The 56,492-nt window shown below is 59.5% G+C and carries 57 protein-coding genes (2 of these 57 running past the window's edge); 29 read left to right on the forward strand and 28 right to left on the reverse strand.

Annotated elements, in window-relative coordinates:
• Together V6S97_RS22315 and tsaD are read right to left on the reverse strand one after the other, a co-directional pair.
• Positions 1-540, reverse strand: partial view of an NAD(P)H-dependent glycerol-3-phosphate dehydrogenase gene (locus tag V6S97_RS22315; protein ID WP_003504996.1) — the 5' portion only. Its footprint begins 444 nt before the window's first position; the window shows 540 of its 984 coding nt (coding positions 1-540); the start codon lies at positions 538-540; its stop codon lies off the left edge, out of view.
• Positions 540-1,637: a tRNA (adenosine(37)-N6)-threonylcarbamoyltransferase complex transferase subunit TsaD gene (tsaD, locus tag V6S97_RS22320; RefSeq protein WP_080866472.1), complete on the reverse strand. Its 1,098-nt coding sequence runs from the start codon at positions 1,635-1,637 to the stop codon at positions 540-542. The genes V6S97_RS22315 and tsaD overlap by 1 nt, the downstream gene beginning before the upstream one ends.
• A gap of 73 nt (positions 1,638-1,710) precedes the next feature.
• Here tsaD and hemC point away from each other — a divergent pair, with 73 nt between their 5' ends.
• From hemC to V6S97_RS22350, 6 genes are all read left to right on the forward strand, one after another.
• A complete protein-coding gene (gene hemC / locus V6S97_RS22325; RefSeq protein ID WP_003504999.1) occupies positions 1,711-2,640 on the forward strand; it encodes a hydroxymethylbilane synthase in 930 nt (309 codons plus the stop codon).
• Positions 2,641-2,644: 4 nt separating this feature from the next.
• Positions 2,645-3,385, forward strand: a complete 741-nt coding sequence (locus V6S97_RS22330; RefSeq protein WP_334427766.1) for a uroporphyrinogen-III synthase — start codon at positions 2,645-2,647, stop codon at positions 3,383-3,385.
• Positions 3,386-3,458: 73 nt separating this feature from the next.
• On the forward strand, positions 3,459-4,910 hold the full coding sequence (locus V6S97_RS22335) for a COG4223 family protein (protein ID WP_334427767.1): 1,452 nt from the start codon (positions 3,459-3,461) through the stop codon (positions 4,908-4,910).
• A gap of 4 nt (positions 4,911-4,914) precedes the next feature.
• Positions 4,915-6,534 (forward strand): heme biosynthesis protein HemY, encoded by a 1,620-nt coding sequence (locus tag V6S97_RS22340; protein ID WP_080866474.1) that lies wholly within the window; start codon positions 4,915-4,917, stop codon positions 6,532-6,534.
• A gap of 14 nt (positions 6,535-6,548) precedes the next feature.
• Positions 6,549-7,037 (forward strand): tellurite resistance TerB family protein, encoded by a 489-nt coding sequence (locus V6S97_RS22345; RefSeq protein WP_020813315.1) that lies wholly within the window; start codon positions 6,549-6,551, stop codon positions 7,035-7,037.
• On the forward strand, positions 7,027-7,758 hold the full coding sequence (locus tag V6S97_RS22350) for a glutamine amidotransferase (RefSeq protein WP_020813316.1): 732 nt from the start codon (positions 7,027-7,029) through the stop codon (positions 7,756-7,758). Before V6S97_RS22345 ends, V6S97_RS22350 begins: the two co-directional genes overlap by 11 nt.
• Positions 7,759-7,770: 12 nt before the next feature.
• Here the strand turns inward: V6S97_RS22350 and V6S97_RS22355 are convergent, their stop codons facing one another.
• Complete coding sequence (locus V6S97_RS22355) at positions 7,771-9,003, reverse strand: MFS transporter (RefSeq protein WP_003505017.1); 1,233 nt, start codon at positions 9,001-9,003, stop codon at positions 7,771-7,773.
• A 249-nt stretch (positions 9,004-9,252) separates the two neighbouring features.
• Between V6S97_RS22355 and V6S97_RS22360 the strand changes: the two genes are divergently transcribed.
• Together V6S97_RS22360 and V6S97_RS22365 are read left to right on the forward strand one after the other, a co-directional pair.
• Positions 9,253-9,543, forward strand: a complete 291-nt coding sequence (locus V6S97_RS22360; RefSeq protein WP_003492418.1) for a YggT family protein — start codon at positions 9,253-9,255, stop codon at positions 9,541-9,543.
• Complete coding sequence (locus V6S97_RS22365) at positions 9,540-9,851, forward strand: DUF167 domain-containing protein (protein ID WP_162690739.1); 312 nt, start codon at positions 9,540-9,542, stop codon at positions 9,849-9,851. Before V6S97_RS22360 ends, V6S97_RS22365 begins: the two co-directional genes overlap by 4 nt.
• Before the next feature lie 5 nt (positions 9,852-9,856).
• Here V6S97_RS22365 and ppa read toward each other — a convergent pair whose 3' ends face one another.
• The 4 genes from ppa to V6S97_RS22385 form a co-directional block, all read right to left on the reverse strand.
• Positions 9,857-10,390 carry an inorganic diphosphatase gene (gene ppa / locus V6S97_RS22370; RefSeq protein WP_003505020.1) on the reverse strand — a complete coding sequence of 178 codons (534 nt, stop codon included), beginning with the start codon at positions 10,388-10,390 and terminating at the stop codon, positions 9,857-9,859.
• Between the two features lie 158 nt (positions 10,391-10,548).
• Positions 10,549-11,055, reverse strand: coding sequence for a GNAT family N-acetyltransferase (locus V6S97_RS22375; RefSeq protein ID WP_020813320.1), 507 nt, complete (start codon positions 11,053-11,055; stop codon positions 10,549-10,551).
• Positions 11,056-11,268: 213 nt separating this feature from the next.
• Positions 11,269-13,089, reverse strand: coding sequence for a translational GTPase TypA (typA, locus tag V6S97_RS22380; protein ID WP_003516684.1), 1,821 nt, complete (start codon positions 13,087-13,089; stop codon positions 11,269-11,271).
• A gap of 163 nt (positions 13,090-13,252) precedes the next feature.
• Positions 13,253-15,313 (reverse strand): M3 family metallopeptidase, encoded by a 2,061-nt coding sequence (locus V6S97_RS22385; protein ID WP_003505024.1) that lies wholly within the window; start codon positions 15,311-15,313, stop codon positions 13,253-13,255.
• Between the two features lie 264 nt (positions 15,314-15,577).
• Here V6S97_RS22385 and V6S97_RS22390 point away from each other — a divergent pair, with 264 nt between their 5' ends.
• Both V6S97_RS22390 and V6S97_RS22395 read left to right on the forward strand, forming a co-directional pair.
• Positions 15,578-16,036, forward strand: a complete 459-nt coding sequence (locus V6S97_RS22390) for a MarR family winged helix-turn-helix transcriptional regulator (protein WP_003505026.1) — start codon at positions 15,578-15,580, stop codon at positions 16,034-16,036.
• A 5-nt stretch (positions 16,037-16,041) separates the two neighbouring features.
• The gene (locus V6S97_RS22395) at positions 16,042-17,238 is read left to right on the forward strand and encodes a multidrug effflux MFS transporter (protein ID WP_020813323.1); all 1,197 of its coding nucleotides are present in this window, start codon (positions 16,042-16,044) and stop codon (positions 17,236-17,238) included.
• 53 nt (positions 17,239-17,291) lie between these two features.
• Here V6S97_RS22395 and V6S97_RS22400 read toward each other — a convergent pair whose 3' ends face one another.
• Positions 17,292-18,515 carry an argininosuccinate synthase gene (locus V6S97_RS22400; protein WP_003505030.1) on the reverse strand — a complete coding sequence of 408 codons (1,224 nt, stop codon included), beginning with the start codon at positions 18,513-18,515 and terminating at the stop codon, positions 17,292-17,294.
• 315 nt (positions 18,516-18,830) lie between these two features.
• On the opposite strand from V6S97_RS22400, the gene V6S97_RS22405 reads away from it, so the two are divergent.
• Complete coding sequence (locus tag V6S97_RS22405) at positions 18,831-19,685, forward strand: SDR family NAD(P)-dependent oxidoreductase (RefSeq protein WP_003505031.1); 855 nt, start codon at positions 18,831-18,833, stop codon at positions 19,683-19,685.
• A 130-nt stretch (positions 19,686-19,815) separates the two neighbouring features.
• Positions 19,816-20,463: a LysE family translocator gene (locus V6S97_RS22410; RefSeq protein ID WP_003505033.1), complete on the forward strand. Its 648-nt coding sequence runs from the start codon at positions 19,816-19,818 to the stop codon at positions 20,461-20,463.
• Between the two features lie 39 nt (positions 20,464-20,502).
• On the opposite strand, the gene V6S97_RS22415 is transcribed toward V6S97_RS22410, so the two are convergent.
• From V6S97_RS22415 to V6S97_RS22445, 7 genes are all read right to left on the reverse strand, one after another.
• A complete protein-coding gene (locus tag V6S97_RS22415; protein WP_003505035.1) occupies positions 20,503-21,297 on the reverse strand; it encodes an ABC transporter ATP-binding protein in 795 nt (264 codons plus the stop codon).
• On the reverse strand, positions 21,294-22,175 hold the full coding sequence (locus tag V6S97_RS22420; RefSeq protein WP_003505036.1) for an ABC transporter permease: 882 nt from the start codon (positions 22,173-22,175) through the stop codon (positions 21,294-21,296). Before V6S97_RS22420 ends, V6S97_RS22415 begins: the two co-directional genes overlap by 4 nt.
• 105 nt (positions 22,176-22,280) lie before the next feature.
• Complete coding sequence (locus V6S97_RS22425) at positions 22,281-23,234, reverse strand: ABC transporter substrate-binding protein (protein WP_003505038.1); 954 nt, start codon at positions 23,232-23,234, stop codon at positions 22,281-22,283.
• Between the two features lie 108 nt (positions 23,235-23,342).
• Positions 23,343-24,515, reverse strand: coding sequence for a 23S rRNA (adenine(2503)-C(2))-methyltransferase RlmN (gene rlmN, locus V6S97_RS22430; RefSeq protein WP_077998729.1), 1,173 nt, complete (start codon positions 24,513-24,515; stop codon positions 23,343-23,345).
• A 266-nt stretch (positions 24,516-24,781) separates the two neighbouring features.
• Complete coding sequence (locus V6S97_RS22435) at positions 24,782-25,285, reverse strand: invasion associated locus B family protein (protein ID WP_003505042.1); 504 nt, start codon at positions 25,283-25,285, stop codon at positions 24,782-24,784.
• 297 nt (positions 25,286-25,582) lie between these two features.
• Positions 25,583-25,963 (reverse strand): YkvA family protein, encoded by a 381-nt coding sequence (locus V6S97_RS22440; RefSeq protein ID WP_003505043.1) that lies wholly within the window; start codon positions 25,961-25,963, stop codon positions 25,583-25,585.
• 51 nt (positions 25,964-26,014) lie between these two features.
• The gene (locus V6S97_RS22445; RefSeq protein ID WP_003505045.1) at positions 26,015-26,320 is read right to left on the reverse strand and encodes a 4a-hydroxytetrahydrobiopterin dehydratase; all 306 of its coding nucleotides are present in this window, start codon (positions 26,318-26,320) and stop codon (positions 26,015-26,017) included.
• A gap of 58 nt (positions 26,321-26,378) precedes the next feature.
• On the opposite strand from V6S97_RS22445, the gene V6S97_RS22450 reads away from it, so the two are divergent.
• Positions 26,379-26,858, forward strand: coding sequence for a low molecular weight protein-tyrosine-phosphatase (locus tag V6S97_RS22450; protein ID WP_003505047.1), 480 nt, complete (start codon positions 26,379-26,381; stop codon positions 26,856-26,858).
• Here the strand turns inward: V6S97_RS22450 and thpR are convergent.
• Both thpR and V6S97_RS22460 read right to left on the reverse strand, forming a co-directional pair.
• A complete protein-coding gene (thpR, locus tag V6S97_RS22455; protein ID WP_003505049.1) occupies positions 26,792-27,385 on the reverse strand; it encodes an RNA 2',3'-cyclic phosphodiesterase in 594 nt (197 codons plus the stop codon). The two genes, V6S97_RS22450 and thpR, sit on opposite strands and share 67 nt — an antisense overlap.
• A 68-nt stretch (positions 27,386-27,453) precedes the next feature.
• Entirely contained in the window at positions 27,454-28,104 is a 651-nt protein-coding gene (locus tag V6S97_RS22460) for an arylesterase (RefSeq protein ID WP_003505051.1), read from the reverse strand.
• A 91-nt stretch (positions 28,105-28,195) separates the two neighbouring features.
• Here V6S97_RS22460 and V6S97_RS22465 point away from each other — a divergent pair, with 91 nt between their 5' ends.
• The 3 genes from V6S97_RS22465 (at position 28,196) to V6S97_RS22475 (ending at position 32,420) form a co-directional block, all read left to right on the forward strand.
• Positions 28,196-28,906 carry an ABC transporter ATP-binding protein gene (locus tag V6S97_RS22465; protein ID WP_003505053.1) on the forward strand — a complete coding sequence of 237 codons (711 nt, stop codon included), beginning with the start codon at positions 28,196-28,198 and terminating at the stop codon, positions 28,904-28,906.
• Complete coding sequence (locus V6S97_RS22470; protein ID WP_080866476.1) at positions 28,903-31,464, forward strand: ABC transporter permease; 2,562 nt, start codon at positions 28,903-28,905, stop codon at positions 31,462-31,464. The genes V6S97_RS22465 and V6S97_RS22470 overlap by 4 nt, the downstream gene beginning before the upstream one ends.
• A gap of 218 nt (positions 31,465-31,682) precedes the next feature.
• Positions 31,683-32,420: a Bax inhibitor-1/YccA family protein gene (locus V6S97_RS22475; RefSeq protein ID WP_003505056.1), complete on the forward strand. Its 738-nt coding sequence runs from the start codon at positions 31,683-31,685 to the stop codon at positions 32,418-32,420.
• A 126-nt stretch (positions 32,421-32,546) separates the two neighbouring features.
• On the opposite strand, the gene V6S97_RS22480 is transcribed toward V6S97_RS22475, so the two are convergent.
• From V6S97_RS22480 to acnA, 3 genes are all read right to left on the reverse strand, one after another.
• Positions 32,547-32,939: a DUF2794 domain-containing protein gene (locus tag V6S97_RS22480; protein ID WP_003505057.1), complete on the reverse strand. Its 393-nt coding sequence runs from the start codon at positions 32,937-32,939 to the stop codon at positions 32,547-32,549.
• A 399-nt stretch (positions 32,940-33,338) separates the two neighbouring features.
• Positions 33,339-34,079 carry a DUF1223 domain-containing protein gene (locus V6S97_RS22485; protein WP_003505058.1) on the reverse strand — a complete coding sequence of 247 codons (741 nt, stop codon included), beginning with the start codon at positions 34,077-34,079 and terminating at the stop codon, positions 33,339-33,341.
• A 189-nt stretch (positions 34,080-34,268) separates the two neighbouring features.
• Positions 34,269-36,962, reverse strand: a complete 2,694-nt coding sequence (gene acnA / locus V6S97_RS22490) for an aconitate hydratase AcnA (RefSeq protein ID WP_003505059.1) — start codon at positions 36,960-36,962, stop codon at positions 34,269-34,271.
• A 268-nt stretch (positions 36,963-37,230) separates the two neighbouring features.
• Here acnA and ccmA point away from each other — a divergent pair, with 268 nt between their 5' ends.
• The 5 genes from ccmA (at position 37,231) to V6S97_RS22515 (ending at position 40,347) form a co-directional block, all read left to right on the forward strand.
• Positions 37,231-37,872, forward strand: coding sequence for a heme ABC exporter ATP-binding protein CcmA (gene ccmA, locus V6S97_RS22495; protein WP_003505061.1), 642 nt, complete (start codon positions 37,231-37,233; stop codon positions 37,870-37,872).
• Positions 37,873-38,074: 202 nt separating this feature from the next.
• Entirely contained in the window at positions 38,075-38,734 is a 660-nt protein-coding gene (gene ccmB, locus V6S97_RS22500) for a heme exporter protein CcmB (protein ID WP_003505065.1), read from the forward strand.
• A 74-nt stretch (positions 38,735-38,808) separates the two neighbouring features.
• On the forward strand, positions 38,809-39,570 hold the full coding sequence (locus V6S97_RS22505; RefSeq protein WP_003505067.1) for a heme ABC transporter permease: 762 nt from the start codon (positions 38,809-38,811) through the stop codon (positions 39,568-39,570).
• 4 nt (positions 39,571-39,574) lie between these two features.
• The gene (gene ccmD, locus V6S97_RS22510) at positions 39,575-39,748 is read left to right on the forward strand and encodes a heme exporter protein CcmD (protein ID WP_003505069.1); all 174 of its coding nucleotides are present in this window, start codon (positions 39,575-39,577) and stop codon (positions 39,746-39,748) included.
• Entirely contained in the window at positions 39,745-40,347 is a 603-nt protein-coding gene (locus V6S97_RS22515; protein ID WP_003505071.1) for a DsbE family thiol:disulfide interchange protein, read from the forward strand. Before ccmD ends, V6S97_RS22515 begins: the two co-directional genes overlap by 4 nt.
• Positions 40,348-40,363: 16 nt before the next feature.
• Here V6S97_RS22515 and V6S97_RS22520 read toward each other — a convergent pair whose 3' ends face one another.
• The 7 genes from V6S97_RS22520 to V6S97_RS22550 form a co-directional block, all read right to left on the reverse strand.
• Positions 40,364-41,545 (reverse strand): GGDEF domain-containing protein, encoded by a 1,182-nt coding sequence (locus V6S97_RS22520; protein ID WP_003505073.1) that lies wholly within the window; start codon positions 41,543-41,545, stop codon positions 40,364-40,366.
• Between the two features lie 118 nt (positions 41,546-41,663).
• Positions 41,664-42,260, reverse strand: coding sequence for a DUF2585 domain-containing protein (locus tag V6S97_RS22525; RefSeq protein WP_035212820.1), 597 nt, complete (start codon positions 42,258-42,260; stop codon positions 41,664-41,666).
• On the reverse strand, positions 42,257-42,907 hold the full coding sequence (locus V6S97_RS22530) for a septation protein A (protein WP_003505077.1): 651 nt from the start codon (positions 42,905-42,907) through the stop codon (positions 42,257-42,259). The genes V6S97_RS22525 and V6S97_RS22530 overlap by 4 nt, the downstream gene beginning before the upstream one ends.
• Positions 42,908-42,909: 2 nt before the next feature.
• Positions 42,910-44,346 carry a signal recognition particle-docking protein FtsY gene (ftsY, locus tag V6S97_RS22535; RefSeq protein WP_003505079.1) on the reverse strand — a complete coding sequence of 479 codons (1,437 nt, stop codon included), beginning with the start codon at positions 44,344-44,346 and terminating at the stop codon, positions 42,910-42,912.
• A 32-nt stretch (positions 44,347-44,378) separates the two neighbouring features.
• Positions 44,379-45,653: a tRNA (N(6)-L-threonylcarbamoyladenosine(37)-C(2))-methylthiotransferase MtaB gene (mtaB, locus tag V6S97_RS22540; RefSeq protein WP_003505081.1), complete on the reverse strand. Its 1,275-nt coding sequence runs from the start codon at positions 45,651-45,653 to the stop codon at positions 44,379-44,381.
• The gene (dapF, locus tag V6S97_RS22545) at positions 45,650-46,552 is read right to left on the reverse strand and encodes a diaminopimelate epimerase (RefSeq protein WP_003505083.1); all 903 of its coding nucleotides are present in this window, start codon (positions 46,550-46,552) and stop codon (positions 45,650-45,652) included. Before dapF ends, mtaB begins: the two co-directional genes overlap by 4 nt.
• A gap of 122 nt (positions 46,553-46,674) precedes the next feature.
• The gene (locus V6S97_RS22550; RefSeq protein WP_080570256.1) at positions 46,675-47,745 is read right to left on the reverse strand and encodes an MBL fold metallo-hydrolase; all 1,071 of its coding nucleotides are present in this window, start codon (positions 47,743-47,745) and stop codon (positions 46,675-46,677) included.
• 327 nt (positions 47,746-48,072) lie between these two features.
• On the opposite strand from V6S97_RS22550, the gene ffh reads away from it, so the two are divergent.
• The 5 genes from ffh to trmD all read left to right on the forward strand — a co-directional run bounded on the left by ffh (position 48,073) and on the right by trmD (position 51,771).
• Entirely contained in the window at positions 48,073-49,641 is a 1,569-nt protein-coding gene (gene ffh, locus V6S97_RS22555) for a signal recognition particle protein (RefSeq protein ID WP_003505089.1), read from the forward strand.
• A gap of 11 nt (positions 49,642-49,652) precedes the next feature.
• Entirely contained in the window at positions 49,653-49,970 is a 318-nt protein-coding gene (locus V6S97_RS22560) for a chorismate mutase (protein ID WP_003505091.1), read from the forward strand.
• Positions 49,971-50,003: 33 nt separating this feature from the next.
• Positions 50,004-50,381, forward strand: coding sequence for a 30S ribosomal protein S16 (gene rpsP, locus V6S97_RS22565; protein WP_003505093.1), 378 nt, complete (start codon positions 50,004-50,006; stop codon positions 50,379-50,381).
• Between the two features lie 120 nt (positions 50,382-50,501).
• Positions 50,502-51,068: a ribosome maturation factor RimM gene (rimM, locus tag V6S97_RS22570; RefSeq protein WP_003505095.1), complete on the forward strand. Its 567-nt coding sequence runs from the start codon at positions 50,502-50,504 to the stop codon at positions 51,066-51,068.
• Between the two features lie 4 nt (positions 51,069-51,072).
• Complete coding sequence (gene trmD / locus V6S97_RS22575; protein WP_003505099.1) at positions 51,073-51,771, forward strand: tRNA (guanosine(37)-N1)-methyltransferase TrmD; 699 nt, start codon at positions 51,073-51,075, stop codon at positions 51,769-51,771.
• Here trmD and V6S97_RS22580 read toward each other — a convergent pair.
• Entirely contained in the window at positions 51,753-52,499 is a 747-nt protein-coding gene (locus V6S97_RS22580) for a sulfite exporter TauE/SafE family protein (RefSeq protein ID WP_003505100.1), read from the reverse strand. The two genes, trmD and V6S97_RS22580, sit on opposite strands and share 19 nt — an antisense overlap.
• Positions 52,500-52,767: 268 nt before the next feature.
• On the opposite strand from V6S97_RS22580, the gene rplS reads away from it, so the two are divergent.
• The 3 genes from rplS to V6S97_RS22595 all read left to right on the forward strand — a co-directional run.
• Positions 52,768-53,307 (forward strand): 50S ribosomal protein L19, encoded by a 540-nt coding sequence (gene rplS / locus V6S97_RS22585; RefSeq protein WP_003505101.1) that lies wholly within the window; start codon positions 52,768-52,770, stop codon positions 53,305-53,307.
• Between the two features lie 337 nt (positions 53,308-53,644).
• Positions 53,645-55,378 carry a type I secretion system permease/ATPase gene (locus V6S97_RS22590; protein WP_080866478.1) on the forward strand — a complete coding sequence of 578 codons (1,734 nt, stop codon included), beginning with the start codon at positions 53,645-53,647 and terminating at the stop codon, positions 55,376-55,378.
• Positions 55,371-56,492 carry the 5' portion of an HlyD family type I secretion periplasmic adaptor subunit gene (locus V6S97_RS22595; RefSeq protein WP_060725366.1) on the forward strand. 192 nt of this gene lie beyond the right edge of the window, so only the first 1,122 of its 1,314 coding nucleotides appear in the window; the start codon lies at positions 55,371-55,373; the stop codon falls past the right edge of the window. Before V6S97_RS22590 ends, V6S97_RS22595 begins: the two co-directional genes overlap by 8 nt.

Below are 56,492 nucleotides of genomic sequence, written 5' to 3' on the forward strand. Positions count from 1 at the left end.
GTCGGTGGAGGCATAAAGCCTGAAGGTCCTGCCGGAAATCGTGGTTGCCAGCCGTTCGGCAATGGCAGCATCTTCCGCCGCAATCGCCATGGCCGTCGGCAAGCCACGGGCAATATCGGCCGCGAAGCCCGGACCGGACAGAACCGCAATCGGGTGATGTGGCAGTTCCGCTTCCAGAAGTTCCGTCAGCAGACGGCCGGAACTGCGGTCGATGCCCTTGGCGCAGGTGACAATGATAGAGTCATTAGCCAGATAAGGACCATAGTGACGGGCCGCATCGGCATGGGCCTGAGACGGCATGGCGAAGAGCACAATGCTGGCACCGGCAAGCACATCAGGCTCGGCAGAAAATTCAAGCGCATCCGGAAGGTCGACACCCGGCAGGGCCGCCTCGTGCACGCGATCGCTCCTGAGGTCAGCCATCAGAGACGGATCGCGGCCGAGCAGGGTCACATCATGCCGGTTTTCCAGCGCAATGACGACGGCTAGCGCGGTTCCGAAGGCGCCGGCGCCGATGACGACGATTTTTTCCCGCTGCATCAGGCCTTGGCTCCCCTCTTACCGAAACCGATCAATGTTTCCGCGCTGCCATCCAGCGGCCAGCGCGAGCGCGGCGGAATTTCAAGCGGATCGGCTTCCTTGCCATCGGCCATCCGCTCCAGTCCGGCCCAGGCGATCATCGCAGCATTGTCAGTGCAGAGCCGGTGCGGCGGCGCGACAAAGCGAAAGCCATTGATATCGCAAAGCGACTGCAGGGTCTGGCGGATTTCCTTGTTGGCGGCGACACCGCCAGCCACGACCAGCGCAGGCTGGGTCTCCAGCTGCGGAAACTCCTGGCGGAAACGCGCAAGGCCACGGCCGATGCGATCCTTGAGAGTGCGCGACACCGCATTCTGGAAGGAGGCGCAGATATCGGCAATATCCTGCTCCGAAAGCGGCGCGATGGCGGTCGCCGCCTGCCGCACCGCTGTCTTCAGGCCGGAAAAGGAAAAATCGAGCCGTGCTTCGCCGACCATCGGACGCGGCAGCGGAAAGCGGTTGGGATCCCCCTTCGCCGCCGCCTTCTCGACCGCAGGACCGCCGGGATAGGGCAGGCCCAGAAGTTTCGCGGTCTTGTCGAAGGCTTCACCCAGCGCGTCATCGATGGTGGTGCCCCAGCGCTCATAGTCGCCTACACCGCGCACCAACACCAGCTGGGTGTGGCCGCCGGAAACCAGCAGCATCAGATAGGGAAAAGACAAACCGTCTGTCAGCCGCGCCGTCAGCGCGTGGCCCTCCAGATGGTTGATCGCGTAGAGCGGCTTGCCCGCCGCCTTGGCGATGGCCTTGCCCGTCATCAGCCCCACCAGCAGACCGCCGATGAGGCCGGGACCGGAGGTGGCGGCGATGGCGTCGACATCGGCAAGGGTCACGCCTGCCTGCTCCAGCGCTTCTTCCACCAGCGTGTCCAGCGCCTCGACATGGGCGCGCGCGGCAATTTCCGGCACGACGCCGCCATAGGCGCTGTGTTCCTCCAGCTGCGACAAAACGACGTCGGAGACGATCTCGCCGCGCCCGTCCGCATGCCGAACCACAATGGATGCAGCGGTTTCGTCACAGCTTGTCTCTATGCCGAGGATACGAAGAAAGGGGGTCATCAAATCTGTTCGTTCATTGCGATCATGCGCTGAGTTGGTCTAAGACAACTCCGGTAACAATGGATAGACGCGGATGCAAACAAAACCTTTCCGAATCGGCACACGCGGCAGCCCGCTGGCGCTCGCGCAGGCTTACGAGACGCGCAACCGGCTGATGGCGGCGCATGGTCTGCCGGAAGACATGTTCGAAATCGTCGTGCTATCCACCAAGGGCGACCGGATAACCGACCGCGCCTTGTCGGAAATCGGCGGTAAAGGCCTGTTTACCGAGGAGCTGGAAAGCCAGCTTCTGTCTGGCGAGCTCGATATGGCCGTGCATTCCTCCAAGGACATGCCGACCGTTTTACCCGAAGGCCTTTATCTGTCCGCCTTCTTGCCGCGGGAAGATGTGCGCGACGCCTTCATCGGCCGCACCGCGCCGAAGCTGCTGGAGCTGCCGCAGGGCGCCGTGGTCGGCTCCGCATCCCTGCGCCGCCAAGCGCTGATCCGCCGCCTGCGGCCGGATCTGAGCGTCATCATCTTTCGCGGTCAGGTCGATACGCGGCTGCGCAAGCTCGAAGAAGGCCAGGCGGATGCGACGCTGCTTGCCTTTGCCGGCCTGAAGCGGCTCGGCAAGGACAATGTTCCGACGGAAATTCTCGACCCGAAGGAATTCCCCCCTGCTCCGGCGCAGGGCGCAATCGGTGTGGAGAGCCGCATCGGTGACACCCGCATGGACGAGCTGCTTGCCCCCATAAACGACAGGCCCACTTATGATGCGGTGACCTGCGAGCGCGCCTTCCTGGCCGCACTCGACGGTTCCTGTCGCACGCCGATTGCCGGTTACGCCACCTGCGAGGGCGAGGAACTCTATTTTTCCGGCTTGATCCTCACCCCTGATGGCCAGACGAGCCACAACATCGAAATCTCCGGCAACCGCAAAGATGCGGCAAAGCTCGGCCGACAGGCCGGCGAAGAGGTGCGTGCCAAGGCGGGCAGCAATTTCTTCGAAGGCTGGAACTGAGCCTATGCGGATCGTCGTCACCCGGCCGCAACGTTCGGGCGAAAGGACGGCCGCAAAACTTGAAGCACTCGGCCACGAGCCGGTGCTTTTGCCGCTGTTTCATCCAGCCCATCATGGCGAGCGCGCCATCTCGGCGCTATCCGGCCCGCTGGCGGCGATTGCGGTGACCAGTGCCGAGGCATTGCGGGCACTGGAAACATCACGGGACCGGCTGGCCCCGCATCTGTCAAAACCGCTCTTCGCCGTCGGCGCAACAACGGCGGAAGCGGCGAAAAAAGCCGGCTTCACGCAAATATTCATCGCCTCCGGAGACGCCCTGGGTCTGATTGCTCTCGTAACGCAGCGCCGCGCACTTCTTTCCGAAGGACAGCCCCTGCTCTATCTCGCCGGCAGGCCCCGTGGCTCCGTCTTCGAGGAGGGCCTTGCCGCTGCGGGCATTCCCTTTAGAGTGATCGACTGTTACGAGATGCTGCCCTCGGATATCTCCGAGAGCATGCTCCAGACGGCGCTTGTCGAAAACGCTGCCGATGTGGTCCTGCTCTATTCCTCGGAAGCGGCGCAGGCCTTTTTCAACCATGTATCAACGGACAGATACGCGGCAGCACTGGCTGGGACACAATTCATCTGTATCAGCCACAACGTGCTTTCTCTGGTTCCGGAAATCTTTCGCGCAAACGCCATCGCCGCCAGAGAACCGAGCGAGGCAGCGATGTTCGAACTTCTGCACCATAACTCTGGAACCTAATTCGAGCTCGCCTCTTTCCTTTGCCGCCGTCACTGACTAGGTTTACATTACTGCAGGCAGAAATGAGGTTGTCATGGTATCGGGAAAGCCGCCACGCCACTCCAAGTCCAAAGCCGAACCGGTCACCATCGACCTGGACGCCAAAGACGTGAAAGCAATTTCCGCCGACGTGGACGCTGCCAAGACGGACGAAAAACCCGGTGACAAAACCCCTGCGGCCGCCGCAGCGCCGGGTGTTTCGGAAACAAAGCCTGAAGCAGCCGCAACGCGCAACCCCGCCCCCGTCTGGGACCAGCCTAAGAAAACCCCCATAGAGCCAGAACCCAATGTCGGCAAAACGGAATCCGTAGCTACGGCTCCGAAGGCTGAGAGCCCAGAAGACAAGCAGAAAGGCCCAGTCTCGCCTTCCCCTGTTCCGCCCAAGGCCGATGAAAAACCGATGATGGGCGCCTCCGGAACGAGCGCCACCGCGGCTGCCGCAGCTGCGGCAAAGCCGGCCTTTGGCTCCTCGACGTCCTCCAGCGCATCTGGCGGGGCCACCGCTGCAAAACCATCGGCCACGACCGCATCTTCAGGACCATCCAGGCCATCCGCACCACAGCAGGCGGAACGCAAACAGGCGGCGACCTCCGGCCTGATCGCGGCGGGTATCGTCGGCGGCCTTGTGGCGCTCGCCGCCGCCGGTAGCATGCAATATGCCGGTATCCTGCCCTCCGTTAATGCAGGCAGGGCCGGAGGCGAGGAGATCGCCGCACTAAAAACCGATCTGGGCAATCTTCGGCAGCAGCTTGCCAATGTTCCAGCGGCGGACACCTCGGCACTGGAACAGCGCATCGCAACCCTCGAAGGCGCAAAGGGTGAAGCCCCGCAGGTGGATGGGCTTTCTGAAAAAATCACCGCACTGGAATCTGCCGTGCAGGCGGAGCGATCCGCACAGGCCACGGCGACCGCCGAACTGACACGCCGTCTTGCGGATGCGGAAGCCAAGATCAACGAGCCACGCGACGATATCGAAGTCGCCCGCGCCATTGCCTCGGCCGCGCTGAAGGCCGCGATCGATCGCGGCGGGCCGTTCCTTACGGAACTCGATACGCTCTCCAGGGTCACATCAGATGATCCGGCGATTGCATCGTTGCAATCCTTCGCCGCCACCGGCGTACCGTCGCGTTCGGAGCTGATGCAGAAATTCCCCGATGTCGCCAATGCGATGCTGTCAGCCGTCAACCAGCCTGACCCCAATCAGGGCATCATGGAGCGCTTGACCGAAAGCGCCTTTTCGCTGGTGAAGGTGCGCCCGGTCGGCAACATCGAGGGCGAGACCCCCGAGGCCATGATCGCGCGTATGGAAAAGAAGCTGCGCAACGGCGACCTGCAGGGCGCAGCACTTGAGTGGAATGGTCTTCCCGATGCCGCCAGGACGGTATCCGCCGATTATAAAAAATCTCTGGATGCGCGCATCGAGGTCGAGAATCTGGTGGGCGGCACGTTGAACCGCGCCATCACCAGCACTGGCAGGCAGGGGTGAGCGCATGACCAGAATTCTGACTTTCGCCATTATCGTTCTGGCTCTCGGTTTCGGTTTCTCCTGGCTGGCCGACAGGCCGGGCGTGCTCTCCATCGTCTGGCAGGGCCAGTTGATCGAAATGAGCCTGATGGTCGCCGCCTCCATCATCGCCGCGCTGGTTGCCGCCATCATGCTGGTCTGGTGGGTCGTCAACGCCATCTGGACCTCGCCCAATGCCGCACGCCGGTATTTCCGCGCCCGGAAGCGCGACCGCGGCTATCAGGCTCTGTCCACCGGCCTCATTGCCGCCGGCGCTGGTAATGCCATCCTCGCCCGCAAGATGACGGCCCGCACGCAGGGGCTGCTCAGCGCCGATCAGGAACCGCTGATCCATCTGCTCGATGCGCAGGCCGACCTCATCGAAGGCAAATATGACGAGGCGCGCCGCAAGTTCGAGGCGATGGCCCGTGACCCTGAAACGCGCGAACTCGGCCTTCGCGGCCTTTATATCGAGGCGCGTCGGCAGGGCGCCTATGAAGCCGCCCAGCAATATGCCGAGGATGCAGCGGAAAAAGCCCCCTACCTGCCATGGGCGGCACAGGCGACGCTGGAAAACCGCTGCCGCAACGGACAATGGGACGATGCCATCCGCCTGCTCGACCAGCAGAAAGCGGCAAGCGTCATCGAACGCGGCGAGGCGGAGCGGCTGAAAGCCGTGCTTCTCACCGCCAAGGCCGGTGAAAAGCTGGAAAGCGACCCGGTGGGCGCGCGCGAGGATGCCAAGCACGCTCTCAAGCTCGCAAAAGGCCTCGTTCCGGCGGCACTGATTGCAGCGAAGTCCTATCTGCGCGAAGACAATCTGCGCAAGGCCGCCACGGTTCTGGAACCCGTCTGGAAGAACGATCCGCATCCGCAGATCGCCGAGCTTTATGTCCGCGCCCGCAGCGGCGATACCGCCATCGACCGGCTGAAACGGGCGGAGCGGCTTGAGAGCCTGAAGCCCAACAACATCGAATCCCTGTTTGCCGTGGCGCAGGCAGCGCTCGACGCCAAGGAATTCGCCAAGGCACGGGCCAAGGCCGAAGCCGCCGCCCGCATTGAGCCACGCGAAAGCATCTTCCTGCTGATGGCCGATATCGAAGAAGCGGAAACCGGCGATCAGGGCCGTGTGCGCTACTGGATGGCACAGGCGCTGCGCGCGCCGCGTGACCCGGCATGGGTGGCGGATGGTATCGTCTCGGAAAAATGGCTTCCGGTCTCCCCCATCACCGGCCGTCTCGACGCCTTCGAATGGAAAGCGCCCTTCGGTCAGCTCGAAGGCCCTGTTGAAGATCTGGCGATCGAAAATGCGATTGCCGCGGCACCCGCAAGAGCCGAACCGGTTGCGAAGACGATCGTTGTCGAAGCCGCGCCCGAGACCCTTGCGGAGCCAAAACCCGCCCCGGCCGCGCCGATCGAGGTAAAGCCGACTGTTTCAATCCCGAAGGAGAAAAAGCCGGTCACAATCGAAGCGCCGGTGGAAACCGAAGTGGCGGATGACAAGGCGGCGGAAGCCGTGCCCTTTTTTGGCGGCGCACCGGATGATCCGGGCGTCAAGAAGCCAGGCGCGGAAGCCGAACCCAAGACCCGGCTCAAACTCTTCTGACCAGCAGGCTATCGATGTTCCAGCAAATACAGTCGTTTATTCAGAACCTCGTTGGCCCGCAGGCGGGTGATTTCAGCCCTGATGATCTGAGGGTGGCGGTAGCCGCCCTCTGTTTCCAGGTGATGGAAGCGGATGGCACCGTCTCGAAAAGCGAGCGTGATCGCCTGCGCCAGATTCTTCACGAATATTACCATCTCGACGGTGGCAAGCTTGATGCCCTTCTTGCCGCCGGCCAGGAGGCCGGCAAGGAAGCCGTCGATTATTACCGCTTCACCACCGATATCCGCCGCCACCTCGATGAGGATCAGCGCGTGGAGCTTATTGGCATATTATGGGATATTGTTTACGCTGACGGCGAACGAAGCGAAATGGAAGACCATGTGATCTGGCGAGTCGCCGATCTCCTCGGTGTTTCCGTGCGCGACAGGGTTCTGCAACGTCAGCAGGCCGCCACGAGGTCCGGGCCCGCTGAAGAAAGCGAAAACGAAGACGATGCTGTTTGACCCTTCCAGGCAACAGGAACAACAACCTTCGCTGCTCATCGTCCTGCATCAGGAACGTTCCACGCCCGGCCGCGTCGGCCAGATCCTGGTGGAAAAGGGTTATCGCCTCGATATAAGGCGGCCCGCGCTCGGCGACGACCTGCCGCAAACGCTGGAAAAACATGCGGGCGCCATCATCTTCGGCGGCCCGATGAGCGCCAATGATCCACATGATTATGTCAAAGCCGAAATCGACTGGCTGAAGGTGCCGCTGAAGGAAAACAAGCCCTTTCTCGGCATCTGTCTCGGCGCGCAGATGCTATCCAAACATCTGGGCGGCAAGGTCGAGGCAGACAGGGACGGCAAGGTGGAAATCGGCTGGTATCCGCTACACGCCACCGAACACGGTCGGCTTCTGATGCCGCATTGGCCGAAGATGGTCTATCATTTCCACCGCGAAGGCTTCGAACTGCCGCGGGGAGCCGAGCTTCTGGCGGCAGGCGAGACCTATCCCAATCAGGCCTATCGTTATGGAAAAAATGCCTGGGGCCTGCAGTTTCACGCCGAACTGACCCGCGCCATGATGCATAGCTGGGTGGTGCGCGGCGCGCAGCGTTTCGGCATGCCGAATGCGCAGGTCGGCAGTCAGCATCTGGAAGGCCGCATGTTGTTCGACACGCCGCTCAGGGCATGGCTCAGCAATTTTCTCGATCTGGTTTTTGAGGGCAAGGCACAGCGCTGAGGCCCATCGCGGTTAGTGCGGCGCGTCGAGACTATCGATCTTGCGCAGCTTGGAAAAACCAAGCGCCCAGATGACCGCGACAGCAAGCGTGCCCGCCCCGCCGATGACAACGGCTGGCACGGCACCCACAACATGGGCCATGGTGCCGGCGCGGAATTCACCCAATTCGTTGGAGGCTCCAACGAAAACCATATTCACCGCATTCACACGCCCGCGCACCTCATCTGGTGTCCAGAGCGCGATCAGGGTCTCGCGCACATAAACCGACACCATGTCCGATGCTCCCATGACCACCAGCGCGGCAATGGACAGCCACGCGGTTTGCGAAAGCCCGAAGACCACGGTGGAAACGCCGAAGAGGCCGACGCCGACGAACATCAGCAGGCCGGCATGGTGGCGAATGGGCTTGAATGCCAGAATGACCGCAACGGTGATGGCCCCGATGCCGGGTGCGGCGCGCAGAAGCCCGAGACCCCATGGGCCAAGCGTCAGCACTTCCTTGGCAAAAATCGGCATCAACGCGACGGCACCGCCCAGCAGCACCGCGAAAAGATCGAGCGAAATGGCGCCAAGAACGATCTTCTCCTGCGAGATGAATTTGAAGCCGGCCAGCATTGTTTCGAGGGTGACGGCTTTTGCCGGACCACGCTGTTCCGGCTTGCGGATCGTCACCGCCAGCGTTGCTGAGAGGATGAAAAGCACAAGCGCCACGCTATAGGCGATGGAAGCACCGAGGCCATAGAGTAGGCCGCCGGCAACGGGGCCAAGAATGGACGCCATCTGCCAGGAAGAGGAATTCCAGGCGATGGCGTTCGGCAAATCCTCGACGGGCACGAGATTGGGCGCCAGCGACTGGACAGCCGGTCCCATGAAGGCCCGCTCTATGCCGAAGACAACGAGAATGGCGAAGACCGGCCAGGGAGAAAAGCTGTGTGTCAGCGTAAGACCCAGAAGAGCCACAGCACACAGCGCCGCGACCAGAAGACATATGGCCATGATACGCCGGCGATTGTGCCGGTCGGCGACCGTTCCGGTAACAAGGATCAAAAGCAGAGACGGCAGAAACTGGAAGAGACCGATCAGGCCGAGATAAAAGGCGTTGCCGGTAACCTCATACATCTGCCAGCCGACAGAGACGCTGACGATCTGAATGGCAAAGGCCGAGAAAAACCGAGCGCTGAAAAAACGGCGATAGGAACTATGCCGGAATGCACCGAAGCGGTTTTCGGCAGAAGGCAGGGACATCGGCTGGGTGCTCGCGAGACAATATGAGATGTCTGCAATAGAGCGATATGACAGGAATCGCCAGCCCTCCTCTTCAGCGGGACGACGAAAAGTGTGAGCGGTTTTCGTCTGAAATCCCGCTGCAAAGCCATGAACCAGCTCGCGATGACCGCAGACCGGTCAGACCAAAGATCATTACGATCCGGCGCAACACTTGCCGGTTCACGCGTCAATGTCTAAATGTCTTGCAACCAAGATACGGAGATATTGATGCTTGCCCTGTTTCAGACCATCGATCTGGCCTTGAACCTCTATACGTGGGTGCTGATCGCCAGCGCCATTTTTTCCTGGCTTTACGCCTTCAACGTCATCAATTCCCGCAACCAGTTCGTGAACGCCATCGGGAGTTTCCTGGTCAATGTCACGGAACCGGCCCTGCGCCCCATCCGCCGCATTCTGCCCAATCTCGGCGGGATCGACATTTCGCCGATCATCCTGCTGCTGATCATCTTCTTCATCCGCTCCTTCATGTGGAACACGCTTTATCCGATGACCGTTTGAGCAGTCTCTGGAAAAAGCACGATGATCATATCCGCCTGTCCGTTCGCCTCACACCGAATGGCGGGCGGGATGCGATTGACGGCGTGGAGCAGGATGCGGACGGAAACGCGCATCTGAAGGCCCGCGTCAGCGCCGTGCCGGAAGGCGGCAGGGCGAACAAGGCCCTGATTGTTTTGCTGGCGAAAAAACTCGGCCTGCCCAAATCCTCCATCACCTTCATTTCAGGCGAAACAGCGCGCAAAAAAATCCTCCGGATCGATACCGACCCGGAGGATTTCGAAAAGCTCTTTAAAAAGCTGGCGGGTTAGGCCTATCAGCCCTGCGCCTTGTAGCGCTCAATGGCTTCGACGATCAGCTTCTTGGCGACGTCTACGTCCTGCCAGCCGCCCATCTTCACCCACTTGCCGGGCTCCAGATCCTTGTAGTGCTCGAAGAAGTGCTCGATCTGCTTCAGCGTGATTTCCGGCAGGTCCGTGTAGTTGTGGACCTTGTCGTAACGGCGCGTCAGCTTCGGAACCGGCACGGCGAGGATCTTCTCGTCCTTGCCGCCATCATCTTCCATGATCATCACGCCGATGGGGCGAACGTTGATCACGCAGCCGGGAACCAGCGGGCGGGTGTTGCAGATGAGAACGTCGATCGGGTCGCCATCGTCGGACAGCGTGTGCGGCACGAAGCCATAGTTACCCGGATAGGTCATTGGCGTGTAGAGGAAGCGATCGACGATCAGCGCACCGGCGTCCTTGTCCATCTCGTACTTGATCGGCTGGCCGCCAACCGGCACTTCAACGATAACATTTACGTCTTCCGGCGGATTCTTGCCTATGGAAATTGCATCAATACGCATTCGCTTCCCTCATTCGGCGGGTTGGATTTGGTTTTCGATACTGGGAAAGTCGCCGCATTGCAACATGGCTTTGGCCGGATAAGGCAGAATGGGCGATTTGATGTCATCGCGACGAAGCATCGCCCTCTACAAAATGAAAACGGCGCGAACTCCCTCTATCAGTTCCAGACGAAACCGACCTTGCGAAGCGACTTGCCATCGAAATCTTCCATGCCTTCGGCAATATCCCGGCCGCCATGCGAGCGGAAAAAGCGATTGGCGACGTCGCTATCCTCGAGGCACCAGACAACGATGCCGTTGCAGCCAAGTGAAGTCAGCAATCTGCGCGCTTCCGTGAAAAGCAGCGAGCCGAGGCCAATACCCTGATATTCAGGCCGGAGATAAAGTTCGTAAATCTCGCCGTCCTGCGGCAGCCCACGCGCCCGGCTTAAGCCCAGCGTCGCATATCCGGCAACCACACCGGCCACTTCCACCACCAGCATGGTTGCGGAGCCCTTGGTCGCCTTTTTCCACCAGACTTCGCCACGGCGCTCCAGCATCTGCGTCAACGGCTTGTGCGGGATAAGCCCCGCATAGGCCTGTTGCCACGACAGACGGTGCGCCTCTGAGATGGCGCGCGCATCATGCGGTTCAGCACGGCGAACATCGATGGATAACGTTTTCATAACGCGATTCTGGCCCCGGCCACGGAAACTTACCAGTCATAAAGGTTAACGCCGGCAAGCTTACCCACAGCCTATTCATGTGGACGACCAGAAAAAATTAACGCATCCTTAACCTTTGGCAAAGCGCCTTTCGACTCATGCACACATAAAAAAGAATGCATAAAAAAACCCGGCGCGAGGCCGGGTTCTTTGAAATTCGTGGCGTAGAGCCAATCAGACAGCGAGCTTTGCCTTTTCGAAACGCTTGCGGTCGTTGGCGTCCAGGAACATCTTGCGCAGGCGGATGGACTTCGGCGTCACTTCCATCAGCTCGTCGTCCTGGATCCAGGAAAGCGCGCGGTCGAGCGTCATGCGGATCGGCGGCGTCAGCTTTACGGCTTCGTCCTTGCCGGCAGCGCGGATGTTGGTCAGCTGCTTGCCCTTCAGCACGTTCACTTCGAGATCGTTATCGCGCGAGTGAATGCCGATAATCATGCCGGCATAAACCTTCTCACCCGGCTCGATGATCATCGGGCCACGATCTTCCAGGTTGAACATGGCGTAGGCGACAGCTTCGCCCGAACCGTTCGACAAAAGAACGCCGTTAACGCGACCAGCAATCGCACCCTTGTACGGCTGATAGTCGTGGAACAGACGGTTCATGATCGCCGTGCCGCGCGTGTCGGTCAAAAGTTCCGACTGGTAGCCGATCAGGCCGCGGGTCGGAGCGTAGAACTTCAGACGAACGCGATTACCGCCGGAGGGACGGAGCTCAGCCATTTCAGCCTTGCGCTCGGACATCTTCTGAACGACGACGCCGGAATGCTCTTCATCGACGTCGATCACGACTTCTTCGATCGGCTCCATCATGGCGCCGTTCTCATCCTTGTGCATGACAACGCGCGGACGCGAAACTGCAAGCTCGAAGCCTTCACGACGCATCGTTTCGATGAGAACTGCCAGCTGCAATTCGCCACGCCCGGAAACGAAGAACGAATCCTTGCCTTCAGCCTCTTCAATCTTCAGCGCGACGTTGCCTTCGGCTTCCTTGAACAGACGGTCGCGGATGACGCGGCTCGTGACCTTGTCGCCTTCGGTGCCGGCAAGCGGGCTGTCGTTGACGATGAAGGACATGGTAACGGTCGGCGGATCGATCGGCTGTGCGGTCATCGCCTCGGTGACGGAAGGGTCACAGAAGGTATCGGCAACAGTGCCCTTGGAAAGACCAGCGATGGCGACGATGTCACCCGCATGGGCTTCATCGATGGATGTGCGCTCAATGCCGCGGAATGCGAGGATCTTGGAAATACGACCGGTTTCGATCGTCTTGCCGTCCTGGCCAAGTACCTTCACGGCCTGGTTCGGCTTGATCGAACCGGAAGCGATACGGCCGGTGATGATACGGCCGAGGAAGGGGTTGGCTTCGAGGATCGTACCGATCAGACGGAACGGACCTTCTTCAACCGTAGGCTCCGGAACATGCTCGAGAACCAGATCGAGCAACGGTGCAAGACCCTGATCCTTCGGACCTTCTGGGTTGACGTTCATCCAGCCGTCACGGCCGGAACCGTAAAGGATCGGGAAGTCGAGCTGCTCGTCGGTAGCATCGAGGTTTGCGAAAAGGTCGAAAACTTCGTTGATGACTTCTTCATGGCGGCCATCCGGACGGTCGATCTTGTTGATCGCCACGATCGGACGAAGACCAACCTTCAGTGCCTTGCTGACGACGAATTTCGTCTGCGGCATCGGGCCTTCGGAACTATCGACCAGAACGATCGCGCCATCCACCATCGACAGGATACGCTCAACTTCGCCGCCGAAATCGGCGTGGCCGGGGGTGTCGACGATGTTGATGCGAACACCCTTCCACTCCACCGAAGTCGCCTTGGCAAGAATGGTGATGCCGCGTTCCTTTTCGAGATCGTTGCTATCCATCACGCGTTCCGCAACGCGCTGGTTGTCGCGGAACGAGCCGGACTGCTTCAGAAGCTCGTCAACGAGCGTCGTTTTTCCATGGTCAACGTGCGCGATAATCGCGATGTTGCGAATTGCCATTGTTCAAAATCTCTGAGGTTGGGCGCCACTATCGTGAGATGCGCCAATTTAGTTTGGCGCGCTCATAACCTTTTTTTTGCAAATGCGAAAGGGGGGGCCTTGTCATAAGCCCCCTGCGCTCCGGTTCTAGCTCAGAAATATGACAGTCTTTTATAACGTGCTCTTACACCAGGCCGCGCTTCAACAGCATGGCGTCCGGGCTCGGCATCTTGCCGCGAAACGCGAGATAGGCCTCCTCCGGATCGATGGAACCGCCGACAGAATAGATATTGTCCTTCAGCCTGCGCGCCATCTCGCCATCGAAGGGATTGCCGGTTTCCTCGAAGGCCGAAAACGCATCGGCATCCAGCACTTCCGACCACATGTAGGAATAATAGCCGGCGGAATAGCCATCGCCCGAGAAGACGTGCTGGAAATGCGGCGTCGCATGCCGCATGACGATGGACTTCGGCATGTTGAGGGCGGAGAGCACCTCGCCTTGGACGACCATGGGATCGCTCACGCTGCCCCGGGTGTGGAACGCCATGTCGACGATAGCCGAAGACGTGAACTCCACCGTGCTGAAACCGGCATTGAAAGTTTGAGCGGCCAGAACCTTGTCCAGCAGCGCTTTCGGCATCGGCGCGCCGGTCTCGTAGTGGAGCGCGTATTTTTCCAGAATTTCCGGCACCGTCAGCCAGTGTTCGTAAAGCTGCGACGGCAATTCGACGAAATCGCGCGAGACCCCCGTCCCGGAAACGGAAGGATAGGTCACATCAGATAACATGCCATGCAGCGCGTGGCCAAATTCATGAAACAGCGTGCGCGCATCATCAAGCGAAAGCAGCGCGGGCTTACCCTCAGCCGGTTTCGCGAAATTGCAGACATTGTAGATGATCGGAATTTCACCGACCGTTCCGCTCTTCAGCGGCAGCTTGTGCTGCGATTGGAACGAACTCATCCATGCGCCGGATCGCTTGGAGGGGCGAGCGAAATAATCACCGAGGAACATGGCCTTCAGATCGCCCCTGTCGTCGCGAATCTCGAAAACCCGCACATCCGGATGATAGGCGGCAACGCCCTTCACCTCGACGGCACGAATTCCAAACAGCCGCGCGGCGACATCGAAGCAGGCCTCAATGATCTTTTCGAGCTGCAGATAGGGCTTCAATTCCGTCTCGGAGAAGCTGAATTTCCGCGCGCGCAACTTTTCGGCATAGTGCCGCCAGTCCCAGGGCAGCACCTCGTGATTCCGGCCCTCCTCGGCGATGATGGCGGCAAGTTCGGTCTCTTCCTCGCCCGCGCGGCGCACGGCCTTTTCCCAGACCTGACCCAGAAGGCCGTTCACGGCATCCGGCGTCTTCGCCATCGTGTCATCAAGCTTGTAAGCGGCAAAATTCGCGTAACCGAGAAGCTTGGCTTTTTCCTCACGCAGTTCGAGCGTGCGGTGAACGGTCTCGCGATTGTCGGTCTCGCCACCGTTTTCGCCGCGCGCCACCCATGCCTTGAAGGCCTGCTCGCGCAGATCACGACGTTCGGAAAAGGTGAGGAAAGGCTCGATGATGGAACGGGAAAGGGTAACGGCAAATTTGCCGTCCTCGCCATGCTCACGGGCCGCACCCGCCATGGCGTCGCGCAGAAAGCCGGGAATGCCGGCAAGTTCCTCTTCGGTGGAAAGCAGGAGCTTCCAGTTCTTTTCATCCGCCAGCACATTCTGCCCGAACTTTGCACCGAGACCGGCAAGCTCCTCATTGATCGCCGCCAGCCGTTCCTGCCGGTCTTTCGGCAACTTCGCGCCGGAGCGTACGAAACCCTTCCAGTGCCGCTCGAGAACACGGCTTTCCTCGCCCGTCAGCCCCAGCGTCTCGCGCTTTTCCCACAATGTATCGATGCGCTTGAACAGCGCTTCGTTCATTCCGATCTTCGAATAGTGCCGCGACATTTTCGGCGCAATCTCCCGCTCCAGCGCCTGGATCACGCCATTGGTATTGGCGCCTGCCCTGTTCCAGAACAGCGCCGAAATGCGCGAAAGCTCATCGCCGGCGATTTCAAGCGCGGTCACGGTGTTTTCGAAACTCGGCGCCTGCGCATTGCCCGCAATCCCATCGATTTCCTGCTCATGGGAGAGAAGCGCTGCCTCGAAAGCCGGAGCGAAATCCTCATCCTTGACCGCATCAAATTTGGGCAAACCGTTGTGACCATCCCAGGTCACGAGGGCGGGATAAAGCGTCGTCTTGGATGGCATTTCGTCTTCCTTGTACAATTCCGGTTTAGGCCCATATGGGCACGCCTCCACCGCCAATTCAATATGCCCGGCGGAGATGACAGGCCGTGTGAAAAAAACGGGGAAGTCCGATCTTTTTTGCTTCAGCGTAACAATCGGCGACTATATTGCGGGCCGTCCGACAACCGAACTGACGCATACTTTACTCGATTTTCGACAATATGATTTGTGTACCATTGATTATCGCCCGGAATTTAGTAAGGCTGACTTACGAAAAGGCGAGACATGGGCACGAAACGCGAAAAAGATTCATTGGCATTCTTGCTGAACAGCAGCGCACGCCTGCTGAACAGTGCGTTTGAGCGCCGAATTTCTGAAGCTGGACTGGGTCTTACCCCCGGCGAAGCCCGCGCATTGCTCACGGTTGCCGTCGTTGATGGTAGCAAGCAGTCGGATATCGCCGCCCGGCTAGGCATCGAGCCGATGACGATCTGCGCCTATCTCGACAAGCTGCAGTCCCTCGATCTCATTGAGCGCCAGCAGGACCCGCAGGACAGGCGTTCCAAGCGCATCGTGCTGACAAAGAACTCCACCGAGATGCTGGAAGCCGTGCGTCAGGAAATCGATGAACTCGTCCGACATGCCACGCAGGGCCTGAACGAGGAAGAGGTCGCGCTTTTCCGCAGCTTCCTGCAGACGCTTCGCAACAATCTCCAACCGGAACAGCCCGGCCAGAGCTGCTGACCTCAATGTCACCAGAAACGATCATGTCCAGAAAGCGCACGGCCATGCTCGGTGCGCTGCTGACGGCGCTGGCGCCAATTTCCATGGCCATCTATACACCGGCCATGCCGGAGCTGACGCGGGTTTTCGCCACGACAGAGTCCGCCATAAAACTCAGTCTCTCGCTTTATTTTGCGGGTTTCGCGATCGCGCAACTGCTCGCCGGCCCAGCCTCCGACGCCTTCGGGCGGCGCAAGGCAAGCCTCGTTTTCCTGTCCATCTTTCTGGGCGGCGGATTGCTTGCCATTTTTGCACCGACGATCGAAGTGCTCCTCCTTGCCCGGCTTATCCAGGGCATCGGGGCCTCCGTCGGTATGACGGTGGCGCGCGCCGTGGTGCGCGACCAGTTCACCGGCGCCGATGCTTCCAGCATCATGAACCTCATCGGTATCATGCTGGCCGTTGGCCCCGCCATGGGCCCGACAATCGGCGGGCTTTCACTTGCGGCTTTCGGCTGGCAATCGGTATTTTTCCTCATGGCCGGCCTCGGAGCTCTGGCCATATTCTCCGTCGTGGTTTTTCTGCGCGAGACGACGATCCCGGACAAGAGCCTGATCCGCCCGCGCCGCCTCCTGTCGGCCTATGGGACCTTGCTGAGCACGCCGCGTTTTCTTCTGGCCGCACTGGTGCTCGGCGGGTCCATCGGCGCGCTTTATGCGCAGGCCACGATGCTGACCTTCATCCTCATCAACGAGGTCGGCATGACACCCATCGCTTTCGGTGTCGGCATGCTGATGCAGACCGGCGCTTATTTCTTCGGCTCCATTGCCCTGCGTTATATCGCACCGCGGCTGGGTGACCGTCGTTCGGTCGTCCTCGGTCTCTGTTTTTCGGCGGCAGGCGGTCTTCTCATTCTGCTGTCAGTGTTCCTGATACCCCCATCCTTTCTCTCGATCATGGGACCCGTGGCCGTCGCGACGATCGGCATTGCCTTGCTGACGCCTTCGATGGTAACGGCAGCCCTTGCCCCTTTTCCGCATATTGCCGGCTCGGCCTCGGCAATGATGGGCTTCATCCAGATGGGCTCTGGTTTTGCGGGCGGCGCTGCCGCCTCGGTCATCGGCTCGCCACTCACCGGCTTCGGCATCATCATTCCGGTGATGGAATTCACGGCCGTTGCCAGCTATATCGGCTTCCGCATCGTTTCCAGAAGAGAGACATAAAAAACCCGCCGGCGTCACCGCCCGCGGGTTTCATTATTTCCATTCCAGCAGAATTATTTGCTGAGGTTACGCTTGGCCAGTGTGCGCAGGCGCAGCGCATTGAGCTTGATGAAGCCCGCTGCATCCTTCTGATCGTAAGCCCCGTGGTCGTCCTCGAAGGTCACCAGCGCGTCGGAATAAAGCGACTTGGCGCTCTCGCGGCCGGTTACCATGACATTGCCCTTGTAGAGCTTCAGCGTCACTTCACCTTCGACATGTTCCTGGCTCTTGTCGATCAGTGCCTGCAGCATTTCACGCTCGGGCGAGAACCAGAAGCCGTAATAGATGAGCTCGGCATAACGCGGCATCAGCTCGTCCTTGAGGTGGGCCGCGCCCCGGTCGAGCGTGATCGATTCGATGGCGCGATGTGCGGCAAGCAGGATGGTGCCGCCGGGTGTCTCGTAAACGCCGCGCGACTTCATGCCGACGAAGCGGTTCTCGACCAGATCGAGACGACCGATGCCGTTTTCACGGCCATAATTGTTGAGCGTGGCGAGAAGCGTCGCGGGCGACATTTCAACACCGTTGATGGAGCAGGCATCGCCCTTGCGGAAACCGATCTTGATGACGGTTGCCTTGTCAGGAGCGGCTTCCGGAGAAATGGTGCGCATATGCACGTACTCAGGCGCTTCCTGTGCCGGGTCTTCCAGAACCTTGCCTTCGGAAGAGGAATGCAGGAGGTTGGCATCGACGGAGAAAGGCGCTTCGCCCTTCTTGTCCTTGGCGACCGGAATCTGGTGCTGTTCGGCGAAGTTCAGGAGGTCGGTACGGCTCTTGAACGTCCAGTCACGCCAGGGCGCGATGATCTTGATGTCAGGGTTCAGCGCATAGGCCGAAAGCTCGAAACGAACCTGGTCGTTGCCCTTGCCGGTGGCGCCATGGGCAATGGCGTCCGCGCCGGTCTTCTTGGCGATTTCAATCAGATGCTTGGAAATCAGCGGACGGGCAATCGAAGTGCCGAGCAGATAGACGCCTTCGTAGACGGCGTTGGCGCGGAACATCGGGAACACGAAATCACGCACGAACTCTTCGCGGACGTCCTCAACGAATATTTCCTTGATGCCCAGCATCTCGGCCTTCTTGCGCGCCGGCTCAAGCTCCTCGCCCTGACCGAGATCGGCAGTGAAGGTCACGACTTCAGCGCCGAGTTCCGTCTGAAGCCATTTCAGGATGATCGAGGTGTCGAGACCGCCGGAATAGGCGAGAACGACTTTCTTAACGTCTTTCGGGAGTGCCATAGTGATGTCCATCTGCATGATGACGGCATCAGGACACCGCCATTTCCTCGGGATTTCGGCACTTTTACAGTGCAACCCGAAATGTGTGAAGCGCTTTTCCGTGAGATAAGCGACAAAACAATTGATGGGCGCGTATGACGATGGGCGATGACCGGCCGCGCCGACGGGAACGAAGCAATTGTCACATGCATTTAGAAAATTCGCGCTTTATCATAAAGCGGCGCGATCGACTTGAAGACCGTGAATGAAGCCACTCAGGTTCAGGCAACGTTGCAAACCGCTGGAAACAGCAGAAACGACGCGAAGGAGAAACCTATGACGACCATCCACCCCGCATTCAAGGAAGATAATGTCGCTGTCATAACAGGTGCGGCATCCGGCATCGGACTTGCCGCCGCCCGCAAATTCGCCACCTTTGGCATGAGCGTCGTGCTCGTCGATCTTGATGGCGAAAAGCTCGCCGCAGCCCATGCGGATATTCTGACCGTCGCCAAGGACGGTGAAGCGCAGATCGTCGCCATCCCGACCGACGTATCGAAACTCGATGAGCTGGAGGCGCTCGAACGCGCGGTTATCCAGCGTTTCGGGCGTGTCCACGTCCTCATGAACAATGCCGGCATCCAGCCGGGCAGCGCCATCTTCGGACCGCAGTCCAACTGGGAAAAAATTATCGGCGTCAATCTGATGGGCGTCGTGAACGGTAGCCGCGTTTTTGGCCAGGGCATGATCGCCCACGGCGAGCCGGCGCTCATCATCAATACCGGCTCGAAACAGGGCATCACCACGCCTCCCGGTGATCCCGCCTATAATGTCTCGAAGTCCGGCGTCAAAACCTTCACGGAGGCGCTTCAGCACGAATTGCGCAATGTTCCGAACGGCGCGGTTTCCGCCCATCTCCTGATTCCCGGTTTCGTTTTCACCGGCCTCACCGCCCATGGCAGGACGGAAAAGCCTGAAGGCGCATGGACCGGCGAACAGACCGTCGATTTCATGCTTGAGAGCATCGGCCGCGGCGATTTCTACATTCTCTGCCCGGATGGCGAGGTAGACCGCCCGACGGATGAAAAGCGCATTCTCTGGGCAGCTTATGACATCGTCCAGAACCGCCCGCCGCTGTCGCGCTGGCACACGGAATATTCCGCCGCCTTCACCAGCTTTTTGAAAAACTGAACTTTCAGCCGCCGTGCCTGAAAGGTGCGGCGGCTATTCTCTCCCGCAGGCGCGTCGCCGTTCAAAAACATTGGCAGAAGCACGAAACCGCGTTAAGCAACGGCAATCTCCAGAATTTACGGGTGCCGCGATGGATTTCGTTCCAAGCCTGCCAACACTGATCGCCTTCACCATCGCCATTCTGCTTCTGGCGGTGACGCCGGGTCCTGATATGACGCTCTGGATCAGCCGCTCCCTGCGCGAAGGCCGGGCGGCGGGCTTCATGACGCTGGTGGGAACAAACATCGGCATCACCGTGCATACGATGCTGGTCGCTTTTGGCGTCGCCGCCCTCATCGTCGCCTCACCGACCGCCTTCATGATCCTGAAAACAGGCGGCGCCGCCTATCTGGTGTGGCTCGCCATCCAGGCGATCCGCAAGGGCTCGGATTTCGTGATGGTGAAAAGCACCGGCGAAAGGGCGCAGGCCTCCTTGAAATCGGCCTTGCTGAACGGCATCTGGGTCAATCTGCTCAACCCCAAGGTCATCATCTTTTTCATGACCTTCCTGCCGCAATTCGTCAGCGCCTCCGATCCGCATGTGACCGGCAAGCTGATCTTCCTCGGCATCTGGTCGATCATCGTCGCACTGCCGATCGGCATCGGCATCGTTGTCGCCGCCGATGTTCTCTCCGCGTGGCTGCAACGCAACCGGAAGGTTCTGCGTGGATTGGATTACACGATCGCCGGCGTCTTCTCGATTTTCGCGGTCAAGATTTTCTTCACGCAAACGCGCTGAGGGCAAACAAAAAAGGCGCCGGAAGGCGCCTTTTTGCGATCAACCGATGAGCAACTCGTCATCATCAAGCTTCTGGCCGCGTATCTTGCGGAACATGTCGATCAGGTCTTCGACCTCGAGATCCTTGCGGCTGTCGCCGGAGACGTCGAGCACGATTTCACCGGCATGCAGCATGATCGTGCGGGTGCCGTAATCCAGCGCCTGACGCATGGAATGGGTGACCATCAGCGTCGTCAGCTTGCGCTCCGACACCACCTTGCGGGTCAGCTCCATCACGAATTCCGCCATGCCGGGATCAAGTGCGGCCGTGTGTTCATCGAGCAGCAACACGTCCGAGCCGGATAGCGTCGCCATGACAAGCGACACAGCCTGCCTCTGGCCGCCCGACAGAAGATCCATGCGGTCCTTCAGGCGGTTTTCCAGACCGAGGTTGAGCGAGGCGATACGCTCCTTGAAGAAATCCCGCCGCCCGCGCCCAAGCGCCGGCAGAAGGCCGCGGCGTTCACCACGCGATGCCGCGAGCGCCAGATTTTCCTCGATGGTGAGCGCACCGCAGCTGCCCGCCAGCGGGTCCTGAAATACACGCGCCACCCGCCCCGCCCGGCTGGCGGTCGACTTGCGGGTAACATCGGCGCCGCCGATCATCACCTTGCCCGCCGTCGGCAGGACATCGCCCGCCAATACGCCGAGCAGCGTTGATTTACCTGCACCGTTGGAGCCGATGACGGTGACGAAGGAACCATCCTCGATGGTAAGGTCAATCTTGGACAGCGCCTGTTTTTGCAGCGGCGTGCCGCGCCCGAAAACGACCTGGATATCGGAAAGGGAAATCACGATGTTGCCCCCCCACGGCGGAGTCGGGGCAGGATCAACGCGATGGCCACCAATACCGCCGTTACGAAATTGAGATCGGATGCCTTGAGACCCAGCACATCGCTCGACAAAGCGAGCTGGATGGCGAGACGATAGGCGATGGAGCCGAAGACACAGCCGATAAGGGCAATCAGAATGCCGCGCGCACCGAACAACGTCTCACCGATGATGACGGCGGCAAGCCCGACGACGATGGTGCCGACACCGGAGGTCACATCGGCAAAACCATTGGTCTGCGCAAACAGCGCGCCGCCGAGGGCGACCAGAGCGTTTGAAAGCGCCATGCCGAGATAGATCTGGTTACCGGTCTTCACGCCCTGGGCACGCGCCATCCGCGCATTGGCACCGGTGGCCCGCATGGCAAGGCCGGCATCGCTTTCAAGAAAACGCCAGACGAGAATGACCGCGATCAGCACCAGCGCGCCGACAAAGAGCGGCCGCACCAGATATTCCGACAGGCCGAGGCCGTAAAACGGTGAGATCATCGTGTCCTGATTGAGCAGCGCCACATTCGGCTTCCCCATCACCCGCAGATTGACGGAAAAAAGCGCGATCATCGTCAGGATCGAGGCAAGCAGGTTGAGAATCTTGAAACGGACGTTGAGCGTTGCGGTCACGATCCCGGCGGCAGCACCGGCAACCATTGCAATCGCCGTCGCGACCCAGGCATTCAGACCGGCGATGATCAGCACGGCAGCCACAGCGGCGCCAAGCGGAAAAGAACCGTCCACGGTCAGGTCAGGAAAATCAAGCACGCGGAAAGCGAGGTAGACGCCGATCGCCACGAAAGCGAAGACCAGTCCCAGCTCCACGGCACCCCAGAAGGCGATTTGGCTCACGGTAATGTCCTTGTTATTGCCGCCATCAGGCGGATACGGGCACCGTCTCGTGCCACGTAAAACGGGCGGCGAAATGCCGCCGCCCGCAATTCAGTCTGGTTTCGGTTAGTCGATGACCTTGGTGGCGCGCTTCGTGACGCTTTCGGGGAAGGTAACGCCAGCCTTTTCAGCGGCCTTCTTGTTGATCACCAGATCAGTACCGACAGCAACGGTTGCCGGAATGTCGCCCGGCTTTTCACCCTTGAGGATGCGGACGACGACCGCGCCGGTCTGTTTGCCAACGTCGAAATAGTTGAAGCCGAGGGCCGCAACCGCACCGCGGGCAACGGAATCCGTATCGGCGGCGTAGAGCGGGATCTTGGCTTCGGAAGCAACGCCAGCTGCCGCTTCGAAAGCGGAAACGATGGTGTTGTCGGTCGGAACGTAGATCACGTCAGCCTTGCCGACCAGCGCGCGGGTTGCTCCCTGCACTTCGGCGGACTTGGTGGCGACGGATTCGACGATCTTGAGGCCAGCCTTTTCAGCTTCAGCCTTCAGCAAAGCGAGCGTCGAGGCGGAGTTGGCTTCGGCCGAGTTGTAGATGAAGCCGATGGACTTGGCGTTCGGCGAGATTTCCTTGATGAGCGCCAGATGTTCACCAACCGGCAGCATGTCGGAAAGGCCGGTCACGTTGCCGCCGGGCTTTTCCATGCTCTTGACGAGCTGCGCGCCGACCGGATCGGAAACTGCCGTGAAGACGATCGGAATGTCGCGCGTGGCGGCAACGACGGCCTGGGCGGACGGCGTGGAGATCGGCACGATGACATCAGGAGCATCGCCCACGAACTGGCGCGCGATCTGTGCTGCGGTGCCGGGGTTGCCCTGCGCGGACTCGTACAGGAACTTGAGGTTCTCGCCTTCCTTGTAACCGGCTTCGGCAAGGGCGGCCTTCACACCATCGCGAGCGGCATCGAGCGCCGGATGTTCAACAATGGCGGTGACGGCGACGGTGACGTTTTCGGCCTTGGCCGGCAGAACGAGGGCGCTCGCGGCAGCGAGAGCCAGAATGAATGCGCGCATGGATATCCTCCTGTTGGTTCCCTGTTTTCGTCTTCTTAGGAACAAGACAGTCTGAAATCAATCAGAGAACCGCAGCAAATCAAGCTTTATGGCGCAATTGCGGCTGATTCAGTCATCCGCACCGTGGTTTGCGATCATCATCGCCTCAAAAGCCAGCCTTTCGGTCTTGCGCATGCGCTCGGATTCCGACTTCAGCTGACCGCAGGCGGCGAGGATATCGCGGCCGCGCGGCGTGCGGATCGGCGAGGCATAACCCGCCTGATTGATGAAATCGGCGAACTTCTCGATCTGCGCCCATTCGGAGCACTGGTAGTTCGTGCCCGGCCATGGATTGAACGGAATGAGGTTGATCTTGGCCGGAACGCCCTTCAGAAGCTGCACCAGCATCTTGGCATCTTCCAAGCTGTCGTTGACATCCTTCAGCATCACATATTCGAAGGTAATGCGGCGAGCGTTGGAGAGACCCGGATAATTGCGGCAGGCCTCGATCAGCTCCTTCAGCGGATATTTCTTGTTGATCGGCACCAGCATGTCACGCAGGTCGTCGCGCACCGCATGCAGCGAAATCGCCAGCATGACGCCGATCTCATCGCCGGTGCGGAAGATTTCCGGCACGACGCCGGAGGTGGAGAGCGTGACGCGACGCTTGGAGAGCGACAGGCCATCGCCATCGGTCGCAATCAGGAGCGCGGTCTTCACATGCTCGAAATTATAGAGCGGCTCGCCCATGCCCATCATCACGATGTTGGAGACCTTGCGGCCCTCGCTCGGCACATAGGCGCCTACCGGGGTCGAACCATCGGGAAAATCGCCGAGCCGGTCACGAGCCAGCAGCAGCTGGGCGAGAATTTCCTCAGCCGTCAGGTTGCGCACCAGACGCTGGGTACCGGTGTGACAGAAGGAACAGGTCAGCGAACAGCCGACCTGGCTCGATATGCACAGCGTGCCGCGACCTTCTTCGGGAATATAGACCGTCTCGATCTCGACGGGGCGTCCCGCACCGCGCGGCGGAAAGCGCATCAGCCATTTGCGGGTGCCGTCATTGGAGATCTGCTCCTCGACGATTTCCGGGCGGGCAATAGTGAAGGCCGCCTTCAGCTTCTCGCGAAGCTCCTTGGCGACATTGGTCATATTGTCGAAATCGGAGACGCCGCGCACATAAAGCCAGTTCCACAACTGGCTGACGCGCATCTTCACCTGCTTCTGCGGCACGCCGATCTCGGCCAGCGCCTCGCCCATTTCCTCACGCGTCAGGCCAATCAGTGACGGCTTGCCGGACATCAGATCGCTATTGGCGATCAGCGGGGTTTTGACTGCCAGGCCGGCAGGGGCTTGCATTACGGACATCACGCTATCCCATCATTCCATGCATCGCACGACCGGCCTGTCGGATAGGCGGAAAATCGTCTGCATGTCGAGAAAATCAAAGGCGGAGCACTTTTCGCGCATCCGCCTGTCAATGTTGCCGCGCCTTTAGCATCAAACTGGCAAAAACGCAAATGGCCGGTCAATGACCGGCCATTATCAAATGCGATGAAGCGTCAGGGTTACTTGCAGCTCTCAATCTGCTTGAGAGCTGCCGAAATACCCGACAGCGAATAGGAATAGGAGGTCGCGGTGCCGCGGCCTGAGACTGCCTTGACGGTCATGGACTTGCCGCCCTTCATGGCAGCCACGAGAGCCGGTTCTTCAGCGGCGTTTTCAACCCAAGCGGCCTTGTCCTTGGTGAACATGACAAAGTTCTTGTTGTCGATCGTCACATTGACCTTGGAACCCTGCTTGAGCGAATAACCCACCATGGCCTGCGGCTCATAGGAGATATTCTGGCCCGGGCGCTGCGACACGATGAAGAAAATATCGCCGTGGTCGACGCTCGCCGGTTCCTTGGCGGTCGGAATGGAAAGAACGTAGCAGACGGTGCTGTTGCCCGATTTGTACGAATAGGCACCCCATGCATTGAACTGCTGGATGCGCGTGGGCGACTGTGCAGATGCTACGCCGACGCTGGTCAGCAAAATGGCCGCTGCGGTTGCTACACTTCTTACAAACATAGAATTTCCTGCCGGGTTATTGTCTTCCATTGGCCCGAAGCAGCGGCGAGCCCAGTTTCTGGATCGGCCACGTTCAGGTGCGGATCGTCTTTTCTCATTGTGGTCGGAAAGCGGTTACCAAACCGTCAACAACACGCATAAAATGCCGGAAACGTCTTGCGGTGTTACAGATTGGCGACTTCCCGACGCCCTGAGGAGAACGGCGTGGCACGCCCTTCCCTCGTGTGTAAGACACATAAATTCAGGCAAGAATTTGTCACCCGCCGGGCTCTGCCGGACGGACACATCACAGAGACGTTACCCGGCTTCCTGCTGTCGCTTCAGCATGGCGTCAGCGGCCTCGTAGTGCTCCATCTTGATATGAGCGCGGATCATGGCAAGCGCTGCCGTGATGACGGCAATATCATCGGTAAAACCGATGACGGCCAGCACGTCAGGCACGGCATCCATCGGCATGATGAAATAGGCAAGCGCCGCCAGGATGATACCCTTTGCGCGCAGCGGCGTGTCACGGTCGATCGCGCAATAATAGGCCGCCGCCGCATCGCGCGCGAAGGGCACTTTTGACATCACACGCTTCAGCTTGGGCCAGAATTTCGCCCGCACCGCATTTTCACGCTCCTGCTGCCTGTCGGTTTCACCCGGCAGAAGAATTTCACCGATTTTCACATCATCCATGATCGACGGTCCTCCGGTCACGGCTATTATATGGGATTTAAGGTCCGCCGTTCAATTGCTTCGGCCCGCAGCCGCCTTCTGCATGGCTTCGGCCAGAAGAAAATCCCGCTCCGTCACTCCCTGTGAATCATGCGTGGTGAGGCAAACCTTGACCCGCGAATAGACATTGGACCATTCCGGATGATGATTAAGCCTTTCCGCAACAAGTGCGGATTCGGCCATGAAACCGAAGGCTTCCGCAAAACTTGAAAACTTGAAGGAACGGACGATCGCCGCCCCGTCTTCTCGCAGGGACCAGCCCTCGAGTTTCGACAGGGCCTGCCGGATGGCGTCCGGCTCGAGTCTGGGATATTTCATGAACTTGCCTCCGCTTGAGACCCATTAACGCTTCAACGACCGGATCGACGCATATTCCATGAAACATACAGCTATTCTTTTTGTCTGCATGGGCAATATCTGCCGCTCACCGATTGCCGAAGGCGTTTTGAGACATCTTGCCGATGACGCGGCCGTGTCTGACCAGCTCGCTATCGATTCCGCCGGCACCGGCGGCTGGCACGCGGGTGATGCGCCTGATCCCCGGTCCATCGCCATGGCGCGACGACACGGCATCGATATTTCAAGTCAGCGGGCAAGACAGGTCACCCGGGCGGATTTCGAGACCTTCGACCTGATACTCGCCATGGACGAAAACAATCTGGCGAACCTGCTTCAATCGAGCCCGGAAAAACACCGGCACAAAATCCATCTCTTCATGGATTATGCCGTTGGCCGTCGTGAGAACGTCCCCGATCCCTATTACGGTGCCGAGGACGGGTTCCTTGGCGTCTACAACATGCTCTTGGCAGGATGCAGGTCGTTGCTCGAAAAGATGGAGCTGGACCGGGCCTCGTGAAGCGGGAACGCCTCTTCAACGATATAGGGCCCGCCGCCCACCGATTCCTTCGAAGACATCAGCACAAAACGTCCGACCGTGAAGGGCGAGGTGCGGAAGTTGCCGCGTCCGGAAAGATAATGAACGACATCGTCCAGCCGCGATGAGCGCAGCCGCGCCAGCGTGACATGCGGCATGAACTTGCGCGGATCGGGCGGGAGACCGATCCTCTGGCAGATTCTCTCGACTTCCGCCTGCAGCGCATGCATTTCCGGAGAGGGAGAAACCCCGGCCCAGATGGAATGCGGTTTCTTGGAACCGAAGGACCCCATACCGGTGAGATTGAGCTGGAATTCCGGCCTTTCGATCCGATCCAGCCTGTCCACGACCTCATCGGCGGTCCGCCCGTCGATGTCACCGATAAAACGCAGGGTTATGTGATAATTCTCCACATCGATCCACCGGGCTCCCGGCAGACCACCGCGCAACAATGAGAGGCTCATAGCCGCATTGCGCGGAATTTCGAGGGCGGTAAACAGTCTCGGCATGGCGAGCTCCCCGAATCTCTTGGCAGAACAAGCATAGCGAATCACGCAATGCAGATGGGCGCAAGTGCTTATTTTTTTTGCGCACCGATTGTCTTGATGAAGCTTTCAACAGCCGGCAAAGATTTTTCAACCATCATCGCCACACCCCTGGTATTGGGGTGCATCTTGTCATCCAACTTCAGCGCATCATCCGTCACCACGCCATCCAGAAAGAAGGGATAAAGCGGCAGGTTGTATTTTTCGGCAAGCTTCGGAAAGATCGGATTGAAGCGCTTGGCGTAATCTTCGCCCATATTCGGCGGCGCCATAATGCCGACCAGCAACACGGCTATGTTGCGCTTCTGGAAGCCGGAAATGATGGTGTCGAGGTTCTTTTCGGTCTGTTCGGGGGGAATTCCGCGCAGAGCGTCATTGGCGCCGAGTTCCAGAATGACCCCATCAGTACCATCGGGAACCGACCATTCCGCCCGCGCCAGGCCGCCGGAAGAGGTATCGCCGGACACACCGGCATTGGCGATGGCGACATTGACGCCCTTGCCCTTTAATGCAGCCTCAAGCTGTGCGGTGTAGCTGTCGGTTGGGGGCAACTGATAGCCAGCCATCAGGCTGTCGCCGAGGCCGACCAGTTGCCATGTCCGCTCCTGAGCCGTGACAACAGTGGCGGAAAAGGCGGTAGCGAAAATGACGATGAAGTGAAACAGGGCAGCTTTAAATCTCATCACGGCTTTCCTAACTTGGTTCCCATTGTCTGAAATACCGACCGCATCGACCGCCAGACCGTTTTCATCACCCTATATAGGAACGAGAATTGTGACGAAAAGCATCATAGAGCTGAAGAAAGCCGACCTCACGCTCGGCAATGCCGCCGCCTCCGTTCACGTTCTCAAGAACATCAATCTTTCAATCGGAGAGAGCGAGGCGGTTGGTATCGTAGGCCCCTCCGGCTCGGGAAAGTCGACGCTTCTGATGGTGCTTGCCGGTCTCGAGAGGCTCGATAGCGGTGAAATCATCATCGCGAATACGGAACTGCACAAGCTCGGCGAGGACGCGCTGGCGGATTTTCGCGGCCGGAATATCGGCATTATTTTCCAGTCCTTCCATCTCATCGCCAACATGACGGCACTGGAAAATGTCGCCGTTCCGCTCGAACTGGCAAACACCCCGAACCCCTTCGAGATCGCCAGGCGCGAACTCGTCGCCGTCGGTCTCGGCGAACGCCTGAACCATTATCCCGGCCAGCTCTCCGGCGGCGAACAGCAACGTGTCGCCATCGCCCGCGCGCTTGCCCCCTCACCGGCCGTACTGATTGCTGATGAACCGACCGGCAATCTCGATACCGATACCGGCAGGCAGATCGCTGATCTTCTTTTTGCCAAACAGGCCGAGCGCGGCATGACGATGATCCTCGTCACCCATGATCCGTCGCTTGCCGCCCGCTGCTCACGGCAGATCAAGGTGCGCTCCGGCGAGATAGAGGGCGACAGCGCGAAGCCCCAGATTGCGCGGGCGGTATCGGCATGACTGGATCTGTTCTCCCGTCTTTTGCCAATGTCAGAAACGCCGCGAGGCTCGCACGGCGAGAAATTCGCGGCGGCCTTCGAGGCTTTTACATTTTCCTTGCCTGTATTGCGCTTGGAACCGGCGCCATCGCCGCCGTCAATTCCGTCTCACGCGCGGTCACCAGCGCCATTGCCACGGAAGGTCAGTCCATACTGGCAGGCGACGTGCGTTTCGAACTGCGCAACAGGGAAGCAACGCAGGAAGAACGGGCCTATCTCGATGGGCTAGGCACCGTCGCGGTTTCCACCGGGCTGCGCTCCATGGCGCGCCTTGCCGACGGTTCCGAACAGACGTTGACTGAGGTGAAAGCCATAGACGGCTCCTATCCGCTCTTTGGCACCTTCGTTGCCGAACCCAACCGGCCGTTAAGCGAGCTTCTGGCTGGCACCGGCGACACCTATGGCGCCATCGCCGCACCGCTTCTGCTCGAACGGCTCGGCATCAAGGTCGGCGATGAAATCCTGCTCGGCAATGTGAAGCTGAAACTGACCGGCACCGTGGTCGACGAACCGGATGCGCTGTCTGACGGCTTCGGTTTTGCTCCGAGGCTGATGGTCAGCCGCGATGCCCTTTTTGCCTCCGGCCTCGTTCAGACCGGAAGCCTGGTGGAACACGCCTACAAGATCAAGCTGAACGACCCGGCGGCGCGGGTAACCATGACCGACGTGGCCAACAAGGCCTTTCCTGACGCTGGCTGGTCCATCCGCACCAGCGACCGGGCGGCACCCTCGCTCACCGAAAACGTCAACCGCTTCTCGCAATTCCTGACGTTGGTAGGCCTCACCGCCCTCATCGTCGGCGGTGTCGGCGTCGCAAATGCCGTCCGCGCGTTTCTGGATTCCAAACGCACCACGATCGCCTCGCTGAAATGCCTGGGCGCACCGGCCTCCGTGGTCACCATGACCTATCTCTTCCAGATCGCCTTCATTGCCGCCGTCGGCATCGTCATCGGCCTTGTGGTCGGCGCCGTCGCGCCACTCATCGCCATGCGGTTTCTGGAAGGCGTATTGCCTGTACCGGAAGAGCTCGCCTTTTACCCCGGCGCTCTCGGTCTCGCCGCCCTGTTCGGCCTCCTGACCACGTTCGCCTTCGCCATCGTTCCCCTTGGCCAGGCGCGTGAGGTTCCGGCAACCGCGCTTTTCCGCGAGCAGGGTTTCGAAGAAGGAAGCTGGCCATCCTGGCCCTATCTGGCCGCAACCGGCCTGCTGCTGGCGGCGCTTGCCGCCCTCGCCATCTTTTCGGCGGAAGACCGCTTCATCGCCTCGATCTTCCTTGCGGCCATCGCTTTTGCCTTCGTGGTGCTGCGACTGGTGGCTACGGGCGTAAAGGCCATCGCCAAGCGCAGCCCGCGCGTTCATTCGGCTGCGCTGAGGCTGGCGATCGGTAATATTCACCGGCCGGGCGCACTCACCCCCTCGGTCGTTCTTTCGCTCGGCCTCGGGCTGACCCTCCTCGTAACGCTCACCCTGATCGACGGCAATCTGCGTCGTGAACTGACGGACAGCCTGCCGGAAAAGGCACCGAATTTCTTCTTCGTGGATATTCAGGGCAGCGAAGTTCAGGGCTTCCGCGATCTTTTGAAGCAAGAAGCGCCGGAAGGAGCCCTGACCGAAGTACCGATGCTGCGCGGCCGCATTCTGGCGCTTAACGGCGAGGACGTGACAAAAATGGACGTGCCATCTTCCGGACGCTGGGTGCTGCGCGGTGACCGGGGCATCACCTATTCCCAGGAAATTCCTGAAAACGCGACGCTGACGGAGGGAACATGGTGGGGGCCGGACTATAGCGGCGAGCCGCTGGTCTCCTTCGCCGCGAAAGAGGCGGGGGATCTGGGCCTCAAGATCGGCGACACGGTCACCGTCAACGTGCTCGGACGCAGCATAACGGCCAAGATCGCCAATCTGCGCAACGTCGAATGGGAATCACTGTCGATCAATTTCGTCATGGTGTTTTCACCGAACACCTTCCGCGGCGCGCCGCATGCGTGGCTGGCAACACTCGCCGACCCTTCCGCAACCGCCGCCGACGAAGGCCGCATATTGCGCGCTGTCACCAACGCCTATCCGACGATCACCAGCGTGCGCGTGAAGGATGCGCTCGACGTCGTCAACCGCCTTGTCGGCCAGCTTGCCACCGCCATTCGCGCCGCTGCCGCCGTCGCGCTGATAGCCTCCGTCCTCGTTCTCGCCGGCGCTCTCGCTGCCGGCAACCGCGCGCGAACCCACGACGCGGTCATCCTGAAAACGCTGGGCGGCACACGAAACCTGCTCATCCGCGCCTTCTCCTACGAATATATGATGCTCGGTCTCGCCACCGCCGTCTTCGCGCTTTTCGCCGGCGGCGTCTCCGCATGGTTCGTGATCGCCCGCATCATGAAGCTGCCCTCCAGCTTCCTGCCGGATGTGGCGATCGGAACCCTCGTCGTCGCCCTCGTCATGACTGTCGGCATCGGGCTCATCGGCACATGGCGAATTCTCGGGCAGAAGGCAGCGCCGGTTCTGCGGCAGGCGGGAGAATGATCATCGGTTGTGCCCCGCTTAACTTTAGCGATTAATTCTTTGTAATGATCGCCAAAACGTGAGCGCTTTTCGCGCATATGGTGTCTTTTCAACTGGAAAAGGCCTTGTATCGGACACGTTCTGCCATCATATTCTTTGGCAGGCTTGCTGAAGCTCCGCAGCGGCGCCCGGGAGGTATCCCGACACCGTAGCAATTACGGAGCTCAAAAGAGGAAACAATGGCTGACTTCAATAACTACCAGAACCGCATGGCGCAGACCCGTGCACAGACTGGTGCGATGATCGATGAAGGTCTCCGCGCCTATATGCTGAAGGTTTACAACCTGATGGCGCTGGCTCTGGTCATCACCGGCGTTGCGGCTTTCGCAACCTATTCATTCGCTGCGTCCAACCCTGCCTTCCAGCAGCTGCTTTATGCATCTCCGCTGCGCTGGGTCATCATGCTCGCACCGCTGGCACTGGTTTTCTTCCTTAGCTTCCGTATTCAGAACATGAGCGTTTCCGCCGCGCAGACGACATTCTGGGTCTATGCCGCGCTGATGGGCGTGTCGCTGTCGTCGATCTTCATCGTCTTCACCGGCCAGAGCATCGTCCAGACGTTCTTCGTGACCGCCGCTTCGTTCGGTGCGCTCTCGCTTTACGGTTACACGACAAAAAAGAACCTTTCCGGTCTCGGTTCGTTCCTGATCATGGGTCTGTTCGGCCTGATCATCGCTTCCATCGTCAATATCTTCCTTGCATCCTCCGCACTGCAGTTTGCGATTTCCGCAATCGGCGTACTGATCTTCGCAGGCCTGACCGCCTACGACACCCAGAAGATCAAGGAAATGTACTTTGACGGCGACGATGTTGCCGTGGCTGGCCGCAAGGCCATCATGGGCGCGCTGACGCTCTATCTCGACTTCATCAACCTCTTCACCTTCCTCCTGCAGTTCCTCGGAAACCGCGACGACTAAGGTTAAGAGTTCTACTGACAGACATGCGAAAGGCGGCCCTTCGGCCGCCTTTTTATTTGCGAAGATTTCTTCACCTATATCCGTCAGGGCGTGCTGTTCCTGCGAATAGTCCGCTCCTGTTAAAGCTCATTCAATGAGCTTCAGAACCTTGTCGAAAACTTTCAGAACCTGCGGCAATTCATGGCCACGTTTGAGAATGCGGCCATCCGTATTCACCACGCAATAGGCACCCTGTTTTGCCCCCAGCTTGGGGTTTTTCTCGATCCTGAAAAGCGGCATTTCACCTGATCGCTTGAAGACGGAAAACACCGCCTTTTCCTTCAGGTGATCGATGGCGTAGTCACGCCACTCGCCCTCTCCCACCATGCGGCCATAGATGCGCAGAATCGCATCCAGCTCGCGCCGGTGAAAGGTGACCGGCAAAGGGTCCTTGTTCTTTTTATATTCCCGGAGATCGATAACGGTGGAATTGTCACGTGAAGCGGTCTGCACCTGCTGCACATCCGGTTGATCGGTCATCCAATACCTCCGATTCCACCCAAATCATCCATGCAGTGTGAGCCTGAGGGGGCGAAATTGCAAGTCTTTGCACTACCATGGCGCACAGGACCGGCAATTCCAGGAAAGGTTTGACAGGCCTCGAATTGCAGCCGATCCAGAAGGCGCCAGCACGGAATGGCGCCCCATCCATCCCTCTGGAGGGACTGCCGACAGCAAAGGCAGAGGTTAAAAATGGTAACCATTTAGGCAGCCATTTTCACATGGCCTGCCGTATTTCGGTCAAACCATGGCCCGAATTGGGTGGAATAGTCCTATTGTCAATTGATGCCTAGGCACCAAGATGACCCGGTCCGGTGCATTGACCCTTTACCCCCAGCCCCCAATGCCCGGACCGGATCTTCCATCGCCCACAGGCGATCAGGGGGTTTCATTTCCAAGCAGGATACTTGCGCCGACAATTGCCGCGGGATCGCCGCCGGCATTTGCCGTCTGCAAAAGCACCGCGCAGCCGCCCTTTTTCACCTTTGCCACCACGCTCGCCGGAAGCTTCACCGTCATCGGTGAACCATCCCACATGCCGACGGTTTGCACGTCATAGACGCTGTGCCAGTAGGACATTTTTTTCCCCTGGTTATCCCCCTTCTGCACATCAACCGTCTGTTCGCGCGTGAAATAGGCGACCACGACATCAGCCCTACCGCTGCCGGCACCAATATCGATCTCCACCTCGTTTCCGGAAAACTTCGACGAGACCGGGACATTCAGTCCCTTGCCTTCGCGCTTGAAAGCATCGAGCCTGTCGTAGATTCCACGGACATCCGCGCCCTTGACGTGGTCGCGACCATTCAGAATGGCCTGCGGCGTATAGACCCCGTTGCGGCCGAGTGCGCGCATATAGCCATATTGCCGATCGGTATTTTCCTTCGATGCCAGCGAATCCGTCCAGCCCAGATAGTTCCAGTAATCGACATGGTAGGAAAGACCGACGACATCGCCCTTCTGGATCATCTTGCGCAAGGCTTCATCCGCCGGCGGGCACGAGGCACATCCCTGCGATGTGAACAATTCGACGACGCCCTTCACAGCTTCCTGCGCCTGCGCGGAGGTGACGAGAAACGTGCCGAGAAGACATATCGACAGGGGGAATTTCAGCGGCATTACAAAAACCTTTGTCCGGAAGAGATCCAGACGAATTGATGCGATCAATCCTGCCGGGATGCAAACCGGAAAATAACGTCTATTGCCCTTCAATAGAAAGTCACGAAGGGGTGAGCGACAATCACAAAAAAAGAGACTTGAAACGGAAAGACGCCGGGATTCCGCCCGGCGCCTTAGATTTTCAAAGCTTTACGCGACCAGATCGCGAAGAACGGTTTGCAGAATGCCGCCATTGTTCATGTAGATCACTTCATCAAGCGTATCGATGCGGCAGAGAAGCGGAACTTCCTTCACCGTACCGTCGCTGTAGGTGATCTTGGCGATCTTCTTTTCACGCGGCTTGATTTCACCTTCGAGACCATCGATCTCGACGATTTCGTCGCCCTTGAGGTCGAGGCTCGCCCAGGTAGTGCCTTCCTCGAAAACGAAGGGAACGACACCCATGCCGACGAGGTTCGAACGGTGGATGCGTTCGAAGGACTGCGCGATGACGGCCTTGACGCCGAGCAGGTTGGTGCCCTTCGCCGCCCAGTCGCGGGACGAGCCGTTACCATATTCGACACCGGCGAAGATGACGAGCGGAACGCCTTCCGCCTTGTATTTCATCGCGGCGTCATAAATCGACATCTCTTCCTTCGACGGATAGTGGATGGTGTAGCCACCTTCCTTGCCGTTCGGGCCGAGCATGTGGTTGCGGATGCGGATATTGGCGAAGGTGCCGCGCATCATCACTTCATGGTTGCCACGGCGCGTGCCGTACTGGTTGAAGTCGGCCACGGCAACGCCGTGCTCCGTCAGATAGGCGCCAGCAGGCGAAGCAGCCTTGATCGAACCGGCCGGAGAAATATGGTCGGTGGTGATCTTGTCGCCGAAGAGACCGAGGACTCGCGCGCCCTTGATGTTCTTGAGGCCGGTGCCCTTTTTGCCCATGCCGACGAAATAGGGCGGGTTTTGAACATAGGTGGACTTGTCGTCCCAGGCATAAGTCTGGCCCGGCGGAACCTGAACGGCCTGCCAGTTCGCGTCACCCTTGAACACGTCAGCATACTTGGTTTCGTAGAGCTCACGGGTGACGTATTTCAGGATGAATTCCTGGATTTCCTTGGAGGTCGGCCAGATATCCTTGAGATAGACCGGGTTGCCGTTCTGGTCGTCGCCGATCGGCTCCTTGGTCAGATCCTTCTGGACCGTGCCGGCAAGCGCATAGGCCACGACGAGCGGCGGCGAGGCCAGATAGTTCGCCTGCACGTCAGGCGAGATGCGGCCTTCGAAGTTGCGGTTACCAGAGAGAACGCCTGATGTGATCAGGCCCTTGTCGTTGATCGTCTTGGAGATCGCAGGCGGCAGCGGACCGGAGTTACCGATGCAGGTCGTGCAGCCGAAGCCGACGAGGTTGAAGCCGATCGCATCGAGATCCTTCTGCAGACCGGACTTGTCGAGATATTCGGCAACAACCTGCGATCCCGGTGCCAGCGAGGTCTTCACCCACGGCTTGGACTTCAGCCCCTTGGCGACAGCGTTGCGGGCGAGAAGGCCGGCGGCGATGAGAACCGAGGGGTTGGAGGTGTTCGTGCAGGAGGTGATGGCGGCAATCGCCACATCGCCGTGACCGAGATCAAAAGCTTCGCCTTCGACAGCATAGCGGCTGTTGATCTGGCCGGGCTTCTTGTAGTCGTTCTCGAGAGCCGTCGCGAAATTCGGTGCGATGGTTTCGAGCGGCAGACGGCCTTCCGGGCGCTTCGGACCGGCCATGGAGGGCACGACGTCACCAAGATCGAGTTCCAGCGTGTCGGTGAAGACGAGGTCGGAACCATCGCCGGTGCGCCACATGTCCTGCGCCTTCGAATAGGCTTCGACGAGCGCGATACGGTCCTTGGCGCGGCCGGACATGGTCAGGTAGTTGATGGTTTCGCCGTCAACCGGGAAGAAGCCGCAGGTCGCGCCATATTCCGGACCCATATTGCCGATGGTCGCACGGTCGGCCAGAGACATCGAATCAAGGCCGGGGCCGAAGAATTCGACGAACTTCGATACCACGCCCTTCTTGCGCAGCATCTGCACGACCGTCAGAACGAGGTCCGTCGCGGTGACGCCTTCCTTCACCTTGCCGGTCAGCTTGAAGCCGATGACCTCGGGCAGAAGCATGGAGACCGGTTGGCCGAGCATGGCAGCTTCAGCCTCGATACCGCCGACACCCCAGCCGAGAACGCCGAGACCGTTGATCATGGTCGTATGCGAATCCGTGCCGACGCAGGTATCCGGATAAGCGATCGTCTCGCCGTCCTCTTCCTTCGTCCAGACGGTCTGGCCGAGATATTCGAGGTTGACCTGGTGACAGATGCCTGTGCCGGGCGGAACCACGCGGAAATTCTTGAACGCCTGCTGGCCCCACTTCAGGAAGCGGTAACGCTCGCCGTTGCGCTCATATTCCAGTTCGACGTTGCGGGCAAAGGCGCTCGGCGTGCCGAATTCATCGACGATAACAGAGTGGTCAATGACGAGATCGACGGGAACCAGCGGGTTGATCTTTTCCGGATCGCCGCCAAGAGCCTTGATACCGTCACGCATGGCGGCAAGATCAACCACGGCGGGAACACCGGTGAAGTCCTGCATGAGAACGCGGGCGGGGCGGTAGGCGATTTCGGTTTCGGTCAGGCCCTTGTTACCAAGCCATTCGGACACCGCAAGGATATGTTCCTTGGTGACGGACTGGCCGTCCTCGAAACGCAACAGGTTTTCCAGAAGAACCTTCATGGAATAGGGCAGCTTGGAAACGCCCTTCAGGCCATTTGCTTCAGCCTTGGGAAGGCTGAAATAGACGTAATCCTTACCGCCAACGGTAAGGACGGAACGACATTTGAAACTGTCGAGTGATTTGGGCATGGATAAAAACCCCGCTTACACTGATAGCCAACACGTTCGTGCGGACACCTATGCACTCATGCACATCAGGATGCGGGTACGACCATTTCCGCTGTCCGCACGTGAAAATTGCTCCTCGCAATCGTCAAGTCCGGCGCAAGATGATGTTCACGCCGGCCGCTGGCGTGTTGACACCCATATAGATAATTTCAGAGAAACGTGCCAGACCATTCAACCAAGCTAATCGATTTTTTTATCGAGACGACGAAATCTGAAACGGAACCGCAGCATGGATTTGACGGCGGAAAATCTTGGCGTGCGACGCGGCGAAGATTTCATATTCATGAATATTTCCTTCAAGTTAAGCGACGGAGAGGCGCTGGTGCTGACCGGGCGCAACGGCTCGGGAAAATCCACGCTGCTGCGCACGGTGGCGGGTCTTCTGCGGCCCGAGCAGGGACGGATTAAGATAGCCGGCGAAGGAATTGAGCCGGACATGCGCCCCTCGGAGGCCTGCCATTATCTCGGCCATCGCAATGCCATGAAAACCGAACTGACCGTTTCGGAAAACCTGCGCTTCTGGAAGGATTTCCTCGGCGACTTTCCCGGCGGCAGGGGCATGGCGATTGATGAGGCCGCGGAGATTGTCGGCCTTGCCGACATTACCCACCTGCCCTTCGGTTACCTCTCCGCCGGCCAGCAGCGGCGGTTTGCCATGGCGAAGCTTTTGATTGCCTGGCGACCGGTGTGGATTCTCGATGAGCCGACCGCGGCGCTTGATAAGGCTGCGGACGGAATGTTTACCGATCTTGTGAAAAACCACCTTGGAAGGGGCGGGATTGTACTTGCTGCGACCCATCAACCGCTGGGGTTGGAGAATACGCAGGAATTGCAGATGACGGGGTTTGCAGGGGTGGAGGCTTGGGCATGAGGGTGATGTGCGTGCGGCTTACCCCCCTCTGCCCTGCCGGGCATCTCCCCCTCAAGGGGGGAGATCGACTCGCGGTTAGGTCTCGACAATCTCAACGTTTGAGAATGAAGCGTCGGGAAAGCCTCCTGCTGATCTCCCCCCTTGAGGGGGAGATGCCCGGCAGGGCAGAGGGGGGTAACGCCGCGAACACGAGGACGCCCCAATGACCGCCCTCTTCCTCCGCGATATCAAACTCTCCATCCGCGCCGGCGGCGGCGCGCTGATCGGCGTGCTGTTCTTCATGACAGTTGTTGCTGTTATCCCCTTCGGTGTCGGTCCTGATCTCAACCTGCTCGCCCGCATCGGCCCGGCCATCGTCTGGATCGGTGCGCTTCTATCAGCCCTTCTCGGCCTCGACCGGCTGTTCCAGGCCGAACGGGATGACGGATCCCTCGATCTGATCCTGATGCAGGAAACCCCGCTCGTCCTGACCGTCTTCGTGAAATGCCTGGCGCACTGGGTCACGACCGGTCTGCCGCTGGTGCTTGCCTCGCCGCTGCTCGGCCTGTTCATGAACATGGACGAGGTGGCGATCGGCGCCGTCATGCTCACCCTTCTCGTCGGTTCACCCGCCATTACCTTCATCGGCGCGGTGGGCGCAGCGGTTGCCGTTGCCCTGCCGCGCGGCGGCCTTCTGGTCTCCATCCTCGTCCTGCCGCTCGCCATTCCCGTCTTGATCTTCGGCGTCAGCGCTTCCTACGCAGCCGTGCAGGACCCGGCGCCCTTCATGCCGCCATTCCTCATTCTCTGTGCGATCACGTTATTTTCAGCCGTGACCGGTCCTTTCTTTGCCGCTTTGGCACTGCGCAATGTTATGGATTGATGAAACTGCAATGGACGGTCCCCGATTGACAGGGATCAATTGCGGGGCGGCCATTCTCGGGTTACACAAACGGCATGAACCAGCAGACCTTCACCATCACCAAACTCAGTGATCTCGCCAATCCCACGCGGTTTCTGGCGCTGGCGGCACGCATTCTGCCCTGGCTCGCGGCTCTGACAGCACTGGTGCTGGCATCAGGTCTTTATCTGTCTTTCACCACTGAGGGCGATTACCAGCAGGGTTATACCGTGCGCATCATGTATGTGCATGTCCCCTCCGCCTGGCTTGCCATGATGTGTTATTCGGTCATGGCGATCTCTGCGATCGGCACCCTCGTCTGGCGTCACCCGCTCGCGGATGTCAGCCACAAGGCCGCCGCCCCCATCGGCGCAGCGTTCACGCTCATCGCACTCATCACCGGCTCGCTCTGGGGCAAGCCCATGTGGGGAACCTGGTGGGTATGGGACGCACGGCTGACCTCCGTTTTCGTGCTTTTCCTGATGTATCTCGGGCTCATCGCACTCAACCGGGCCATGGATGATCCGTCCAGGGCCGCCCGTGTCAGCGCCGTGCTGATCCTCGTCGGTTTCGTGAATATCCCCATCATCAAATTTTCGGTCGAGTGGTGGAATACGCTTCACCAGCCGGCAAGTGTCATCCGCATGGGCGGTTCCGCCATCGATGCAGAATTTCTCTGGCCGCTTCTGACGATGGCCATCGGGTTCACGCTGCTGTTCTTCACCTTGCATATCGCCGCCATGCGCAATGAAATCTGGCGTCGGCGTGTCGCAGCGCAACGGCGGCTTGCCGCCCGCATCGCGAACCGGGAGGGCTGAGAGGATGACACACGCCTTTTATATCGGCATGTCCTATGCGGCCACCGGCCTCGTCGTTCTCTGTCTCATCGCCTGGGTCGTCATGGACGGCCAGGCGCGCAAACGGGAACTGAAAGAACTGGAGGCCTCCGGTGTGCGCCGCAGGGCAAGAGCCGGTTCCACAGGTGACGCGCAATGACGCAGGCCAACCACGACGACACCAAAGCCAAAACGACGGGCCGTGCACGTTATGCGCTGGCGCTTCTCCCGTTGCTGCTGTTTGGCGGTTTCGCCCTCATCGCCGGCAAGATGCTCTACGATCAGGACGTGAACGGGCTCGACATCAGCGCCATTCCCTCGGCGCTTATCGGTACCAAGGCACCCGCCCTGTCGCTACCGCCGCTGGAGGGCTCGAACCTTCCGGCGCTGACCGATACCGCCATCAAAGGCAGGCTGACGCTGGTCAACGTCTTCGCCTCCTGGTGCATTCCCTGCCGGCAGGAGCACCCGCTGCTTCAGGAATTGGCGAAGGACGACCGCATCACCGTCGTCGGCATCAATTACAAGGACAAGCAGGATAATGCGCTGCGTTTCCTCGGCGAGCTCGGTAATCCCTTTGCGGCGATAGGCGTCGATCCGAACGGCAAGGCGGCGATTGACTGGGGTGTCTATGGTATTCCCGAAAGTTATCTGGTCGGCGCGGATGGCACGATCCTTTATAAAAAGGTCGGCCCCTTCGATGCCCGCAGCGTCGAACGGGACCTGCTGCCAGCCATCGCGGCCGCAGCCGGGAAATAACCCACTCCGCAAGGTATCACCCCTTGGTAACGACCCTCAGCGACGGGCCTTCAGCCGGCAGACGCATGCCTTCCAGCACGACTTGGTCGCGACCGCCACGTTTTGCGGCATAGAGACTATCATCGGCACGCTTGATGGCATCGTGGATTGAATGATCCCCCCTCGCGACGGCCGAGACACCGAAGCTTGCCGTGATCTGGCTGGTTACACCCCGGTTGCGCCAATCGAGCGACGAGAGACCTGTACGCATGCCATTGGCAAGTTGGCCGGCTGCGGCAGCCGTCTGGCCGGGCAGGAAGACAACGAATTCCTCACCGCCAAAGCGCGCCACCAGCGCATCCCCGGGCGCGTTTTTTCTGAGAAGATCGGAAAGGCCGATGAGAACGATATCTCCTGCCGCATGACCGTAGACGTCGTTGATGCGCTTGAAATGATCTATGTCGCAGACAATGACCGCGCCCTCAGGCGTATCGTTGCGAAAATCGGGAACACGGCGATCAAAGCCGCGGCGGTTCAGCACGTCAGTCAGAGGATCATGTTCCGCCGCATGCAGATGCCGGTCGACGGTGACGGAAATCTGGCTCGCAAGCACGGAAAGCGCAAGCAGGAAGCCGAAAATGCTCGCGGCGAGCTGCATGTAGAAGGCATAATCCGACTCGAAGAATTCGCTGAGCTCGATCATCGAGCCCCCGGGCGTCATCACCAGCAGCATGCCGATGCGCACCAGCGTTTCCATCACCACAAGACAGGCAATTCCCACCATCAGCCTGTCGGCGAGTGCGACGGGGCGCTTTCGCACGAGCCAGACCGGGATCACAAGCAAAAGGGCGCAGACGAAATCGCCAATGACGAGCTCGCGTTTCAGATCCGGCGTGATGAAAACATGGAAAGAGACCAGCAACACCGCAACCACGACGATCGACAGTCGGGCCGCGGTATGAAGCGGCCGGTCAAAATGGGTAAGCAGCGCATGGCCATAGAGGAAGAAGGCGGAGAAGAACAACAGGTTCGAAAGGATCGCCTGGACTTCGAAAGGCAGGCCACCGAGCACCAGAGGCGTCGCAAAACCAAAGGCCGCCGAAAGATATCCGATACCCCAATAGCGGGCGGAAGCGTGACCGATCCTCTGCAGGAACAGGAACACCACGCCGAATGTCAGCATGATGAAGGGGAGAAGATAGGCGAAATTATCTTGCAACGGGTTCTGCCAGGAAGAGACGGGTCTTTGAACCCGGACGATACCGCAATGCCCTTAAAAAAGCCTGCATGTCTCGCGTGGTTTCAGTCCATCCCGGCCAAAATCCTGGCGGCTGCGTTCACATTTGCGGGAGCGCGTTCTGCCATTCCTTGATCGCCTCCACGGGCCAGACCAGCATGACGACGTTCAGCGTCAGATTATCGCGGATCAGCCAGCCGGTGAAGATTTCGAAGAAGATGGCGATCACAACCGTCAGCCACACCGGCACGCGGGCGGCGAAGAGGAAACCCAGCACCATAAAAACCGTATCCATCGCCGAGTTCAGGATGCTGTCGCCGGTGTAACCCAGCGCCATGGTCGCCGTGCGGTAACGATCGATGATGAGAGGCGAGTTTTCAAGGATCTCCCATGCCGCTTCCACCAGAACCGCAAGTGACAGCCGCATGGAAAGCGGTTTGTTGCGGAAGAGCAGCCAGGCGAACCAGTAGAACAGGAAGCCGTGAATGATATGCGAGGGCGTATACCAGTCGGCCAGATGCTGGGAATTGCCCGGTGTGTTCACGCCCGGCTCGAACAGCTTCACATAACCGCATTCGCAGATCGGAATGCGGCCCATGGCATAGAGAATGACGATCTGCAGGAGAAGCAGCCCGGCGGCCACGCCGAACCATTTGAGCGAGCGCGAACGGGAAGCCGACATCTCTGCAATTGTCATTTTTCGTCCTTGTTGAGCGGTTCCAGCGAATGGCGCATGACGAGCGGCATTTGCGCCATGGTGAAGATGATGGTGATCGGCATCGTGCCCCACACCTTGAAGGCGACCCAGGTGTCGGTGGTGAACATGCGCCACACAACCTCGTTCATCACCGCGAGGAAGAGGAAAAACACGCCCCAGCGCAGCGTCAGCTTGCGCCAGCCCTCATCCGTCAGCCTGAAGGCCGAATTGAAGACATAGCCGAGCAGCGATTGCCCGAAAAACAGGCCGCCCAGCAGGATGACACCGAACAGCGTGTTGACGATGGTCGGCTTCATCTTGATGAAAGTGTCGTTCTGCAGCCACAAGGTCAGCGCGCCGAAGACGAACACCACGATGCCTGATATCAGCGGCATGATCGGCAGTTTCCGCGTCAGCACCCATGAAACCGAGAGAGCCAGCGCCGTTGCGATCATGAACAGGCCGGTGGCAATGAAGATCGGCCCGCCGAATTCCGTCAGCACGGGGAAGGTGGAGGCCAGCCATTCGCCGCGGGAATTGGCGAAGAAGAACACCATGAGCGGGCCAAGCTCGAGCACGAATTTCAGGAGCGGGCTGATTTCCGCCACCATCTTTTCGCTTTCCTTGGAATTGCTTTCAATATCCATACTCACACTCCCGCAATGGCCTTGGCGAAATCTTCCGCCTCGAAGGGCTCCAGATCATCAACACCTTCACCCACGCCGATGAAATAAACCGGCAGCTTGTGTTTGGCAGCGATGGCGACGAGGATACCGCCCCGCGCCGTGCCATCCAATTTTGTCATAATCAGGCCCGAAACGCCCGCGACATTGCGGAATATTTCCACCTGGTTCATCGCGTTCTGGCCGGTCGTCGCATCCAGCGTCTGCAGCACGGTGTGCGGCGCATCCGGATCGAGTTTGCCGAGCACGCGCACGATCTTTTCCAGCTCCGCCATCAGTTCCGTCTTGTTCTGCAGACGGCCGGCCGTATCGATGATGAGCACATCGCTTTTCTGCGCCCGCGCCTGCTCATAAGCGTCGTAGGCAAGCCCCGCCGCATCCGCGCCGAGCTTAGTGCCGATGAATTGCGAGCCGGTCCGATCGGCCCAGATCTTGAGCTGTTCGATCGCCGCCGCGCGGAAGGTATCGCCGGCCGCAAGCATGACCTGGAGGCCAGAGCCCGAGAGCTTGGCGGCAAGCTTACCGATAGTGGTCGTCTTGCCGGTACCGTTCACGCCGACGACGAGAATGACATGCGGCTTGTGCGAGAGATCGAGTTCCAGCGGCTTGGCGACAGGCTTCAGGACCTTGGTGATCTCGCCCGCCATGATGCGCGCCACATCTTCGCCGCTCACATCCTTGCCGTAACGCTCGGAAGACAGGGCGCCGGTGATGCGCATGGCGGTCTCGACACCCAGATCGGACTGGATGAGAAGATCTTCCAGCTCATCGAGCGTGTCCTCATCCAGCTTGCGCTTGGTGAAGAGCGCCGAAATCTGCGTCGTCAGCTGCGACGACGTGCGGGAAAGCCCGGCGCGCAGGCGCTGAAACCATGTCAGTTTTACCTGCGGTGCTACAGGCGCAGGCTCCTGCCGTTCACTTGCCGACGAAAAACCCTTGGGCAGAGCCGTGGGAACCGCAGGGGGTTCGACCGCGCTCGCGGCTTCCGCCTCGTCGAGCAGCGCATCCATCGCATCCGTATCCAGCACGACATCCGCTGCTTCCGGCAAAGCTTCGTCCTGCTCTTCAGCGGCTGCTTCCGCCTGTAGCAACGACAATGGCACCACGCCCATATCGCCGGAAAGCTCGGCACCGGGAAGAAGCGGCGCGTCCTCTTCCTCATCTTCTTCGGAGAGAACGACATCCGTCGCCTCGTCCGGGGCCGGGCCACCGGCCGTCTCCATCTCCAGTTCGGAAACCGGGTCCCTGTCGACAGGGTCATGCACTTGCGCGTCGCTCAGCGCCGCTTCGAAGGAGGCGTTTTCATTGCCGCGCTCAGACGCGGCGTCCTCTTGCGGCCGCTCTTCCGTTTCGGCCTTGTCCTTGCCGAACGAAAAGACTTTTTTGATGAAGCCGAGGGCCATGGTCGTTCCCGTGTCTTTTCTCTTTAGCCGCCTCAGGCCGCATTTGCCGCCAGAAGCTTCATGTTCAGATGTTTGCCGTTGTGGCCGGTAATCGCAACCTGCGCAAGAGTACGCGCAGGAAGATCAGGCGCCGCGACCAGCGTGAAATTATTGGTATGGGCAAAACCGTTGTTTTCGACGAGGATCGTCTGCATCGAACCGACCATACCTTGCAGATGCGTGAGCCGCAGCGCTTCTCCGCGTTCACGAAGCCTCGCCGCCCGCTCCTTCACCAGCGCGCGGTCGAGCTGCGGCATGCGAGCCGCCGGCGTGCCGGCACGCGGGCTGTAGGGAAATACATGCAGGCTGGAAATGCCGCATTCTTCCGCCAGCGTCGCGGCATTTTCAAACATCTCTTCCGTCTCGGTCGGAAAACCGGCGATCATATCCGCGCCGAAGGCGATCTCCGGCCGCAGCGCCCGCACTTCGTGACAGAAACGAACGGCATCGGCCCGTGAATGGCGGCGTTTCATGCGTTTCAGGATCATGTCGTCGCCATGCTGGAGGGACAGGTGCAGATGCGGCATGAAACGCGGCTCATCGGCAATCAGATCCATGAGATGATGATCGGCCTCGATACTATCGATGGAGGAAAGGCGCAGGCGCAGAATATCCGGCACCTGCTTCAGCAATGTCTTGGCGAGATAACCAAGCGACGGCTCGCCGGGCAGGTCAGCGCCATAGCTGGTCGCATCCACCCCGGTCAGCACGATTTCGCAATAGCCGCTTTCCGTCAGCCTGCGCGCCTGATCCACCACCGCACCCATGGGCACCGAGCGCGAATTGCCGCGCCCATAAGGAATGATGCAGAAGGTGCAGCGATGATCGCAGCCATTCTGTACCTGAATAAAGGCGCGCACATGCCCGTCTATGTGCTTGACCATCTGCGGCGCTGTCGCCTTGATGCTCATGATGTCGTTGACGCGCAGTTTTTCTTCCGCCGAGACGCCGAAATCCGGCAGCGCGCGATAGGAGGCGCTTTTCAGCTTTTCCTCATTGCCCAGCACCGCATCCACCTCGGGCATTTCGGCAAAGGTCTGTTTTTCCGTCTGTGCGGCACAGCCGGTAACAATGATGCGTGCATGCGGATTGTCGCGCCGTGCGCGGCGGATGGCCTGGCGCGCCTGACGCACCGCTTCGCCCGTCACCGCACAGGTATTGACCAGCACGGCATTGTTGAGCCCGGCTTTTTCGGCCTCCGCCCGCATCACTTCCGATTCATAGGTGTTGAGACGGCAGCCGAAGGTTATGACCTCGACGCCACTCATACGGCCCCCTGTTCGGCCGCAGCATCACGCGACCAGACGCCGGTAACGGGATCGACCATGCCGGACCATTCCCATTCGGCCGGGCCGGTCATGATGACGTGATTGTCCTCACGCCAGTCGATGGTCAGCGGCACGCGGATGGGGCTGGAGGCGACATCGATGGTGACCTTCCGGCCGGTACGGCCGGTGCGGGCGGCGGAAACGGCTGATGCGCAGGCGGCCGAACCGCAGGCGAGTGTCAGCCCTGCGCCGCGTTCCCATGTGCGGGTGCGAAGCGCGCTGTCGGAAATCACCTGCGCCAGCGTGATATTGGCCTTCTCCGGAAACATCGGATGGTTTTCGAGCAGCGGCCCGAAACGTTCGAGATCGAACTCCATCGGATCACGATCCACCCAGAAGATCGCGTGCGGATTGCCCATGGACATGACGGCGGGCGAATGCAGGATCGGCGCATCGATCGGGCCAATCTGCAATTCGATGCGACTGGTATCGTGGAACTCCTCCGAAAGCGGAATGTCGCTCCAGCGGAACCGCGGCAGGCCCATATCGACTGATATCATGCCATCTTCATGTTCGACGGCGTTCAGGATGCCCGCCACCGTCTGAAAGGTGAAGCTGGTCTTGCCCGTTTCGGAAGACAGCGCCTGCACCACGCAGCGCGTGCCGTTACCGCAGGCCTGCGCCTTCGTGCCGTCGCAATTGAGAATGTCGATGAAGGCATCCGTGCCGCCAACACGCGGATCGTGGATCGCCATGATCTGGTCGAACTGGGTTGAGGAATCGGCATTGAGCGCGATTGCCGCTTCGGGCGTGACCATATCTTTACGGCCGCGCATATCGACAACGAGAATCTTGTTGCCAAGCCCGTTCATCTTCGCAAATTCGACCGTATCCGCCATCGCCTTAAACCTGAAAACTGTCTGAAAACCGGTTTGCATTCGGGATTTGCCCCGCGCTTTCGCCCTATATGGCGGAAAGACCGGCAAATTACCAGACTGTTGCGGCGCAAACGGGGCTGCGGTCAGACGGAAGGCACGTCGAAAACTTCACCGGGACGCATTGGCCGGAAACGGCTTTCGTCGACCCCCTGCTCCGTCAACGCAACCTTGAGGGCCGCAAGCGGCGCATCCACGGCCTCGTCCGTCAACTGTACTGTCCCCCAATGGTGCCCGCAAACATGCGCCGCGCCGCAAAGCTTCATTCCTTCCACGGCTTCCGCCGGGTTCTGGTGCTGGCCCTTCATGAACCAACGGGGCTCATAGGCACCGAAAGGCAGGTTGGCGAGACGGAACTCACCGTGCTTCTTGCGCGCGGCGTGATAATTGAGGCCCTCGTGGAAGCCGGTATCGCCTATATGGTAGATTTTACCGCCTGGCGTTTCGATGACGAAGGCGGCCCAGAGCGCCATGCGTCGGTCGTTAAGACCGCGGGCCGACCAGTGGTGGCACGGTTCGAAATGAATTTTCACCGAACCTGTCTCCACCACATCGCCCCAATCGCCCACCTTGATACGCGCCGCCTCGACACCGGTGCGAATAATCGCGTCATTGCCGAGCGGCGTGATGAAAAGCGGCTTGTGCGCCACATGCAGGCGCTTCAACGTTTCCATATCCAGATGGTCGTAGTGATTATGCGTCACCAGCACCAGATCGATGGGCGGCAAATCCTCGAAACGGATGCCGGGCGGATTGACCCGTTTGGGACCGGCAAAACTGAAAGGGCTGGTGCGCTGCGACCACACCGGATCGACGAGAATATTCAATCCCGCCGTCTGGATGAGAAACGAAGCATGGCCGATGAAGGTGACGCGCATGTCCCTGCCTTCGATGCGGGCTTCCGGTTTTGCGAAGGGAAAGGGGCTCGGATAGCTTTCCGGCCATGTGGCGCGCTCGCCATTGAAGCGCCATTTCAGCAGACCCATGAAATTGCCGGGCGGCGAACCGCCGGGGTTGAAGAAGCGCACCCCGTCGAAATGATCGGAGATCGGGCCGCTATAATAGGCGCTGGCGCTCGAACGGCGGGCATAAAGGCCGCCGCCTGCCAGAGCGAGCAGGCCAAGAGCGGAAAAACGAAAAAATTTTCGACGGTTCATGACAAATGTATAGGGAGCGAAAGAGGGCCGTTCAAGCACCGCCAATGGCGGCCGGCGACCAATCACGCAAAGATGAAATGCAGGCCTTCGCGCCTGAAACCCGGCACCGCCTTGACTTTTCCCGCGCTTTCCTGTTTATCGCCGCCAATCAGCTGGCAGTTTCACGACTCCAAGCCGCCGACCGGGACCCGCAAAGGTATAAAGAGATCCCGGAGGTCAACACCCGACAGCGCGATGCGCCCTCGGGTGCTTTTTGGCTTTGCGTCTTGTTTTTGCCAGCGAAAGCACCGACGTTTCGGAGACCCCGGAACGAAGAAGGAAGAAACGATGTTTGAAAACCTCCAGGACCGCCTTGGTTCCATTCTGAATGGACTGACCGGCCGTGGCGCACTGACGGAAGCCGATGTTGCCGCCGCCCTGCGCGAGGTTCGCCGTGCGCTTCTGGAAGCGGACGTGGCGCTGGAAGTCGTGCGTTCCTTCACCGACAGGGTGCGTGAAAAGGCTGTCGGCGCAGCTGTTCTCAAATCCATCAAGCCCGGCCAGATGGTCGTCAAGATCGTCCATGACGAACTTGTCGAAATGCTCGGCACCGAAGGCGTTTCCATCGACCTTCACGCCCCCGCCCCCGTCGTCATCATGATGGTGGGTCTGCAGGGTTCGGGCAAGACCACGACAACAGGCAAGATCGCCAAGCGCCTGACCGACCGTGACAAGAAGAAGGTGCTGATGGCATCTCTCGACACGCGTCGTCCGGCCGCACAGGAACAGCTTCGCCAGCTCGGCGTGCAGACCGGCGTCGACACGTTGCCGGTCATTGCCGGCCAGTCGCCGACAGATATCGCCGCGCGCGCCGTGCAGGCTGCAAAGCTCGGCGGCCATGACGTCGTCATTCTCGACACCGCCGGCCGTACCCACATCGACGAACCCTTGATGCTGGAAATGGCCGACATCAAGAAGAAGTCCAATCCGCACGAAATCCTGCTGGTCGCGGATTCGCTGACCGGTCAGGACGCCGTCAACCTCGCCCGCAATTTCGATGAGCGCGTCGGCATCACCGGTCTTGTGCTCACCCGTATGGACGGCGACGGACGCGGCGGTGCTGCCCTTTCCATGCGCGCCGTCACCGGCAAGCCGATCAAGCTGATCGGTATCGGCGAGCGCATGAACGAACTCGACGAGTTCCATCCGCGCCGTATCGCTGACCGCATTCTCGGCATGGGCGACATCGTCTCGCTGGTCGAGAAGGCCGCCGAGAACATCGATGCGGAAAAAGCCCGCGCCATGGCCGAGAAGATGGCCAAGGGCAAGTTCGATCTCAACGATCTCTCCGACCAGCTTGCCCAGATGAAGAAGATGGGCGGCATGGGCGGCATCATGGGGCTGATGCCCGGCATGGCCGGCATGAAGGACAAGATGGCTTCCGCTGGCCTCAACGACAAGATGTTCGACCGCCAGATCGCCATCATCTCGTCGATGACCAAGGCGGAACGCGCCAATCCCGATATTCTGAAGCACAGCCGAAAGAAGCGCATCGCCGCCGGTTCCGGCACCGATGCCGCTGAAATCAACAAGCTTCTGAAGATGCATCGCGGCATGGCCGACATGATGAAGGCCATGGGCGGCAAGGGCAAAGGCGGCATCATGAAGCAGATGATGGGCGGCCTTGCCGGCAAGATGGGCCTCGGTGGTCTTGGCGGCGGCATGCCTGATCTGTCGAACATCGATCCGAAGCAGCTTGAAGCGCTCCAGAAGCAGGCAGAAGCTGCCGGTCTCGGTAAACCGGGCGCGATGCCCGGCCTTGGCGGCATGCCGGGCGGATTGCCGGGTCTCGGCGGGGCCAAGCTACCGGGTCTTGGCGGCATGCCGGGCCTGCCCGGCTTTCCGAAAAAGAAGTGAGGGGGACACCAGTGAACAATACAGAGGTGAAAGCCCAGCTTTCCGAATACCGCCAGTCGATCGACAATATCGATGCCGCACTGGTTCACATTCTTGCCGAACGTTTCCGCTGTACCAAGGCGGTGGGCGTGCTGAAGGCAAAGTATAATTTGCCGCCGGCAGACCCGGCGCGCGAGGAATACCAGATTGAACGCCTTCGCCATCTGGCGAAGGATGCCAATCTGGATCCGGATTTCGCCGAGAAGTTCCTGAACTTCATCATCAAGGAAGTCATCCGGCATCATGAAGCAATCGCCGCCGAACATGGCGGCACCGAAAAGACCGCCTGAAAGGCGGACAAGCCATCCTAAGGAGTAAATAACATGGCACTGAAAATTCGTCTCGCACGCGGTGGTTCCAAGAAGCGCCCGTACTACCAGATCGTCGTTGCTGACGCCCGTTCGCCCCGCGACGGCCGTTTCCTCGAGAAGGTCGGTTCCTGGAACCCGATGCTTGCCAAGGACAATCCGCAGCGCATCGAGCTGAAGGCTGACCTCATCAAGGAATGGATCGCCAAGGGCGCACAGCCGACCGACCGCGTTCTGCGTTTCCTCGCAGAAGCCGGCCTTGCCGAGCGCGCCGCTCGCAGCAACCCGGAAAAGGCAAAGCCGGGCAAGCGCGCTCTGGAACGCGTTGCCGAAAAGAAGCAGAAGGCTGAAGATGCAGCCGCTGCTGCTGCGGAAGCCTCTGCCGCAGAATAATCTGCGCAGAATCTTTTGAAGAACGGGTGGCGTGGTTTTCCATGCCGCCCGTTTTTTGTTTATTTTGGCGTCAACAAACCTTAAAGCTGACGCAACCACCACCAGAAGACGGACGGCCCGATGGCAAAGCTGGAAAACCCGGTACTCATGGCAAAGATCGGCGGCGCGCAGGGCCTGCGCGGTGAGGTCCGTGTCAGCACCTATACGGCCGATCCGATGGCGCTCGGCGATTATGGTAATCTGGTCACCGCCGATGGCCGCATCTTCGAAATTCTTGAGGTGCGCGAGGGCAAGAACGTTGTCGTCGTTCGTTTCAGGGGCATCAACGACCGTAATGCGGCCGAAAGCCTGAACGGGCTGGAACTGTTCATCGACCGGGACAACCTTCCTGACGACGAGCTTGACGACGACGAGTTTTATTATGCCGATCTCGAAGGGCTGGAAGCCGTTGATGCCGAAGGCAAAAGCTATGGCGCCGTCAGCGCCGTCTACGATTTCGGTGCAGGTGATCTGCTGGAACTGAAAGGTGCGGGCCGTCGCCCTGCCCTCATACCCTTTTCGGAAGCAGCCGTGCTTGAAATCGATCTCGAAGGCGGCCGCATTCTCATCGACCCGATGGCCGCCGGACTGATCGACAATCCCGACGACAAAGACGAAACCGGCGCATCGCCTTTCGGCAAGAAATAAAGCAATGACTTTCAAGGCCACCGTTCTGACGCTCTACCCGGAAATGTTTCCGGGACATTTGGGATATTCGCTGGCGGGCAAGGCGCTGGAACGCGAACAATGGTCGCTTGAGGCCGTGCAGATTCGCGAATTCGCGACGGACAAGCACAGAAGCGTCGATGACACCCCGGCAGGCGGCGGTGCCGGCATGGTACTAAAACCCGACATTCTTGCTGCAGCCATCGACCATGTTTCGGATGGCGATACGCGACCGCGCCTGCTGATGAGCCCACGCGGCAAACCACTATCGCAGGACCGTGTGCGCGAACTGGCGGCGGGCGACGGTGCGATCATCGTCTGCGGCCGTTTCGAAGGCGTCGATCAGCGGGTCATAGAGGCGCGCGGGCTGGAGGAAGTGTCGATCGGCGACTACATCCTCTCAGGCGGCGAGCCGGCCGCACTGACGCTTCTGGACGCCATCGTCCGCGTCCTGCCGGGCGTCATGGGCAACGATCTTTCCGGTGTGCATGAAAGCTTCGAGGGCGGGCTGCTGGAACATCCGCATTATACCCGCCCGCAGGTATGGGAGGGCCGCGATATTCCCGCCGTCCTCACGTCAGGCAACCACGCCGCCATCAACAAATGGCGGCACGAACAGGCGCTGGCGCTGACGAAGGAAAGACGGCCAGACCTTCTTAAAAAGGCTCAGGCCGAGACGAAATAATAGGCCGTCAGCACCAGGCCGACCGCAATGACCAGCCAGCGAATGATCCATTGCGGCACGCGCCTTGCCGTGTGCACGCCCGCATAGCCGCCAAGTGCCGCCGCCGGGAACATGATGAGCGCCGCCCACCAGGATACGACGCCGCCGCTGACGAAGATCGTAATCGCGATGATGGCGATCACCACCGACAGCAGGTTCTTCAGCGCGTTCAGATGATGATAGCTGCCGCCCGAGGTGATCCCGAGGATGGCGAGCATCATGATACCCATGCCGGCACCGAAAAAACCGCCATAGATGGAGGCGAGCCCCTGAAAGACGAGGCTCGGAAGATTGCCGGGAGACCGCTCCGTACTGACCTTCGGACGCAGCCACGGGCCGGCGGCGAAAACGGCGGTGGCGGCAAGAAGCAGCCATGGAACCAGCTGGCGGAAGGAAGGATTGTCGAGCGACAGCAGAAGCAGCGAGCCGGCCAGCCCGCCGACGACGGAAACGGCTGACAGCAGGATCGCCTCGCGCCAATGCGCACGGATTTCCGGCCCATAGGCGATGACCGAGGTGATATAACCCGGAAACTGTACAATAGCCGAAGTGGCATTGGCAACGATGGGCGGCAGGCCGGCCAGCGTCATCGCCCCGAAGGTCAGGAAAGTGCCGCCGCCGGCAATGGCATTGACTACACCCGACAGAAAGCCGGTCGCAAACAGCATGAGAACGATGAATATGGACATGGCCCCTCCCAAGGTTTTCATGCCATATCCGGCAGAAAGCCGCTTCGCAACTGCAGGGACGCGGTGCGCAATTGATAAAATATTGTCATGAAAGGGATGACAAACGGCGCTGCCTCGTGTATGTGCCCGCGTGGAATTGGGGTTTACCCCTTTAACCGCAAGCAAAGAATGGCGAACCCGCTCCTGCCGCAAGGCATGATCCCAAGGCTTTGACCGAAGGACGAACCGTTGAGCGCTCTGGCTGTTTCAGAAGAAATCAGAGGTTAACATGACCAATATCATTCAGCAGCTGGAAGCCGAACAGGCCGCCAAGATCGAAGCAAAGCGCACCCTGCCCGAGTTTTCTCCGGGCGACACCCTGCGCGTCAACGTTCGCGTTACCGAAGGTAACCGTACCCGCGTTCAGGCTTACGAAGGCGTTTGCATCGCCCGTTCCGGCGGTGGCCTTTCCGAAAGCTTCACCGTTCGCAAGATCTCCTACGGCGAAGGCGTCGAGCGCGTATTCCCGATCTACTCCCCTCTGGTCGAAGGCGTTGAAATCGTTCGCCGCGGTAAGGTTCGCCGCGCGAAGCTCTACTACCTGCGCGACCGTCGCGGCAAGGCTGCCCGTATCGTTGAAAACACCGGTACGCGCGCCCGCAAGCTGAACGAATCCGAGCGCCAGGCAGCAGCCGAAGAAAAGGCACGTCTGGAAGCCGAAAAGGTAGCAGCAGCACAGGCTCTCGCCGCCGAGAAGGCAGCAGCCGAAGCCGCAGAAGCCAAGGCAGCAGAAGAAGCAGCAAAGGCTGCTGAAACCGCAGCCGAATAAGATTTCCATTTCGATGGATTAAAGAAAAGGCGGCCTTTGGGCCGCCTTTTTTGTGGTGTCTCGCTGCAAACCTAAAGCCGCAGACTGAGAATTGGCAAGCGGCCTGGAACTATGTTGCACGAGCGGTTTTATGCAGCTTGGAAAATCGAAAGAAAACTCGCCTTACTGCCCGCCTGCCGCGCGACCTTTCAGTCATTTCTCATGAAAGGATGCAGAAAGATTCCAATCAACTACAGATACTTACTTAATTTTTTCGTGTGGGTGTTTTAGCCCATCCTCGAATAGCATTGCCTAATTCCCTTTATTGTGCAATTTTCTTGCTGTTTTAGGTGTTATTATGTTTTTATTTAATTCTTTTTTAACAAGAAATAAGTCCGCTTTCCTGGCAGTTGGCCTCGCCAGCGCGTTGATGAACATCCTTAATCTTTCCGGCTCACTTTTCATGCTGGAAGTTTACGACCGCATTCTGCCCAGCAAGAGCATTCCCTCTCTTGTGGCGCTGGTCGTTCTGCTGATCGTTCTCTACGCGTTTCTCATGGGGTTCGACGCGCTGCGAGGCCGTATATTGGCGCGCATCTCGGACAATATGGACGACGCGCTCAATCAGAAGCTTTTCAGGGCGTCGATCAGCGCCCCGCTCCTTGCTTCCGGGAAGATCGATGGGCTGCAGATCGTCGGTGATCTCGATCAGATCCGCCAGTTTCTCTCAGGGCCGGGGCCTGCGGCCTTTTTCGATATTCCCTGGCTGCCCATCTATCTCCTGATCTGTTTTGCCCTGCATCCGTGGATCGGGTTCGCTGTGCTCGGCGGAGCCGTGGTTCTCATCGTGCTGACGCTTCTGACCAATTGGCTGACCGAAAGGGCGACAAAGCAGGCTTATACTGCGCGAGGGCAGAGAAACGTCCTCGTCGGCAGCAGTCAGCGCAACATTGAATCCATCAAGACCATGGGCATGATGGATGCAGTGACGTCCATGTGGGACGAGTTGCACTCCAGATATCGCTCCGTCACCCTGTCGACTTCAGATACGGCCGGCATGCTCGGCGCCATGTCGAGAACCTTCCGCCTGTTGCTGCAATCCGGCGTCATGGCCATCGGCGCCGTGCTTGTCATCGACGGCCATGCATCGGCGGGCAGCATCATCGCAGGTTCGATTCTCTCTGCGAAGGCGCTCGGTCCTGTCGAACATGCAATCGCGAACTGGCGCAGCTTCATGACCGCAAGACAGGGCTGGAAACGCGTCAACGAGTTCCTGGAGCTGGTGCCGGAACCCACACCGCCGCTCTCCCTGCCGCGCCCGCAATTTACCGTCGCAGTCGATCGTGTAACGGGTGGGCCGCCCAATGGCGCACGCGATACGGTCGCCGATATTTCCTTCACGCTGAACGCAGGCGACGGGCTCGGCATCATTGGCCCAAGCGCGTCCGGCAAGTCCACGCTGGCACGCCTGATGACCGGCATCTGGCCCTATGAACGTGGCTCCGTCCGCTTTGATGGGGCCGCACTCAACCAGTGGGATTTCGAGTTTCTCGGCAAATCCATCGGTTACATGCCCCAGCAGGTGGAACTGATGCCGGGGACGGTGGCGCAGAACATTGCGCGCTTCGACCGCAATGCGACTGCGGAAGCAATCGTCGCCGCAGCCAAGGCTGCGCAGGTGCATGAGCTGATCCTGAACCTGCCCAACGGTTACGATACCTATATTGGCGACCGCGGCGAGGCTTTGTCGGGCGGGCAGAAGCAGCGCATCGGCCTTGCCCGTGCCCTGTTTGGCGAACCCTTCTTCGTCCTTCTCGATGAGCCGAACTCCAATCTGGACAGTGAAGGCGAAGGAGCCCTGCGCAATGCGATTGGCGACATCAGGGCGCGCGGCGGCATCGTCGTCGTCATTGCCCATCGCCCCAGCGCCATCGAAAGCGTCAATCTGGTGATGGTGATGAGCAACGGCCGGATGCTGCGCTTTGGCACGAAGGAGGAGGTGCTCGCGCAAATCCTGCGGCAGAACATCCGCCAGGTGCCTGAGGAGGAAGAAACGCGCAAGATTGAAAACCGGGTGAGCGAAAATGGTTGAAGCGGAAAAACCCGGCATGACGAATGCGTCCATTCTCAGACATTCGACGGCAGTGGTCGTTCTCGCCCTTGGCCTTTTGGTCGGATTGGGCGGCTGGGCTGCTTTCGCAAAGCTTGCCGGTGCGGTGGTGGCCACGGGCCGGGTTGTCGTTGAAGGCAATTCAAAAAAAATCCAGCATCTTTCCGGCGGCATCGTCAGCGAGATCAATGTCGCCGAAGGTGACAGGGTAGAGGCCGGCCAGATCCTCCTGCGGCTGAGCGCCACCGTCGTTCAGGCGAACCTCTCCATCATCGAGAATACGCTTGCGCAGCTCTACTCGCGTCGGGCCCGTCTCCGTGCAGAGATTGCCGAAGCACCGTCTTTCACTGTAACGGAAGACCTGGCGGCGCTGACGAGTTCGAAGGCGGCCAAGACCTTCATCGACAGCGAACAGAACCTTTTTAATAGCCGTCGCAACGCGTTGGTCGGCATGAAAAAGCAGTTGGGAACGCGCAAGGACCAACTCGGTGACGAGGCGCGTGGCCTCGAGGTGCAGGTGGAGGCGACGGACAATGAGCTTGCCATTGTAAAGGACGATGTTTCCAAGACGGACGAGCTCTTCAAAAAAGGGCTCGTGACGCTCCAGCGCCTCAATCTCCTCAAACGCCAGCTGTCCAATCTCGAAGGCCAGCAGGGCCAATATATCGCCGCTCGTGCGCAAACGGTGGGCAAGCTGAGCGAACTGGATCTGCAACTGCTTCAGCTCGACGAAGACCGCAAATCGGAAGTCACGAAAGATCTGACATCAATCGAAGCGACCGTTGCGGAATATGAAGAACGGCTGGCGGCGACGCGCGACCAGCTGGATCGCCTCGACATCCGCTCGCCGATTGCCGGTCGCATCTACCAGCTTTCAGTGCACAATATAAATGGCGTCATTCAATCCGGCGAAGTGCTGATGCTGGTGGTGCCGGAGCGGGATGAGCTTGCGATCGAGGCCAATATAACCCCGCGAGACATCGATCAGATTTACGTCGGGCAACCGGTCACCGTTCGCTTTACGGCGTTCAACCAAAGCACGACGCCGGATTTGAGCGCGGAGGTTGCTGTCGTTGCCCCCGATCTGCAGACGGAT

The organism is Agrobacterium sp. CCNWLW155 (assembly GCF_036888815.1).
Classification (GTDB): Bacteria; Pseudomonadota; Alphaproteobacteria; order Rhizobiales; family Rhizobiaceae; genus Agrobacterium; species Agrobacterium radiobacter.

Bases quoted from the DNA above. Each gene is read 5' to 3' on its own strand.
- tsaD (WP_080866472.1), bottom strand. From the start codon at position 1,637: ATGACCCCCTTTCTTCGTATCCTCGGCATAGAGACAAGCTGTGACGAA.
- hemC (WP_003504999.1), top strand. From the start codon at position 1,711: ATGCAAACAAAACCTTTCCGAATCGGCACACGCGGCAGCCCGCTGGCG.
- V6S97_RS22330 (WP_334427766.1), top strand. From the start codon at position 2,645: ATGCGGATCGTCGTCACCCGGCCGCAACGTTCGGGCGAAAGGACGGCC.
- V6S97_RS22335 (WP_334427767.1), top strand. From the start codon at position 3,459: ATGGTATCGGGAAAGCCGCCACGCCACTCCAAGTCCAAAGCCGAACCG.
- V6S97_RS22340 (WP_080866474.1), top strand. From the start codon at position 4,915: ATGACCAGAATTCTGACTTTCGCCATTATCGTTCTGGCTCTCGGTTTC.
- V6S97_RS22345 (WP_020813315.1), top strand. From the start codon at position 6,549: ATGTTCCAGCAAATACAGTCGTTTATTCAGAACCTCGTTGGCCCGCAG.
- V6S97_RS22350 (WP_020813316.1), top strand. From the start codon at position 7,027: ATGCTGTTTGACCCTTCCAGGCAACAGGAACAACAACCTTCGCTGCTC.
- V6S97_RS22355 (WP_003505017.1), bottom strand. From the start codon at position 9,003: ATGTCCCTGCCTTCTGCCGAAAACCGCTTCGGTGCATTCCGGCATAGT.
- V6S97_RS22360 (WP_003492418.1), top strand. From the start codon at position 9,253: ATGCTTGCCCTGTTTCAGACCATCGATCTGGCCTTGAACCTCTATACG.
- ppa (WP_003505020.1), bottom strand. From the start codon at position 10,390: ATGCGTATTGATGCAATTTCCATAGGCAAGAATCCGCCGGAAGACGTA.
- V6S97_RS22375 (WP_020813320.1), bottom strand. From the start codon at position 11,055: ATGAAAACGTTATCCATCGATGTTCGCCGTGCTGAACCGCATGATGCG.
- typA (WP_003516684.1), bottom strand. From the start codon at position 13,089: ATGGCAATTCGCAACATCGCGATTATCGCGCACGTTGACCATGGAAAA.
- V6S97_RS22385 (WP_003505024.1), bottom strand. From the start codon at position 15,313: ATGCCATCCAAGACGACGCTTTATCCCGCCCTCGTGACCTGGGATGGT.
- V6S97_RS22390 (WP_003505026.1), top strand. From the start codon at position 15,578: ATGGGCACGAAACGCGAAAAAGATTCATTGGCATTCTTGCTGAACAGC.
- V6S97_RS22395 (WP_020813323.1), top strand. From the start codon at position 16,042: ATGTCACCAGAAACGATCATGTCCAGAAAGCGCACGGCCATGCTCGGT.
- V6S97_RS22400 (WP_003505030.1), bottom strand. From the start codon at position 18,515: ATGGCACTCCCGAAAGACGTTAAGAAAGTCGTTCTCGCCTATTCCGGC.
- V6S97_RS22405 (WP_003505031.1), top strand. From the start codon at position 18,831: ATGACGACCATCCACCCCGCATTCAAGGAAGATAATGTCGCTGTCATA.
- V6S97_RS22410 (WP_003505033.1), top strand. From the start codon at position 19,816: ATGGATTTCGTTCCAAGCCTGCCAACACTGATCGCCTTCACCATCGCC.
- V6S97_RS22425 (WP_003505038.1), bottom strand. From the start codon at position 23,234: ATGCGCGCATTCATTCTGGCTCTCGCTGCCGCGAGCGCCCTCGTTCTG.
- rlmN (WP_077998729.1), bottom strand. From the start codon at position 24,515: ATGTCCGGCAAGCCGTCACTGATTGGCCTGACGCGTGAGGAAATGGGC.
- V6S97_RS22435 (WP_003505042.1), bottom strand. From the start codon at position 25,285: ATGTTTGTAAGAAGTGTAGCAACCGCAGCGGCCATTTTGCTGACCAGC.
- V6S97_RS22440 (WP_003505043.1), bottom strand. From the start codon at position 25,963: ATGGATGATGTGAAAATCGGTGAAATTCTTCTGCCGGGTGAAACCGAC.
- V6S97_RS22445 (WP_003505045.1), bottom strand. From the start codon at position 26,320: ATGAAATATCCCAGACTCGAGCCGGACGCCATCCGGCAGGCCCTGTCG.
- V6S97_RS22450 (WP_003505047.1), top strand. From the start codon at position 26,379: ATGAAACATACAGCTATTCTTTTTGTCTGCATGGGCAATATCTGCCGC.
- thpR (WP_003505049.1), bottom strand. From the start codon at position 27,385: ATGCCGAGACTGTTTACCGCCCTCGAAATTCCGCGCAATGCGGCTATG.
- V6S97_RS22460 (WP_003505051.1), bottom strand. From the start codon at position 28,104: ATGAGATTTAAAGCTGCCCTGTTTCACTTCATCGTCATTTTCGCTACC.
- V6S97_RS22470 (WP_080866476.1), top strand. From the start codon at position 28,903: ATGACTGGATCTGTTCTCCCGTCTTTTGCCAATGTCAGAAACGCCGCG.
- V6S97_RS22475 (WP_003505056.1), top strand. From the start codon at position 31,683: ATGGCTGACTTCAATAACTACCAGAACCGCATGGCGCAGACCCGTGCA.
- V6S97_RS22480 (WP_003505057.1), bottom strand. From the start codon at position 32,939: ATGACCGATCAACCGGATGTGCAGCAGGTGCAGACCGCTTCACGTGAC.
- V6S97_RS22485 (WP_003505058.1), bottom strand. From the start codon at position 34,079: ATGCCGCTGAAATTCCCCCTGTCGATATGTCTTCTCGGCACGTTTCTC.
- acnA (WP_003505059.1), bottom strand. From the start codon at position 36,962: ATGCCCAAATCACTCGACAGTTTCAAATGTCGTTCCGTCCTTACCGTT.
- ccmA (WP_003505061.1), top strand. From the start codon at position 37,231: ATGGATTTGACGGCGGAAAATCTTGGCGTGCGACGCGGCGAAGATTTC.
- ccmB (WP_003505065.1), top strand. From the start codon at position 38,075: ATGACCGCCCTCTTCCTCCGCGATATCAAACTCTCCATCCGCGCCGGC.
- V6S97_RS22505 (WP_003505067.1), top strand. From the start codon at position 38,809: ATGAACCAGCAGACCTTCACCATCACCAAACTCAGTGATCTCGCCAAT.
- ccmD (WP_003505069.1), top strand. From the start codon at position 39,575: ATGACACACGCCTTTTATATCGGCATGTCCTATGCGGCCACCGGCCTC.
- V6S97_RS22515 (WP_003505071.1), top strand. From the start codon at position 39,745: ATGACGCAGGCCAACCACGACGACACCAAAGCCAAAACGACGGGCCGT.
- V6S97_RS22525 (WP_035212820.1), bottom strand. From the start codon at position 42,260: ATGACAATTGCAGAGATGTCGGCTTCCCGTTCGCGCTCGCTCAAATGG.
- V6S97_RS22530 (WP_003505077.1), bottom strand. From the start codon at position 42,907: ATGGATATTGAAAGCAATTCCAAGGAAAGCGAAAAGATGGTGGCGGAA.
- ftsY (WP_003505079.1), bottom strand. From the start codon at position 44,346: ATGGCCCTCGGCTTCATCAAAAAAGTCTTTTCGTTCGGCAAGGACAAG.
- mtaB (WP_003505081.1), bottom strand. From the start codon at position 45,653: ATGAGTGGCGTCGAGGTCATAACCTTCGGCTGCCGTCTCAACACCTAT.
- dapF (WP_003505083.1), bottom strand. From the start codon at position 46,552: ATGGCGGATACGGTCGAATTTGCGAAGATGAACGGGCTTGGCAACAAG.
- V6S97_RS22550 (WP_080570256.1), bottom strand. From the start codon at position 47,745: ATGAACCGTCGAAAATTTTTTCGTTTTTCCGCTCTTGGCCTGCTCGCT.
- ffh (WP_003505089.1), top strand. From the start codon at position 48,073: ATGTTTGAAAACCTCCAGGACCGCCTTGGTTCCATTCTGAATGGACTG.
- rpsP (WP_003505093.1), top strand. From the start codon at position 50,004: ATGGCACTGAAAATTCGTCTCGCACGCGGTGGTTCCAAGAAGCGCCCG.
- rimM (WP_003505095.1), top strand. From the start codon at position 50,502: ATGGCAAAGCTGGAAAACCCGGTACTCATGGCAAAGATCGGCGGCGCG.
- trmD (WP_003505099.1), top strand. From the start codon at position 51,073: ATGACTTTCAAGGCCACCGTTCTGACGCTCTACCCGGAAATGTTTCCG.
- V6S97_RS22580 (WP_003505100.1), bottom strand. From the start codon at position 52,499: ATGTCCATATTCATCGTTCTCATGCTGTTTGCGACCGGCTTTCTGTCG.
- rplS (WP_003505101.1), top strand. From the start codon at position 52,768: ATGACCAATATCATTCAGCAGCTGGAAGCCGAACAGGCCGCCAAGATC.
- V6S97_RS22590 (WP_080866478.1), top strand. From the start codon at position 53,645: ATGTTTTTATTTAATTCTTTTTTAACAAGAAATAAGTCCGCTTTCCTG.